This window comes from Pseudomonas sp. URMO17WK12:I6 (genome assembly GCF_003253625.1).
GTDB lineage: Bacteria > Pseudomonadota > Gammaproteobacteria > Pseudomonadales > Pseudomonadaceae > Aquipseudomonas.
On record NZ_QKYZ01000007.1, the window covers coordinates 55,036 to 112,215 of the forward strand.

Below are 57,180 nucleotides of genomic sequence, written 5' to 3' on the forward strand. Positions count from 1 at the left end.
CCTGGAAAGAAGTAGGCATTGGCGATCACCACGCGACGCCGGGCACTGCGCAGCACCTGCAAATACACCTCTTCGATATCGTTTGGGTGTTCTGCGTTGTCGCGATACACCAGCCGCACCTGACCGTCATGATCGCTGACCGCCAGTTCAGCGTGCCGCTGCCGGCGGCGCTGCCACCAGTATTTGGCCCGAGCCGGTCGACCGCTTTTTAGCAGGGCGAAATGATGAATATCGGCCACTGCCGGGCCTTGCACTTCAACCGAATAATCCTGCTTGGCCTCGGGGCCGAAGTCGGCCAGATGGTCGGCGGAAAAATTGATCCCACCGAGGAACGCAATCGTGCCGTCGACCACCACAATCTTGCGGTGCAGACGGCGGAACCAGTTGGTGCGGATGCCCAGGTGACGCGGGGCAGGGTCGAATATTTGCAGGTGCACGCCTGCGTTGCTCAGGGCGGCGAGGAACTCCGTGCTCAGTTCGCCACAGCCAAAACCGTCGAGGCTGACGGTAATGCGTACGCCGCGTTGCGCTGCTTCAATCAGGATCTGTTGAAGTTCGTTGCCGACCTTGTCTTCGAACAAAATGAAGGTTTCCAGGAGGATTTCCCTCTGGGCCTGGCGCAGCACTTCAAACACCCGTGGAAAGTACGCCTCACCGTTTTCCAGCAACTCGACCCGGTTGTTACCGTGCCAGCCGTATTCAACTTCAGTCACCGCAGGCTCGCGCACGGGGGGAGGAGGGGAGACGTGTTCGACCGTGGTTTTTTCCATCGATGGGCTGCTCATAACTCGATCTCCACCGACAGGGGCGCATGGTCGGAAAGGTGTGACCAGGGGCGTGCCGCCAGCACTTGCGGATGGCTGGCCTTGAGATGGCGCACGTAGATGCGGTCCAGGCGTAACGCCGGCAAACGCGCGGGGAAACTGCGCGCCGGTTTGCCATGCTGCTCGGCAAAGACCTCACGCAAACCGCAAGGCTTGAGCAACGCATCGGCGCGTTGGCGCCAGTCGTTGAAGTCGCCGGCGACCACCACCGGGGCATCTTGCGGTAACTCTTCCAGGCGTCGGATCAGCAGCTTGAGCTGTGCCGTCCGGTGGCTTTCGCGCAGACCCAGATGGACGCAAATGGCATGCACTTCCCGGCCATCGCCGGGCATCCGCAACACGCAATGCAGGACTCCACGGTTTTCATGGCCGCTGATGGACACGTCGAGGTTGTCGTGGCGAATGATCTGGAATTTCGACAACAGTGCATTGCCGTGATCGCCCGCCGGATAGACCGCGTTGCGCCCGTAGGCGAATTGCGGCCACAGGCTATCGGCAAGGAATTCGTACTGGGGCATCGCCGGCCAATTGTTGTAGCGCTGGGGATGCTGTTCGTGGGTGCCGTGGACCTCCTGCAAAAACACCACATCGGCGGACACACTGCGCACCGCTTCGCGCAACTCGGGCAGGATGAAGCGCCGATTGAGTGCGGTGAACCCCTTGTGGGTGTTGACCGTCAGCACGGTGAAGCGGCTCACGGCATTGATGATGGGTTGCTGTTCATCCGTTCCGCCGACCGGTTCGGGAATGCTCATGGCAGCGCTCCTTCGGCAACCGGCTCGCCGGGGGCCGTGACCAGGTCTTTGTCGAGATGCAAACGCTCAAGCAGGTGGCGGGCATCGAAGGGCGCGCGGACTTTGATGTCGTTATCGAAATAGCAGAACACTTCCCGGGATCTGCGAGTCTTGGGTTTTTGCCGGGGCGCGATCAATTGCGGATCTACCGGTTGCTGGCCGTGATGCCAGGCCTCGATCCGCTCGCTCCAGCGTTGCAGCGCTTGAGGGGTGTAACCGCTGGCGTAGAGTTCTTCGGCGCCGTGCAGGCGCAGGTAGACGAAATCGCTGGTGAGGTCTTCGCGATACGGCCATTTGCCGGCGGTGTCGGCAATCACCAACGCGGTGTTGTAGCGTTTGAGCAGCCGGACGAAGGCCGGATCGACAAAGCTTTCGTGGCGAATTTCCACGGCATGACGCACTGGTTTTTTGCCGTAGGCCTTCATGCTGGCGTGACCGTTCAGACGTGGTTCGTGCTGGCGGGCAAGGGCGGCGGCCTGTTCGGTGTCGTGGGGCAGTTGTTCAAGAAAGTGTTCGAACAGCTCCGGGTCGAATTTGAAGCTAGGTGGGAACTGCCAAAGGATCGGGCCGAGTTTTTCCTTGAGTTCCAGCACCCCGGAGGCGAAGAAATTCGCCAGGGGTTTATGGATCTCCCGCAAGCGCTTGATGTGGGTGATGAAACGCGGCGCCTTGACGCTGAACACGAAGCCCTCCGGGGTTTCGGCGTACCACTGGGCGTAACGTTCGGGGCGTTGCAGGGCGTAGAATGATCCATTGATTTCGATGCTGTTGACCGCCCGTGACGCGAATTGCAATTCGCGTTTGTGGGTCAGCCCCTTCGGGTAGAAGGCTCCCCGCCAGGGCGTGTAGCGCCAGCCTGAAATACCGATATGAATCGCCGCCATGTCGCCTCCCATCCTCGGACAGCCCTGTCTTTTGATGACTGCCGGGTGTGCGAGAAAGTTTCGACGGGGGTACGGACGGGCAAAAGATCGCAGCCTTCGGCAGCTCCCACAGGCGCGCAGGCGTTGCCGAAGGCTACGATCTTTTGATCTATCAGTGTCCGGCGACGATCCGGGCCGAACCTTCAGCCGGCTCGGCATACACTGGACCCAATCGATCGAGACGACCACTCCAGGCGGTCAGTGCCAATGCCACCAACACCACCAGGCCACCGATCCACGCGGTATGGATCAGGCCCATATGCGCCACGATCAAACCACCACCCCACGCACCACCGGCTATGCCGAGGTTGAACGCCGCAATGTTCAGGCCCGACGCCACGTCCACCGCATGCGGGGTGTGATGTTCGGCCTGACGCACCACATACACCTGCAGCCCCGGCACGTTACCGAACGCCACCGCACCCCAGACCAGCACAGTGACCAGGGCCAGCCATGGATTGGCTGCGGTGAAGGTCAGTGCGAACAGTACGGCGGCGAGCAGGGCGAAGATGATTTTCAGGGCGCCAATCGGGCCGCGCTTGTCCGCCAGCTTGCCGCCCCAGATGTTGCCGACGGCCACCGAGATGCCGTACACCAGCAGCACCAGGCTGACGGTGCTGGCGCTGAAGCCCGCAATGTCCTGAAGAATCGGTGCCAGAAAGGTGAAGGCGATGAACGAGCCGCCGTAGCCGACCGCCGTCATGGCATACACCAACAACAGGCGCGGTTGCTTGAGCACTTGCAACTGCTGCAACAGCGAAGCCGGTTTGCTGTGGGCGATGTTCTTCGGTACGTAGAGCAGGCTGCCGATGAAGGCGATCACACCCAGTGCAGACACCGCGAGGAAGGTTTCACGCCAGCCGAAATGCTGACCGATAAACGTCCCCAGCGGCACGCCAGTGACCAGCGCCACAGTCAGGCCGGTGAACATGATGGCAATTGCGCTGGCGGCTTTTTCCTTAGGCACCAGGCTGGTGGCGATGATCGAGCCAATTGAGAAAAACACCCCGTGGGCCAGGCCGGTGACGATCCGCGCAATGATCAGCGACTCGTAGCTCGGTGCTTTCCAGGCCAACAAGTTGCCGAGGGTGAACAGCACCATCAGCGACAACAGCAGCAATTTACGCGGGACTTTGCCGGTGAGGGCGGTCAGTACCGGCGCGCCGACGGCCACCCCGAGTGCATACAAACTGACCAGCAAACCGGCAGACGGCAGGCTGACGCCGAGGTCGGCGCCGATGGTGGGTAACAGGCCAACGATGACGAACTCCGTCGTCCCGATGGCGAAAGCGCTGAGGGTCAGCGCCAGCAAGGCAATGGGCATGGCTGCAACTCCGGTGGATTGATTGATGGAGCGCAGTGTCGGGGTTTGGGACGTGCGGAAAAATACAGGGATGGGCATTTGATATTTGCGTGCAGGTCAAATATCTCACGGCTGGTATTAAACCTTGTGGCGAGGGAGCTTGCTCCCGCTCGGCTGCGGAGCAGTCGCAAAGCCATACAGCGCGGTGCATCCGGGAGAAATTGGTTTACAGGTTTTGGGGGCGCTTCGCACCCCAGCGGGAGCAAGCTCCCTCGCCACAGGAGATTGAATCCTACAGGGGGGAGTGGCGGATCAGTGTGTTGCGTACTTCTGTAGTCGATTGCTGATCCAGCTCCAGCCAGAACTGCTGCTTGCCGGCGATCTCGGCGGCAGCCGGCAAGCCATCGCGATACACCAGCCGATTGCTCGCGAGCGCCGGCACTTTTACGCCCGGCAGCAAGGTGCCGGCGAGGTTCAGCGGATCCACCCCGCACACCGCGATCAAACTACCGTCATGGGGGCGCCGCCTGACTTCGCGCAACAACGGGATCGCCTCGGGCAGGGCAAACTGTTCGCCGGCCAAACCACTGACAAACCGCCCGCCACGAATCTCGCCCCGGGCCTCCAGCCGATGGAACGTGCGCAGCAATTCCCGCCAACTCGGCAACCAGTCCGCCTCGCGCTCCAGCAAGCGCCAGAACACCACGCCGTACCGGCGCAGCAAGGTCATGGCGATGTGTTCCAGGGTTTCTGTGGGTGTGGACGTCGGGCGTTGTTTATCCACAACCGGTTTATCCACAACCGGCGCGACCGCACTGCGGCGCAGCAAGGCCCAGCGCCCGGCGTCTTCCATCCCGCCGACAAACGCTCCACGCCCGCGTCGGCTGCTGCGATTCTGGCGTTTGCTGGCCGGGGTGATCAGCGCCCGCAACCCGGCGAAACTGTCGGCGTTGACCAGTCCGGCACCGACCAGTTCCTGCAAGGCGATTTCCAGTTCCGAGCGCAGCAGATGGGCCTCGTGCATCAGCTCATCGAAAAACAGCGCGCCGTGCTGGCCGAGTGCTGCATGGACCTTTTGTGTTTTGGGCGACAGCTCGTTGACCGGCGTCTGCTCGGTCAAGCTGCTCCACAACCCGACCTGATTACGCGGCAGCAGCAGAATCGGCGTGCTGCGCAATGCCGTGCCGGTGCTCTTGTTGCGCGCGGTCAGGCGGGTCCAGACCAGTTTGCCGCTGCGGCATAACTCATCCAGCCAGCTCGCCGAATAGTCTTTGAGCCGCGCCGGCAGAATGTCGCTGTCCCATGCCGAAGCGGCGGCGGGGTAGCCTTCGAACTGGCTGATGATCGCCGGCAACACTGCGCTGCCCTGGCCTCGGCTCACGGTGGAAAGATGCTGCCAGTCGAACAGGAAACGCATGAAATCCTGCAACGCCACTGGCTCGATTTCCCGGCGCAGCCGTTTGACCGTGTAGCGATGAATCCGCGCTAGCAGATGCCGTTCGCAACATTCCTCTTCGCGGGCGCCGGGGCTGAATTGCCCTCGCAGCACGTAACCTTCACGTTCCAGTTGGGCCAGGGCCTGAGTGACTTGAAGCGCCGGTAAACCGAGTGGTTCGGCAATCGCTTTCAGCGGCAATGGACCAAACGCACTGAGCCGCGCACGGACCACTTCCAGCACCGCTTCGTCCGGCTCCCAGGTTTCATCGAAACCGGGCAACGCCTCCAACGACGGAAACAAGGTGGCCTGTGGATAAATCGCCCGCAGGCAGGTCAGTCGCTCCAGTGGCAGCCACAGCGATTGCTTGGCGTTGATCTGCAAACGGCTGGCGCGGCCACTGTTGGCCAGGGTGTTCAGCCATTCGAGCCAATTGGGGTTGGCCCGGGCCTCGTCGTCGGTGATGCAGGCCAGGCTCATCAAGGCCTCATGCATTTCATCGAGGCCGGTTGGCGTTGGCCAGGCTTCGTCGCGCACCGCGGCAATCGCCTCGGCGTCCAGCGCACCGAGGTCGTCGGTGGACTGCGGATCGCTCCAGCGACGGTTGAGTACCGCCTGAGTACGGCGTTCTTCCAGCGGCGCGTCGTCGAGGAAGGTGTAGGGGCGGGCACTGAGGATTTCCGCCGCCAGTGGCGAAGGCGCCGGCAGGTCGCGGCTGATCACGCGAATATCGCCCTGTTCCATGCGCCGCAACAACGCCAGCCAGCCTTCGCTGTCCATGGCCTCGTGCAGGCAATCGTCGAGGGTTTGTTCCACCAGCGGATGGTCGGGAATCTCGCGCTCGCCGGCGAGGTTTTCCACGCAAGCGATCTGATCGGGAAACACGCTGGCAATCAGGTCTTCGCTTTTCATCCGCTGGATCTGCGGTGGCACTTTGCGGCCGCCGCTGTAGCGTGGCAGCGCGAGGGCGACCCCGGCATTCCAGCGCCAGCGCACGCCGAACAGCGGCGCCTCGAGCACCGCTTGAGTCAGGATATGTTCGGCGCTGTTGCTGTGCAGGTAGCGCCAGACGTCGTCCAGCTCGAAGCTGTGGCTGGTGGACAGCGACAATACGATGGCGTCCTCGCTGGCGGCGGCCTGCAATTCGAAGTTGAAGGTGCGGCAGAAACGCTTGCGCAGGGCCAGGCCCCAGGCGCGGTTGATGCGGCTGCCGAACGGTGAGTGGATGATCAATTGCGTACCACCGGACTCGTCGAAAAAACGCTCCATCACCAGTGTGTCCTGGGACGGCAAGGCGCCGAGGGTCAGGCGGGCTCGGGCCAGATAGTCGACCAGTTGCTCGGCGCTGGCGAGGTTCAGGTCGAGGGTGTCGGTCAGCCAGTCGAGGGCTGGTTGCAGATCGCCGGGTGTGGCGCCGAGCCGCTCATCGAGTTGCGCTTGCAGACGGGCCACGGCGAACGACAGTTCATTGCTGCGACCGGGTGCTTCCCCGAGCCAGAACGGAATGGTCGGCGGCTGGCCCTGAGCATCTTCGACCCGGACCTTGCCGGTTTCGACCCGCAGGATTCGATACGACGTATTGCCCAGCTGAAAGATATCCCCGGTGATGCTTTCCACCGCGAAGTCTTCGTTGACGCTGCCGATGTTCAGCCCCTGAGGCTCCAGCAACACGCTGTAGTCGGCGTTGTCCGGAATCGTCCCGCCGCTGGTCACGGCGGTCAGCTTGGCGCCCCGACGACCGCGCAAGGTGCGGCTTACGGCGTCCCGGTGCAGGTACGCGCTACGTATGCCCTGGCGACCGTTGTAGCCCTCGGCGAGCATGTGCAGCAACGCCTGATAATGTTTTTCGTCGAGCTTGGCGTAAGGCGAGGCTTTACGCAGCATCTCCAGCAACGCCTGCTCGTGCCATTCCTGGCAACTGACCTCGGCGATGATCTGCTGGGCCAGCACGTCCAGCGGCGCTTCGGGGATCAGCAAGGTGTCGAGTTCGCCACGGCGCACGCAATCGAGCAAAGCGGCGCATTCGATCAGGTCATCGCGGGTGGTGGCGAACAATCGGCCCTTGGGCGTGCCGCCGACCTGGTGCCCGGAGCGGCCGACCCGTTGCAGAAAACCGGCAATCGAGCGTGGCGAAGCGATCTGGCACACCAGGTCGACGTCGCCGATATCAATCCCCAGTTCCAGCGAGGCGGTGGCGATCAGCACTTGCAGCTCGCCGCGCTTGAGCCGTTGCTCGGCGTCCAGGCGAAATTCCTTGGCCAGGCTGCCATGGTGGGCGGCCACCGCGTCTTTGCCGAGGCGTTCGCTCAAGTGTCGGCTCAGGCGTTCGGCCAGGCGCCGGGTGTTGACGAAAATCAGCGTGGTCCGGTGTTCGCGGGCGAGGGCGGCGAGGCGGTCATAGACCAGCTCCCACACGTCGTTGGCCATCACCGCTGACAACGGCACGGGCGGCACTTCGATATCGAGATCCCGTGGGCGGGCATGGCCGATGTCGATGATTTCGCAGTCGCGATCACCGCCAACCAAAAAACGCGATACCGCCTCGATGGGTTTTTGCGTGGCGGACAGGCCGATCCGCACCAACGGTTGCGGGCAAAGCGCTTGCAGGCGCTCCAGGCTCAGGGCCAGGTGACTGCCGCGTTTGCTGGCGGCGATGGCGTGGATTTCGTCGACGATCACCGTTTGCGTGGTGCCGAGCATTTTCCGGCCGGAGTCGGAGCCGAGCAGCACGTATAGGGATTCCGGAGTGGTCACCAGAATGTGCGGCGCGGTTTTGCGCATGGCCGAGCGGTCTTTTTGCGGCGTATCGCCGGTGCGCACGGCAGTGCTGATCGGCACGTCGGGCAGGCCCATCAGGTGTAACTGCTCGGTGATGCCGGCCAGCGGGTTTTGCAGGTTGATCCGGATGTCGTTGGACAGGGCCTTGAGCGGCGAAACGTAGACCACCAGGGTTTCGTCCGGCAGGCCATCCGGGTTTTCCAGGCCGCGATGGACCAGATCGTCGAGCACGGCCAGAAACGCAGTGAGGGTTTTGCCGGAGCCGGTGGGCGCGGCAATCAGCGTTGAACGGCGCTGGCGGATCAACGGCCACGCCCGGGCCTGGGCGGCGGTAGCCGTCGCGAAGGTGTTGCTGAACCAGGCGCTGACGGCGGGGTGGAAACCGTTCAGCGCGCTGTCTGCGGGGATGGGCAGGTTCATGAACCAATTTATGCGGGTGGGGACGGGAAGTTGCAAGTACCGCTCAGGCTCTGTGTTGCTCCTGAGGCCAGTAGCGGCACCACAAATCCCCGGGAACTACACTTTACGGGTGACGGTTGCGCACTAAACCCGCAAAATGCAACGATTCCGGCAATTATTGAGGACATCGCCTGCGGGCGCTGTCGATAAAGCCATCGTTCCAATCAGACTGGGCCTGCTGACTCTATGCGAATGCGCCTTATGTTACTGGGCGGCGGAAATGCCCTTGGGCAGGCGCTGATTCGCCTCGGTGCGGAGGAAGACATCGGTTTCCTCGCCCCCCGCCCACCACAAGACGGCTGGGACGCCGCGAGCCTGACGCAACTGCTCGACGATACCCGTCCGGATGCGTTGATCAATCTCGCCTACTATTTCGACTGGTTCCAGGCGGAGACCGTCAGCGAACAGCGTCTGGCCGGGCAGGAGCGCGCCATCGAGCGTCTGGCCGAATTGTGCCAGCATCACAACATCGTGCTGGTGCAACCGTCGAGTTATCGCGTGTTCGATGGCTCCCGGGCGACCGCCTACAGCGAAAAAGACGAACCGGTACCGTTGGGCCTGCGCGGTCAAGCTTTGTGGCGCATTGAGCAAAGCGTGCGCGCCACTTGTCCACAGCATGTGTTGCTGCGTTTCGGCTGGCTGCTCGATGACAGCCCCGAGGGCACCCTCGGGCGATTCCTCGCCCGGGCCGAGAAAGCTGAAGAACTGCTGTTGGCGGATGATCGTCGCGGTAATCCGACGCCGGTGGACGACGCTGCCCGAGTGATCATTTCGGTGCTCAAGCAACTCGATTGTGCTGCGCCGCTGTGGGGCACCTACCACTACGCCGGGCATGAGGCGACCACACCGCTGGCACTGGGGCAGGCGATTCTCACTGAAGCGCGCGCCCTGCATCCGCTGGCCATCGAAGCGCCGACCGCCCAGGCTCACGCCGCGCGGCCCGACGCTGCCGAAGAACCGCAACACGCGGTGCTGGCCTGCAAGAAAATTCTGCACACTTTCGGGATCAAGCCCCGCGCCTGGCGCGCGGCACTCCCGGGCTTACTGGATAGGTTTTATCGCCATGGCTGACGGCCCTGTTTTAATCACCGGCGGCGCCGGTTTCATCGGTTCGCACCTGACCGATGCCTTGCTTGCCAAAGGTCATTCGGTGCGAATTCTCGATGACCTGTCCACCGGCAAGCGCAGCAACCTGCCGATGGACAATCCCCTCGTCGAACTGATCGAAGGCGATGTCGCTGATGCCGCCCTGGTGGCGCAGGCGATGCTCGGTTGCAGCGCGGTGGCGCATCTGGCCGCGGTGGCTTCGGTGCAGGCTTCGGTGGATGACCCGGTGAAAACTCACCAGAGCAACTTCATCGGCTCGCTGAACGTCTGCGAGGCCATGCGTCAGGCCGGTGTCAAACGCGTGTTGTACGCGTCCAGCGCAGCGGTCTATGGCAACAATGGCGAGGGCGAGTCGATCGACGAAGACACGCCCAAGTCACCGTTGACGCCGTATGCGGTGGACAAGTTGGCGAGCGAGCATTACTTCGATTTCTATCGCCGCCAGCACGGTCTGGAACCGGTGATTTTCCGCTTCTTCAACATTTTCGGCCCGCGTCAGGATCCGTCTTCGCCATACTCCGGTGTGATCAGCATTTTCAGCGAGCGCGCGCAGAAAGGCCTGCCGATCACCGTGTTCGGTGATGGCGAGCAGACTCGGGATTTTGTCTACGTCGAGGATCTGGTGGACGTGCTGGTGCAAGCCATCGAGAAACCGCAGGTCGAGGTCGGTGCGGTGAATGTCGGCTGGAATCAGGCGACGACCCTCAAGCAAATGCTTGAAGCCCTTGAAGCCGTAGTTGGCAAGCTGCCGCCCGTTAGCTATGGCCCGGCGCGTTCCGGTGACATCCGCCATTCACGAGCGAATAACCGGCGTTTGCTGGAGCAGTTCACCTACCCGGAGCAGACGCCGATGAGCGTTGGCCTGGCGCGGTTGTTGGGGCGCTGAGGTTTTACACAGTTGTGAAAAAGGCGCCTTGAAGGCGCCTTTTTCACGGCTGGAATTTGCGTTACCGCTGATGCAATCCCCGTGACGGGGGAGCTTTACTCCAGGTCGACCGCGTATCGGCCGCCATCAGATCTGAGTCTGCCCGTCACAACGCCTCATTCACCACCACGTGAACGTTCCTTAGAACTTGTAACCCAGACCGACCATGTAGATGAACGGATCGACGTCCACGTTCACCCGTGCGCGGGTGCCCGGAGCCACGGCGTTGTTTTCCACGGTGGCACGGGTGTCGATGTCGATGTAGCGCACCTGGGCGTTGATCATCACGTTGTCGGTCAGCATGTAGTCGGCACCGACTTCCCAGGCCAGGCCCCAGGAGTTTTTCGCGTTGAAGTTGCTGAAGCCATTGGCGCTGGCTTCGCTGCTGACGTGCTCGTCGTAGATCCAGGTGTAGTTGATTCCGCCGCCGACATACGGCTGGAATGCGGACTTGGCATCCATCGGATAGTAGACCAGGCTCAGGGTCGGCGGCAGGTGTTTCAGGGTGCCGAGTTTGCCGTTGGCGGCGCCGAGCGCGGTGCCTTTGAGCTTCACCTCATGCTCGAACGGCGAGGCCGCGAGCAGTTCGATCCCCAGGTGGTTGGTGATCATGTAGGCGAAGTTCAGGCCCAGTTGCGTGTCGCTGCTCATGGTGGCCTTGCCACCCAGGTCGGCGCCCTTCAGCGGGCCTTGATCGACCTTGACGCTGGAGCTGTCGGCTGTCGGATTGACGGTGATCGCACCGGCCCGAACGATGATATTGCCAGCCTCATGGGCATGGGTGAGCGGGGCTGCGAGCGCGAGGGCAAGCAGCGAAGCGCTGAGCAGGGACTTGTGCATGGGGGCTCCAAAGGACGTTAAAAATGCTTGATGTCCAATGGTAGGGATCCAACTGATACGGTCTTTTGACTCAGCTCAACGAAACAGTGATGGGCTGATTTTGAGGGCCTCATCGCGGGCAAACCCGCGATGGCAGTCTTGTAGGCGACAGATAACCACCGGATTCACTCCGGCAGTTCATACACATAAATCTTCTGCGCCTCCATCTGATACCCGGCATCCGCCAGTTCGCTGGTGGACGCCTTGACCTGCAACGCACCTTCGACCCAGTACGGCTGGTACAGCTCATCGAGCTTCACGCCGACTTCGCTTTTGACGTGCACGATCTGGTTCGACGGCGGAGGCGGTACGTGGATGCAGGCGCCGAAATACGGCACCAGCAGAAACTCCGTGGTGCGGCCTTCTTCACTGACCTCCAGCGGTACGATGTACCCCGGCAAGCGAATGTTCTGGCCATCGAGACTTTTCACCACCGGCGCGTTCGGCATGTCCTGTTTGGCGGCCGGGGCCGACTCCGCGGACAATGCGTCGCTCATCTTCGACAGGTCGTGCAGCGGCGTCATGTTCGGCACTTCCGGCGGGGCATCCGGCGGGATCATTTCCGACCAGGTCAGGTCTTTCGGCTCGGCCGCCCACAGCGGCAGAGCAACCAGCATCAACAGCGCAAGCAGAGCGCGGGGCATGTTCAACGTCCTCACAGGCGGATCGACAGGCCATCGGCCAAGGATTGGCGATAAGCGCGCCAGGCCGGCACGCTGCCCATCAGCAGCGCGGCGATCAGGATGCCACCGAGCAGCGTCCATTCATATTCGCTTGGCCAGGCCAGCGGCAGGTACAAACCGTAATTCGACTGCACGTAACCCTGCGCCACGGCGATGCCCACATACAGCAGCGCCACGCCGGCAATCACTCCCGACAGCGCCAGGGCAAACGCTTCCAGCACCAGTAAAGTCGCGATATGCCATGGCCGCGCGCCCACCGAACGCAGAATCGCCATCTCCCGGCGCCGCTCGTTGAGGCTGGTGAGAATCGCCGTGAGCATGCCGATCAACCCGGTCAGCACCACGAACAGCGAGACGACGAACAAGGCTTTTTCCGCCGTGCTCATCAAACTCCACAGCTCCTGCAACGCCACACCCGGCAGGATTGCCAGCATCGGTTCGCCACGGAATTCGTTGATTTCACGTTGCAACGCGAAGGTCGAAATCTTGTTGTTAAGGCCGAGCATGAACGCGGTGATCGCTTGCGGCGTCAGGTCCATGTTACGCGCCTGATCGGCACTGACCCGACCGTTACCCCGCGCCGGTACACCGTTGTGCCAGTCGATGTGGATCGCTTCCATGCCGCCGAGGCTGATGTGCAGCGTGCGGTCCACCGGGGTGCCGGTGCGTTTGAGAATGCCGACCACGGTGAACGGTTTGTCGTCATGCTTGACCAGGCTAATTGCCGCCACGCCATGGGCCAGCACCAGTTTGTCGCCGAGTTTGTAGTGCAGCGCGTCGGCCACTTCGGCACCGAGCACCACTTCGAACGGATCGCTGGCGAAGGCACGGCCGTCGGCCAGTTCCAGATGCTGTTGATGGCCGTACTGGTAATGCTCGAAGTACGCCTCAGTGGTGCCCATCACCCGATAACCACGATGGGAATCGCCGAGGGACATCGGGATCGCCCACTTCACTTTCGGGTTGTTGGCGAACTGCTCGAAGCTGTCCCAGCGGATGTTGTTGGTGGCGTTGCCGATACGGAATACCGAATACAGCAGCAGGTTCACCGAGCCGGAACGCGCGCCGACGATCAGATCGGTGCCGCTGATGGTGCTGGCGAAACTGGCCTTGGCCTCGGTGCGCACCCGCTCCACCGCCAGCAGCAGGCAGACCGACAGGGCGATGGCGAACGCGGTGAGGATCGCGGTGAAGCGACGGTTAGCGAGGCTGGCCATGGCTAGACGAAACAAATACATCTCAAACCTCGGACGGGGTGGCGGCGCGATTGAGATCGGCCAGCGACAGGTGGCGATCGAACAGCGGTGCGAGGCTCTGATCGTGGCTGACGAACAACAGGCTCGAGCCGGCTTCGCGGCATTCGGCGAACAGCAGGCGAATGAAGTTTTCGCGGGCGTCGTAATCCAGTGCCGAGGTCGGTTCGTCGGCGATCACCAGTTCCGGCTGACCGATCAGCGCACGCGCGGCAGCGACTCGCTGCTGCTGGCCGATGGACAGCGAATCGGCACGACGGCCCAGAATGTTTTCGTCTTTCAGGCCCAGATGGGCGAGCAGGGTGGCGGCGGCCTGATCGACGCTGCCGTGGCGTTGTTTCGCCCGCTCGGCGCGCAGTTTCGAGAAGTGACAGGGCAGTTCGACGTTCTCCCGCACCGACAGAAACGGCAGCAAGTTGAACTGCTGGAAGATGTAGCCGGTGTGATCGACCCGGAAGTGGTCGCGAGCCCCGGCAGACAGTTCAGTCAATTCCTGGCCGAGCAGCCGGATGCTGCCGCGATCAGGCTTTTGCACACCGCCGAGCAAGCCGAGCAGGGTGGTCTTGCCGCTGCCGCTGGGGCCTTTGAGGAACAGGGTTTCACCAGGCTCCAGGCGAAACGCCGGGATGTCCAGCAACGGTGGGTGACCGGGCCAGCTGAAGCCCAGGTCGGACAGTTCGATGAGTGCTTGGGTCATGTGAAACCGGTCAGGTTGATGGTGAACCCTGTGGGAGCGGTGTCGGATCAGAATTTCAGGGCGGCGGTTTTGGCCGTCACTTCAACCCCTTGCTGTCCGCTCGGACTGATCAGTTGTACCTGAATCTTCTGGGTAGCCGGGAACGTGTTGAAGACAGTCGCCAGGTCCAGGGTCTTCAGCGCGCCCGGGGCCGAGCAGCTGAATTGGTAACGGGCGTGGATTTCGCTGTGGTCATGTTGATGCTCGTGACCGTCCTTGGCTTCTTCATGCTCATCGTCGGCATCCGGTTTGTCACCGAACAACGGGCTTTCCAGCTCCTGGGTCGCGACCACGCAACCGGCGGCTTTCGGCAGGTTGAACAGTGTCAGTGGTTTTTCCAGTTGGGCACGGACGGCGGCGACTTTGGCCTTGTCGGCATCGGTGGTGGCGGCGTGCTCGAAACCCACCAGGTTCATTGCCGGGCTTTCCAGCTCCAGCTCCAGGGTCTGGCCGTCCAGCGCCGCATTCAAGCGACCGACGCCGTGTTCGTGGGCACCGAGGCTGCCGTGCTCATGGTCGTGATCTTGCTCGACAGCCGCGTGGGCGACAGCCAGCGGTAACAAGGCAAACGGCAAAGCGAGCAGCAGACGGCGCATGACGGGTCTCCGAAAAGTAAAATGAAAAATTTGTTATGTAATCTTATAACGAAAGTGCCGAGAGTTTGACCGTCTGCTTGGCGTTGTGCAAGACCCATGGGAGCATGCGAGTCAGGTATGTGCTGGAGCAGACTTATGTTGCGAATACGCGGAAGCATCGGCGACTGGCCGGTGGATTTGACCCTTGAACTGGATGAGGGCGACTGGGCGCAGCTCGGTGCGCAGTTGCAGGCTGCCAAACCCGAGGCGAGTGCAACACCGGTCAAACCGGTGAATCAGGATGATGCGCTATGGCAGATCGCCAAAGAATTGTTGCGCAAGGCCGGGCAATTGAGTGGGCCGGATTTGCTGGAGCAGCTGGAAGGGCTGACCGGCAGCGCAGCGGCGGGCAAGCGCTTGTTGGTGCGCTTGCGCCACTGCGCAGATGTCAAAGTGGTGAGCGGCGGGGATACACCGCTCTACAGCTGGATCGAGTAAGCCGCAAAAAAGAGCTTAATAGAGCGCGGCAAACAGCTTGCGACGGTACGTGGTCACCAACGGGTGATCGTTGCCCAGCAGTTCGAACACTTGCAGCAAGGTCTTGTGTGGCAAGCCTTCGTTGTAGCTGCGGTTGCGGATGAACAGTTTCAGCAACGCATCCAGCGCCGCATCGTATTGCTGACGGGCCAGTTGCTGGATCGCCAACTGATAGACCGCCTCATCATCCTGCGGATTTTTCGCCAGGCGTGCTTTCAGGTCTGCCGCATCCGGCAAATCCCTGGCCTGGCCGAGAAACTGGATCTGCGCCTTGGCGCCAGCCAGCGCGGCCTTGTGTTCATCGGTCTTGACCGCGTCGAGTACGGCTTGCGCTTCACTCAGTTCGCCGCGCTCGGTAAGGCAGCGGGCGTAGAGGATCAGTGCCTTGGCATTGGTGTTGTCTTCAGTCAGCAAGATTTTGAGCGTGGCTTCGGTGTCGGCGAAACGGCCTTCATCGAACAGCGCCTGAGCCTGTTCAAACGGGTCGGCGGCGGCTGGAGGCGGCATTTGCACATGAGGTTCGAGCATCGTGCGCACTGCGGATTCCGGTTGCGCACCGGCAAAACCGTCCACCGGCTGACCGTCCTTGAACAGCACCACGGTCGGCAGGCTGCGAATGCCGAAACGCGCAACAATGTCCTGCTCGATGTCGCAGTTGACCTTGGCCAGCAGCAACTCACCCTGATAGCTCTCGGCGATGGTTTGCAGCATCGGCATCAAGGCCTTGCACGGCGCACACCATTCGGCCCAGAAATCCACCAGTACCGCTTTGTGGAAAGAGTTCTCGATCACCGACTGGTCGAAATCGGCAGTCGTGGCGTCGAAGATGTACGGCGTTTCCTGACTCATGGGGGATCTCGTAAAAGCGTGGATGAGGCCACTATAAGGCTTGGTGGGGGGCGGCTGAAAGCGGGGGTGATCCAACTCTTGCCCGTGAAGCTTTTTGCTAACCGCGCCGCGCGTGGTAAAGGCTCACATGCCGAAACTCTTCGGGCTCGGCCAGGTCCGGCAAGGTCATCGCCTCCAGCATCTCGATGCGCCGATACAGCGGATGGCGAAAATCCCGCACCCGTGAATCCGCCACCAACGCTTCCCGGCCACGGCTGAGAAACTCGTCGAGTAGCGGCAGATTTTCCCGGTCGTACAACACGTCGGCCACCAGAACCAGATCAAATCGATCCGCTTCGGCGAAAAAATCCGTCGAGTAGCGCAGCTGCACATCATTGAGTTCGGCATTCGCCCGACACGCGGCAATCGCCAGCGGGTCCAGGTCACAGGCCACCACTTCCAGCGCCCCGGCCTTCACGGCCGCAATCGCAGCCACGCCGGAACCGGCGCCGAAATCCAGCACCCGTTTGCCTACGACCCAGTGCGGGTGTTCGGCGAGATAGCGGGCCACGGCCAGCCCACTGGCCCAGCAGAAACTCCAGTACGGCGGCTCGTGGAGAATCCGCCGGGTTTCTTCGGGGCTGAAAGCGCGGTCCATGTTGTCGCCGTCGATCAGCCAGAGTTTCAGCTCGGTGCCCGGCAATTCACAGGCTACAAGCTGTGCGTCACCGAGCAGTTCACCCAACGCCTGTTGCAGGTCGAGCGGTGCAATCATGGCGCTTTGACGAATTGCAACTGACCCAGGGCCTGGGTCGTCGGCTGGGTGATGAGTTGCGCCGGCAGATGCAGAATCAACTGCCCGGACTGGCTGGCGCGGCCGCGCAGTTCAACGCGAGCGCCAACCGGGAAGGATTCAGGGTTGAAACGCAGGCGAAACGGCAACACCTGATTGGTGCCGATCAGGTTGGCACTGGCGAGCAATTGTTGCGGGCGATCCTTTTCGTCGATCACCAGCAGCGCCAGTTCGACTTCAGCGTCGGCCGGCACGCCCATCAGGGTGCCACTGATTTCACGTTGGTAAGCCGGCAGCGGGCCGAGCTCGGCAGACGCCTTGGCCTTCTTCTGCGCCTGTTGCGGCGCTGGGCCTGGTGTTGGTGGCTGGGGCTTGGGTGCATCGCTGCCACAGGCCACCAGCAGGCTGAAAAGACTGAGCAAAACGAGCGGTCGTAACGACATTGGCGGCTCCAGCAAGGTGAAAACATTATAGCCCGTCTGTATACCGCAAACCCTATGGCTTGTCTTGCCACGGGGATGCGCTACCATGGCCCTCCCATTTTTTGTTGCCTGCCACCATGCACTGTCCCTTCTGCGGTGCCAACGACACCAAGGTCATCGACTCGCGTCTGGTCGCCGAGGGCGAACAGGTGCGCCGCCGGCGTGAATGCCTGGCCTGCGGCGAACGCTTCACGACGTTCGAAACCGCTGAACTGGTGTTGCCGCGCCTGATCAAAACCGACGGCAGTCGCCAGCCGTTCGACGAAGAAAAACTTCGTGCCGGCATGCAGCGAGCGCTGGAGAAGCGCCCGGTGAGTGTCGAGCGCCTGGAATCGTCGCTGGTGCACATCAAACACAAGCTGCGCGCCACTGGCGAGCGCGAGGTCAAATCCCTCGTGGTCGGCGAACTGGTGATGGCCGAGCTGAAAAAGCTTGATGAAGTCGCCTATATCCGCTTCGCTTCGGTGTACCGACGCTTCCAGGACCTCAACGAGTTCCGTGAAGAGATCGATCGCCTCGCCCGTGAACCGGTGAAAGAATGACCACCTCCCCGGAACAAGCCATCCTCGACGCCCATTACATGGCCCGTGCCCTGGAACTGGCGCGCAAAGGTCATTACACGACGCACCCCAACCCGCGGGTTGGCTGCGTGGTGGTGCGTGACGGGCAGATTGTCGGCGAAGGCTGGCATGTGCGCGCCGGCGAGCCCCATGCCGAAGTCCACGCCTTGCGTGCCGCCGGTGACAAGGCGCGAGGCGCCACGGCTTACGTGACCCTGGAACCGTGCAGCCACCACGGACGTACACCGCCCTGCGCCGATGCGCTGGTGAATGCCGGTGTGGCGCGCGTCGTTGCGGCGATGCAGGACCCGAACCCGGAAGTTGCCGGTCGCGGTCTGCAACGTCTGGCCCAGGCGGGAATCGCCACCGAAAGCGGCGTGCTGGAAGGTGAGGCGCGCAAGCTCAATGAAGGCTTCCTCAAGCGCATGGAACACGGCTTGCCGTTCGTGCGGGTCAAGTTGGCCATGAGCCTCGACGGTCGCACAGCGATGGAAAGCGGCGAGAGCCAATGGATTACCGGCCCGGCGGCGCGCTCGGCGGTACAACGGCTGCGCGCGCAGGCCAGCGTGGTGCTGACCGGCGCCGACACGGTGCTGGCGGACAATGCCCGCTTGACCGTGCGTGCCGATGAATTGGGCCTCGATCCCGAACAAACCGCCTTGGCCATGAGCCGTCCGCCACTGCGCGTGCTGATCGACGGTCGCCTGCGGGTGCCTCTGGACGCGCCGTTTTTCAAGGCTGGTCCGGCGTTGGTTGCGACGTGCATGGCGATCGAAGAGCAATACGCCAACGGTCCGGAGTGCCTGATCGTGGCGGGCGACGATGGCCAGGTCGACCTGCGCAAGTTGCTGGTTGAACTGGCTGCCCGTGACGTCAACGAGGTGCTGGTCGAAGCCGGTCCGCGTCTGGCCGGGGCGTTTGCTCAGCAAGGGTTGGTGGACGAGTTCCAGATTTTCATTGCCGGCAAGTTTCTCGGCTCCACGGCGCGACCGTTGCTGGACTGGCCGCTGGCGCAGATGAAAGATGCGCCCGAGCTCAAAATTACCGAAATCCGCGCGGTTGGCGATGACTGGCGAGTCATTGCCATACCTGTCCCAACGGTCAGCGTATAATTCCCGGCTGCAGCCCAGAAGGCCCTGTTCTCGAGGAGGACTCCATGTTTACCGGCATCATCGAATCCATCGGCAGTATTCGTGCATTGACCCCAAAAGGCGGAGATGTGCGGGTTTACGTAGAAACCGGCAAGCTCGACCTGAGCGACGTCAAACTGGGCGACAGCATTGCCGTCAACGGCGTGTGCCTGACGGCGGTTGAACTGCCGGGCAATGGCTTTGCGGCGGACGTCAGTCGCGAAACCCTCGACTGCACCGCCATGAATGACCTCAAAAGCGGCAGCCCGGTCAACCTGGAAAAAGCCCTGACCCCGACCACCCGCCTGGGTGGGCACTTGGTCAGCGGTCACGTCGACGGTGTCGGCGAAGTGGTTTCGCGCACCGACAATGCCCGCGCCGTGGAATTTCGCATCCGTGCGCCGAAAGAACTGGCCAAGTACATCGCCCATAAAGGTTCGATCACCGTCGACGGCACCAGCCTGACGGTGAACGCGGTCGATGGCGCCGAATTCCTGCTGACGATCATTCCGCACACCCTGAGCGAAACCATCATGGCTTCTTACAAGCCAGGTCGCCGGGTGAACCTGGAAGTGGACTTGCTGGCACGTTATCTGGAACGCCTATTGCTGGGCGACAAAGCTGCTGAACCGGGCTCTTCACAAAAGTCTGGCGGCACTATTACTGAAAGCTTTCTGGCCCAAAACGGCTACCTCAAATCCTGACTCAAGGGGGTGCCTTGTGGCGCTCAATAGCATCGAAGAACTGGTTGAAGACATCCGCCAAGGCAAGATGGTCATCCTCATGGATGACGAAGACCGCGAGAACGAAGGCGACCTGATCATGGCCGCCGAGTGCTGCAAGGCTGAGCACATCAACTTCATGGCAAAGCACGCCCGTGGCCTGATCTGCATGCCAATGAGCCGCGAGCGCTGCGAACTGCTCAGGCTGCCATTGATGGCGCCACGCAACGGTTCCGGCTTCGGCACCAAGTTCACCGTGTCCATCGAAGCCGCCGAAGGCGTGACCACCGGTATCTCCGCAGCCGACCGTGCGCGTACCGTACAAGCCGCTGCCGCCAAAGACGCCAAGGCCGAAGACATCGTCAGCCCCGGCCACATCTTCCCGCTGATGGCCCAGGCCGGCGGCACCCTGGCCCGCGCCGGCCATACCGAAGCGGCTTGCGACCTGGCACGCATGGCCGGTTTCGAGCCGAGCGGTGTGATCTGCGAAGTGATGAACGACGACGGCACCATGTCCCGTCGCGCCGAACTCGAAGCGTTTGCCGCCGAGCACAACATCAAGATCGGCACCATTGCCGACCTGATCCACTACCGGATGATCCACGAACGTACCGTTCAGCGGATTGCCGAGCAGCCATTGGACAGCGAACTGGGCCAGTTCAACCTGGTGACCTATCGTGATTCGGTGGAAGGCGACGTGCACATGGCCCTGACCCTGGGCAACGTGTGCGCCGAAGAACCGACCCTGGTTCGGGTGCACAACATGGACCCGCTGCGTGACCTGCTGATGGTCAAGCAACCGGGCCGCTGGAGCCTGCGCGCCGCCATGGCCGCGGTTGCCGAGGCTGGCAGCGGTGTGGTGCTGTTGCTCGGTCACCCGCTCGATGGCGACGTGTTGCTGGCGCACATCCGCGAAACCGCCGACCACAGCGCAGTGAAAAAGCCGACCACCTACAGCATCGTTGGTGCCGGTTCGCAGATCCTTCGGGACCTGGGCGTGCGTAAAATGCGCCTGATGTCTGCGCCGATGAAATTTAATGCGATATCCGGTTTCGATCTGGAAGTTGTAGAATACGTGCCCTCCGAATAATGACCGGTTGTTTCCAGTCCTTGATTCGCGGCTAACACATCACTGAGGGATGCGTAGAAAACGCGTCCCGGCTCTTTAAGAGATCTAACGAATGACCCTGAAGACCATCGAAGGTACCTTCATCGCCCCTAAAGGCCGCTACGCTCTGGTAGTGGGCCGTTTCAACAGCTTCGTGGTTGAAAGCCTGGTCAGCGGTGCAGTTGATGCCCTGGTTCGCCATGGCGTGAGCGAAAGCGACATCACCATCATCCGTGCGCCTGGCGCCTTCGAAATCCCGCTGGTTGCGCAGAAAGTCGCTCAGAAGGGCGAGTTCGCGGCAATCATCGCCCTGGGCGCGGTCATTCGTGGCGGTACTCCGCACTTCGAATACGTGGCTGGCGAGTGCACCAAGGGCCTGGCCCAGGTGTCCATGGAGTTCGGCGTACCGGTCGCTTTCGGCGTACTGACCGTTGATTCCATCGAACAAGCCATCGAACGTTCCGGCACCAAGGCCGGTAACAAAGGTGCTGAAGCTGCCCTGTCCGCTCTGGAAATGGTCAGCCTGCTGGCGCAGTTGGAGGCCAAGTGATTAGCGACGATAGCGATCGTTTCAACCCGCGCGATCCAAAGCCTGCGGATGCCGGCAAGCCATCGAAAAGCGCCAAGCGTCGCGAAGCCCGTCAGCTCGCGACCCAGGCGCTGTACCAATGGCATATGGCCAAGCAGTCGCTGAACGAGATCGAAGCGCAGTTCCGGGTCGATAACGATTTTACCGATGTCGATGGCGCGTACTTCCGCGAAATCCTGCACGGGGTTCCGCAGTTCAAGACCGAGATCGACACCGCGCTCAAGCCTTGCCTGGACTTGACCATCGAAGAGCTGGACCCGGTTGAACTGGCGGTTCTGCGCCTGTCCACATGGGAACTGCTCAAGCGTGTCGACGTGCCATACCGCGTGGTGATCAACGAAGGTATCGAACTGGCCAAGGTCTTCGGCTCCACCGACGGCCACAAGTTCGTCAACGGTGTGCTCGACAAGCTGGCCCCGCGTCTGCGTGAAGCCGAAGTGAAGGCGTTCAAGCGCTGATTGGCGCTTGAACTGCCATTGCCATGGGTGAGTTTGAGCTGATCCGCAACTTCTTCGCCGCCGCGCCTTGCGCGCAGGGCGGTGAAGGCGTTGCCCTCGGGATCGGCGACGACTGCGCCTTGCTGGCTATTCCTCCCGGGGAGCAGTTGGCGCTTTCTACCGATACGCTGGTGGCCGGTGTGCATTTCGCCGACCCCTGCGATCCGTTTCTGCTCGGCCAGCGCTCGCTGGCCGTGGCCGTCAGCGACCTGGCCGCCATGGGCGCCACCCCCGTTGCCTTTACCCTTGCCTTGACCTTGCCGACCGGGACTTCCGATTGGCTGGAAGCGTTCGCCCGTGGTTTGAACCTCATGGCGCAGAATTGCCGTGTGGCACTGGTGGGCGGCGATACTACTCGCGGGCCGTTGAGCCTGACCATGACTGTGTTCGGTCGAGTGCCGACCGGTCTGGCGCTGACCCGCAGTGGCGCACGACCGGGTGATTTACTCTGTGTGGGCGGTGAACTGGGTAACGGCGCGGGCGCATTGCCGCTGGTGCTCGGCCAGCGGACTGCGGACGCGGCCATCGCCGATCCATTGCTGGCCCACTACTGGTCGCCGCAACCGCAACTGGCGTTGGGGCAGGCCTTGCGTGGCAAGGCCACCGCCGCGTTGGACATCTCCGACGGCCTGCTCGCCGACTGCGGGCATATTGCCCTGGCGTCGAAAGTCGGGATTCGGGTAGAGCGCAGCAGGCTGCCGTTGTCGAAGGCGCTGCTGGCTTTCCTCGGTCAATCCGGCGCTGAGCAGGCTGCCCTGAGTGGCGGTGACGATTACGTGCTGGCCTTCACCTTGCCGCCTGCCGAGTTGCCATCGTTACTGGCGGACGGCTGGCCGATCCATGTGCTCGGGCAGGTGGTTGCAGGGCAGGGCGTGATTCTGCTGGACGCCGACGGACACGACATCACCCCGCCAATCCGGGGTTACCAACATTTTCGGGAGACACCGTGACAGATCATCCCAAACAGGTTCCGTCGGAGTTCGTACCACCGTCGGTCTGGCGCAATCCATGGCATTTCCTGGCGTTCGGCTTCGGCTCGGGCACCCTGCCAAAAGCGCCGGGCACCTGGGGTTCGTTAGTGGCGTTACCCTTTATTCCGTTGTGGCAGATGCTGCCCGACTGGGGCTACTGGCTGATGCTCGGCATCACCATGCTGTTCGGCTTCTGGCTGTGCGGCAAGGTCGCCGACGATTTGCGCGTGCACGACCATGAAGGCATCGTCTGGGACGAAATGGTCGGGATGTGGATCACCCTGTGGTTGGTGCCGCAAGGTTGGTATTGGTTGCTGGCGGGGTTCCTGATGTTCCGCTTCTTCGACATCCTCAAGCCGTGGCCGATTCGCTGGATCGACCGGCATGTGCACGGTGGCGTCGGGATCATGCTCGACGACGTGCTTGCGGGGGTGTTCGCGTGGTTGGCGATGCAAGGGCTGGTCTGGCTTTTCGCCTGAAGGCTACAGTCGAGGACGAAAGATGGCCCGCTGGTTGATGGTGATGGTTTTCGCGACGTTTTGCTCGTTCGCCCAGGCGGGGGATGCACCGACGACGCCGTCCGTGATTCACCTGGCCAGCGAAGCGTGGGAAGACTTTACCGCCGCCGATGGTCGTGGTTTGGGCTGGGACGTGTTGCGCGAAGTGTTCGAGCCTGCGGGCGTCAAACTGGATATTCGAATCGAACCGTATACACGCGCCACGGGCCTGGCACAGCGTGGCGAAGTGGACGCGTGTGTCGGTGCCTATGGGGATGAAGTCAGTGACGTGCTCTATCCGCGCTGGAGTTTCGATACCGATCCGATCTATGCACTGGGCCTAGCCACCAATCCGGCGCCGACCCCGGAAAATCTTGGCAATTACCGTTTGGCCTGGGTACGCGGCTACAAGTACCAGGCTTACCTGCCCAACGTGCAGCGCTATAACGAAGTCGCGCGGCGTACCGGGATTCTGCCGATGCTGATCCACAACCACGTCGACTACTACATTGACGCGCTGGACGAGGTTAACTCTATCGTCAGCCGAGCCAAGGATCCGTCGCAGTTCCGCCGCACGCACATCGCGGATTTACCGCTGTACCTGTGCTTCGCCGATACCCCTCGGGCACGGCAGTTGATGGTGCTGTTCGACCAGCGTATGGAATTGCTGGTAAAAAGCGGTCAGCTGAAACCGGTCTTCGAACGCTGGAAGCAGCCCTATCCGTTCGGCTCGAAATGAAAACGTTCAATGCGGGCGCGGGGCAGATATCAAACTTTTTGATCGTTATGGCCGATAATTCAGCCTAAGCGTCTGTAGGAACGTGCTGTTACAATGCCGCCTCTGCGAATCTTCAGTACTTATAGATCAGGAGCACACCGGTGCCTGTCGTTTTTGTCGCCGCTTCCAAGCTGCCAACGCCTTTTGCGCAATTCACCATGCACGGCTTTCTCGATGAAGAGAACGGGCGCGAGCACGTGGTGTTGAGTCTGGGTGAGATCGCCGACGGTGCGCCGGTACTCGGCCGGTTGCACTCCGAATGCCTGACCGGCGATGCCTTGTTCAGCCAGCGTTGCGACTGCGGTTCGCAACTCGAGGCGGCGTTGCAGGCGATCGCCCGTGAAGGCCGTGGCGTATTGCTCTACTTGCGTCAGGAAGGTCGCGGCATTGGCCTGCTGAACAAGATCCGCGCCTATGAATTGCAGGACGGCGGTGCTGACACCGTTGAAGCCAACGAACGTCTGGGCTTTGCCGCCGACCAGCGCGACTACGCCATGTGCCTGCCGATGCTGGAGCACCTGGGCGTGAAGTCCCTGCGTCTGATGACCAACAACCCACGCAAGGTCAAAGCCTTGACTGACATGGGCATCGTGGTTGCCGAGCGCGTGCCGTTGCACACCGGGCACAACCCGCATAACAAACTCTACCTGGCGACCAAGGCCAGCAAGCTCGACCACATGATGGGCAACGAGCACCAGGGCGAGGCTGACAGGGCGTGACCCGCGGTCAGGTACGGCGACGACTGGCCGTCAACTGGTGGCAATATCTGGCGTTGGCCTTGCTGCCGCTGTTCGTGGTCAATGGCTTATTCGGCCAAAGCGAGGCGATTCTGCCGGTGCTGGCCATGCCGTTTTTCATTGCCGGTGTGGCCTCGATGTTTGTCAGCCTGAAGTTCTTTGGCGGTTACAAACATGCGCTGATCGCGACCCAAAAAGCCCTCGATACCCCTGAAGAACCCGCTGCCTGGATCGCCCTGGCCGCGAAACGCCGTGCTGCGTTTCTGGTCGCTGGCCTGCCCGCCTGGATCGGCGCACTGGCAGTCTTCGTTGGTCTGGAAGCCGTGCCGCTGATGCTGCTGGCGTTGTCGACGGCGGTGCTGTTCTACCTCTACCGTATCCCGCGTCAACTCGGTTGATGCGCTGCGTCTGGCTGGCAGTCCTGTTGCTGGCCATCGGTGGTCCGGCAGCTGCGGCCGAGCGGGTTGTCAGCCTGGCACCGTCGCTTTCCGAAATCGTGATTGAACTGAATTCGGCTGACCTGCTGGTCGGAGTGCTGGATGCCGGTGAGCGTCCGGCCGAGCTCAAAGACATTCCTTCGGTGGGCCGCTACGGTCAGTTGGACATGGAGCGATTGCTCAGCCTCAAACCTGATTTACTGCTGCTCTGGCCGGGCAGTGTGGGGCCGGCTCAGCGTGAACAGCTCAAACGGCTGAACATTCCCACCTACGTCGCCGAACCGCATAACCTCGAACAACTCACTGTGCAGATCGAAGCGATAGCCACGCAACTAGGGCGAGCGGAGCGGGGCGTTGCATTGGCCAAAAAACTGCGTCAGCGACTCGACTCCCTGCGCCAGCGCTATCGAAGGGATGAGCCGCTGCGGGTGTTTTATCAAGTCTGGGATCGGCCGCTGTACACCGTGGGCGGAAGGCAGATCATCAGTGATGCGCTACAGGTTTGCGGGGCAAGCAATGTGTTTGCCGATCTGCCACAGCCTGCACCGCAGGTCAGTGTGGAAGCGGTGTTGCAGCGCAACCCCGAGGTGATTCTGGCCAGCGATCAGGCGCAGCTCGAGGCGTGGAAGGCCTGGCCCCAGGTGACGGCAGTGGCGCAGGGGCAATTGCTGTTGGTGACGGATAAAGGCCTGGAACGGCCGAGTGGGCAGATGATCGAAGCGACGGCCAAGCTCTGTCAGTTGATCGCACCCGATCTTTAACCTGTGGCGAGGGAGCAAGCTCCCTCGCCACAGGGTTTTGCATGTAGCCAGAGGATCAGATATTCAGCAATTGCAGGCGCTGACGCACCGCCTCTTCGATCCCGGCTTCATCCAGCCCGCATTCGGCGAGCATTTGCGCAGGCTTGGCGTGTTCGACATAGATGTCTGGCAAGCCCAGGTGCAGCACCGACTTTAGGATGTTCTCGCGGGCGAGGAACTCGCTGACCGCGCCACCGGCGCCGCCCATGATCGCGTTCTCTTCGACGGTCACCAGCAATTGGTGACTGCCGGCGATTTCGCGAACCAGTGCTTCGTCGAGCGGTTTGACGAAACGCATGTCGACGACCGTTGCATCCAGCTTCTCGGCGACTTTCAGTGCCTCGGCCAGTTGCACGCCGAACACCAGCAGGGCGACTGTGCTGCCCTGGCGACGAACCACGCCCTTGCCGATTTCAATCGGTTCGAGGTCTTTCGCGATCGGTGCATTCGGGCCGGTGCCACGCGGGTAACGCACCGCTGCCGGGCCGTTGTACAGGTGGCCGGTGCTGAGCATTTTGCGCAGTTCGTTTTCGTCGCTCGGGGTCATCACCAGCATGCCGGGGATGCAACGCAGGAACGACAGGTCGAAGCTGCCTGCGTGCGTCGGGCCGTCTTCGCCCACCAGGCCGGCGCGGTCGATGGCGAACAGTACGTCGAGGTTTTGTACCGCGACGTCATGAATCAGCTGGTCGTAACCGCGTTGCAGGAAGGTCGAATAGATCGCCACCACCGGTTTGGCGCCTTCACAGGCCATGCCGGCTGCCAGGGTCACGGCGTGTTGCTCGGCAATCGCCACGTCGAAATAGCGCGTCGGGAAGCGTTCGCTGAAGGCCACCAGGTCGGAGCCTTCCTTCATCGCCGGGGTGATCCCGACCAGGCGCGGATCGGCTGCGGCCATGTCGCACAGCCACTCACCAAACACACCGGAATATTTCGGCCCGCTGGCTTTTTTCGGCGCGGCGGCCGGAGCGTCCAGCGGTTCGAGTTTGGTGATGGCGTGATAACCGATCGGGTCGACTTCCGCCGGGGCGAAGCCTTTGCCTTTTTTGGTGACCACGTGCAGGAATTGCGGGCCTTTCAGATCGCGCATGTTGCGCAGGGTGGCGATCAGGGTCGGCAGGTCGTGGCCATCGATCGGGCCGATGTAGTTCCAGCCCAGTTCTTCGAACAGCGTGCCAGGGACCAGCATGCCTTTGGCGTATTCTTCCGTGCGACGGGCGATTTCCCAGGCGCCGGGCAGGCGCGACAGGACCTTTTTGCTGCCTTCGCGCATGCTTGCGTAAGTGCGGCTGGAAAGGATTTTCGCCAGATAGTTCGACAACCCGCCGACGTTGCGCGAGATCGACATATCGTTGTCGTTGAGGATCACCAGCATGTTGGCGTCCACTTCCGGCGCGTGGTTCAGCGCCTCGAAGGCCATGCCAGCGGTCAGTGCGCCGTCGCCGATCACCGCGATTGCCTTGCGATCACTGTGTTGCAGGCGGGCGGCAATGGCCATGCCCAGCGCTGCGCTGATCGAGGTGCTGGAGTGGCCGACGCCAAAGGTGTCGTACTCGCTCTCGGAACGACGCGGGAAGGCGGCGATGCCATCCTTCTGGCGCAGGGTGCTCATGCGCGCGCGACGGCCGGTGAGGATTTTGTGCGGATAGGCCTGATGACCCACGTCCCACACCAGCCGGTCGTCCGGGGTGTCGAAAACGTAGTGCAACGCGATGGTCAGCTCGATCACGCCCAGGCCGGCACCGAAATGCCCACCGGTCTGGCCGACCGTGTAGAGCAATTCCAGGCGCAACTCATCAGCCAGGGTTTCCAGCTCGGCTTCGCCTAACCGGCGCAGGCCGTCCGGCGTGTTGGCACGGTCGAGCAGGGGCGTGGTCGGGCGCTTACGGGGAATCTCATGAAACGTCGTGGGCATCAGGCGAATCGTTATAGGTATAAAAGATGCGGCAGTTTACCTGATGCATCGCCCCCTGCCCACGCGTTGGTCTTTTTTGGCGGATACGCCGTCAGTTGCGGCGGTCAACGATGTACCGGGCCAGATCGCGCAAGGGCTCGGCTGCCGCGTCAAACGGTCGCAGTGCGTGCAGGGCCTGGTCGCGCAGTTCCAGAGCGTAGGCCTTGGCCGCGTCGAGACCGAGCAGCGCCGGGTAGGTCGGCTTGTCCCGGGCGATGTCGGCGCCCTGGCGTTTACCTAGGGTGGCGGTGTCACTTTCGACGTCGAGAATGTCGTCCTGGACCTGAAATGCCAGGCCGATGGCCTGTGCATAACTTTGCAGCGACTTCAGTTCGTCCTTCTCGGCACGGCCACTGGCCAGGGCACCGAGTTTGACGCTGACTTCGATCAATGCGCCGGTCTTGTGCCGATGCATGTATTCAAGGGCTTTTTGATCGAGCTTCAGTCCCACCGAGCCAAGATCGATGGCTTGCCCGCCGACCATGCCCGCCGGGCCTGCCGCCAGCGCCAGGGCGCTGACCATCTGCAGCCGGGTTTCGGTATCCGACGAGCTCAGGCGTGGGTCGAGCAGGGCGCTGAAGGCCAGGCTCTGCAAACCGTCGCCGGCGAGAATCGCGCAGGCTTCGTCGAATTTCTTGTGGGTGGTCGGCTGGCCACGACGCAGGTCGTCATCGTCCATGGCCGGCAAATCGTCGTGCACCAGCGAATAGGCATGGATCAGCTCAACCGCGCAGGCTGCGCCGTTGGCTTGCTCGGCCTTGCCGCCCAGCGCTTCACACGCGGCGTAGGCCAGCAGCGGACGTACGCGCTTGCCGCCATTCATCACGCTGTAGCGCATGGCTTCATAGAGGCGGGCGAGCTCAGGGCTCGGCGGGTTGAACAGGGTTTCCAGTGCTGCATTGACGCGGGCCTGGCTGGCTGCCGAATACGCTGCAATCATTCTGGCTGATCCGCGTCGAAGGGTTCCTCGGCCAACTCGCCATCACGCTCGAGCAGCACTTGAACCTTCTGCTCGGCCTGGGCCAGCGCCGCCTGGCAATCACGGGTCAGCCCGATGCCCTGCTCGAAAGCGGTCAGCGAGTCTTCCAGCGACAATTCGCCGTTCTCCAGACGCTCCACCAGCGTTTGCAGGTCAGCGAGGGATTGTTCGAAATCCAGTGCAGCTTTTTTGCGGGCCATGGCGGCTATTTCCGGTTGACGTTAAACCGGCGCGACACTAGCAGACATGGGGGGTATGGGCAAATGAGCTGGGCCATTTGGAGCAGCAGTTCCGGGGTGACAACACACCTTGGGGCGAGGGAGCTTGCTCCCGTTCGGCTGCGCAGCAGTCGCGAGCCTCTGGACGCGGTAGGCCTGAATAAACGCGATGTATGGTTTTGGGGCCGCTACGCTACCCAGCGGGAGCAAGCTCCCTCGCCACAGATGTATGTCGTCTATATAGGTTGTGTGGATTATTCGGCTCACTTTATGAGCCGAATAAGATCGCTATTCGGCTCACGCCCAACAAACACCGTGATTCTCACCGCAAATATAGATGTATCCGATTGTTAAAAAACTGCCGAATGGCTAATCTTCGCGCCTTCAACGACCCTATATTCAGGGTCTTCTGACGAAACGCAGTTTTTTTGATCTGTAACGCGCCGAGGATCAGGCGCCAGGTTTCGTTATGCATGGCAGGAGGCGTCACATGCGTTGGGTTCTTTCACTGCTGATTACGCTGGTTTGCGCTCAAGTTGCGCGGGCCGAGCCCACGGCCGAGCTATCGGAACCGGTGGGTGGTTGGCGCTATCACGGCTTGCTGGACCGCAGTGAAAACCCTCGCGTCGCCTATCCCACACCGCCCATCGACCGGGGCGTGCAGCGCAATCGCACAATGATCGAAGGCCAGCTCAAGGCCCTCGGCACGCTCCGTCCGCCCCACAGCCTGGCGGTCAACGGCAATCCCCTGAATCTGTACACCGACGATCAAGGGCGTTTTGCCCGCCCGTATGCGTTCGGCGCCGGTTCCAACAGCGTCGAAGTGCGCAGTTCCGAGGGCAAGTCGCTCAAGCGCGTTCAATTCTATGAAGCCAATAACCTGCGCACCCCGGCGCGGATTCGCGTGGTGCTGGGCTGGGACGATCCCAAGGCCGAACTCGACCTGCACATCATTACCCCCGACGGCCAGCACGCGTTCTGGGCCAGTCCGGCGATGAGCAACGGCGGTGGGCTGGACCCGGACGGGGTCGATGGCCCTGGCCCTGAAATGTTCACCATGACTGCGCCGATGCACGGCACCTATCTGGTTTACGTGAACTATTGGGGCAACTACGGCAGTGGCGGCTATAACTTCGATGAGAACAGCAACCAGAACGAGGTGATCACCTCGCAAATCAATCTGGTGCTCAATGAAAACACCGTCGACGAAAAACGCGAGACGTTCATCGTGCCCTTGCGGGCGATCGGCGACCTGCTGCTGGTCAAGACTTTCAACTATTAAACATCCCGCACCACGGTTGAATTCAGCCTTGTGAAAATGAGCGTGAACATGAGTGATAACACGATTCCACCAGCAGCTTCCCCGGCCGCCGCACCCGCTGCCAAACCTCCTCGCCGCTGGCCAGCGCTGGTGATCGGGCTATGCCTGGTGGCCGGCGTGGCGGGCGGATTGGGCTGGTTCCTGCACAAACCCAAGGCCCCGCCTGCGCAATTGGCCAGTGACAAACTGGGCATGAGCCGGCCGGACGGTCTGCTCGAAACCCACTCCTTGAGTCAGCTGCCCAAGGATTTGCTGGCCGTGCCGTTCCTCAAGGAAACCCTGACCGAAGATTTCGTCTTCTATTACGAAGCTCACGCCGACCGTCTCGGTTTGATTGGCAGTCTGCGGCGGATTATTTACGAGCATGACCTGAAGCTGCAGGACAGCCTGATCGAGCAGCTCTTCGACCAACCGGCGGATGTGGCGCTGTGGCGTGGGGCGGATGGGCGTCTCAAGGATTTCCTGTTGGTGATGGATCGCGGCGGACTGGCCAAGGTGCTGGAGCCGCTGGCGAAAGTGGCGCTGGATGATTCGCAACTGAGCAAGCTCGGCGAAGTGAAAGTCGGTGCCGACGCCGTCACCCTCTATCAGCTCAACTACAACGCCAGCAAGTCGTTGGTGTTCGCTTCCCATGGCGACAAATTGGTGGTGCTGTCCAATCCGGCCAAACTCTACGACCCGGATAACGGGGCTTTGGAGGAAACCGGCGGCGTTTCGACCAAGGCGATCGCCGCCTTGCTCAACGGCGACAAACTGTTCCCCGAAGCCTTCGGCCTGCCGCCGCGTGCGCCCGAGGTAAAACAACGCCTCTCGGTCAACTCCAGCGTGTTGGCCATGGGTTATCAGCGCTTCATCCCGAACTTTGCCGGCCTGCGTTTCGACATGGATAACAAGGGCTGGCACAGCTTCCTCGCCATGGACGAACTGGACAAGCAGCCGGACTTCGACTTCAAACCGATCTGGCAAGCCATGCCGATGGGCGCCAGCGCTTGCGTGGCCTTGCCGTTGGCCGCCGAACAACAGAAACCGCTGCTGGTGAAACTTGGCGCCGAAGAGTCCGTGGCCCAGGCCCTGACCGAACATATGGCCGGTGCCGCCGGCCTGTGCTGGTACGCCGATTCGCGGCTGTACACGCCGCTGCTGGTGGCCAGCCTGAATGACGATGACAGTGCCAAACTCGACGGTGACTTGGGCAACCTGTTCGGCTCGATGGTCGGTGCCTACGAAGGCAATGTTGCCGAGCACGCATTCCCGGTGGTCGAGAAACAGGACGGTAAAACCCACCAGTGGCAGCGCCAGGTCAGCTCCAACTTCGGCCCCTATAAGGCCAAGGATGCCGAGCAGCCGGACGCGATCACCGGCAAAGCCTTCATGCGCGTCAGTCTGGCGCGCCACGGTTCGACGCTGCTGTTCTCCCTCGACGACAAACTCGTCGACAAAGCGCTGGGCACCCTCGACAAACGCTTCCCGCCGCTGGCTGACGTGCTGCCGAAAGACCTGCTGATGCCGATCTATTTCGGCCCCGACTCCATGGCGCAACTGATGCAGCAGGAAACCCTCGACAGCCTGCCGCAGGACATGGAACCGGTGTTCTACAACGCCGCGCAAACCTACCTGATCCCGAAACTGCGCACCCTTGGCGGCTACGGCAAATACGCCTTGACCTTGCCCAAAGGCAGCGAGCCCGACGGCCATTGGCAATGGCTGCCGCTGGAGTGGAAAGCCCTGTGACCGCACTCATCCGAGGCCTCGGCTTGCTGGCGTTGCTGCTGGGGACCCGCACATTCGCCAGCGAAGCCGCCGCGCTCGACCCGCAGCAATCCCAGGTATTCCGTGCCTGGTTCGTGCGCATCGCCCAGGAACAATTGACCCAAGGCCCGAGCCCGCGCTGGTATCAGCAGGACTGCGCCGGGCTAGTGCGGTTTGCCGCCAACGAAGCGCTGAAAGTCCATGACGACAAATGGCTGCGCAGCAATGGCCTGTCCAACCGCTACCTGCCGCCGGAGTTGCAGCTGAGTGACGCCCAACGCGGCCTCGCCCAGCAATGGCAGCAGGGCGGCGGCAAGGTCGGGCCCTACGTCAACGCGATCAAACTGATTCAGTTCAACAGTCATCTGGTCGGCCGCGACCTGGCCCAGGCCCGGCCCGGCGACCTGATGTTTTTCGATCAGGGCGATGACCAGCACCTGATGATCTGGATGGGCCGCTTCATCGCCTATCACACCGGTACCACCACCCCCACCGACAACGGCATGCGCTCCGCAAGCCTGCAGCAACTCATGACATGGAAGGACACCCGATGGATACCCGACGCAGCCAACCCCAACTTCATCGGCGTCTATCGACTGAACTTTCTCTCCCAATGATCGGTGCCCGCATGCTGCGCATTTGCTCAAAACTGCCTCTTTTGCTTGCGTTGGTTCTGCCGCTGTCGGCAGTCAACGCCGAAGACACCGTCGAGCCGAGCGGCTATACGCCGGTAGCCGGTGAAAGCTTTTTCCTGTTGGCCGACAGTAGTTTCGCCAGCGATGAACAAGCGGTGGTACGCCTCGAAGCGCCGGGTCGTGACTATCGCCGGTTCCGCATGGAGCCTTACGGCGGTGCGGACATTCGGGTGTATCGCATCGACAAGCCGCTGGATTTCCTCAAGCGCCAGAAGAACTTGCACCGTGTGGTCAGCGACGGCCAGTTCAAGGGCGAAGGCCTGTCGAACACCCTCGCGTACCTGTGGGACAACTGGTACCGCAAATCCCGTCGGGTGATGCAGCGGGCGTTTTCCTACGAGTCGCGTAAACAAGTCACCGAGGAAGTGCCGGAACTGAAGATGGGCACCGCCATCGCCGCGCCAACGCCCTACGACGCCCAGCCACAATTCGCGTTGATTCCGGGTCTGCCGGTGGTCAGTCAATTCCGTTATCCGCTGTGGCAAGCCAAACCGATCCAGCCGCCTGAAGGCGTGAAGTTGGTTGGCTCTTCCAGCGAGTTCGTCAGCGTCTCGCCGGGCAACGTGTACATCCCGTTGGGCAACCTGAAACCGGGCCTGTATCTGGTGGAAGCGCTGATCGGCAAGTACCGCGCGACCACCATGGTGTTCGTCTCCAACACCGTGGCCGTGAGCAAGATTGCCGGTGATGAATTGCTGGTGTGGGCCGCGCGCAAACACGAGGGCAGTTCGGTGCCCAAGGTTAATGTGCTGTGGACCGATGGCTTGGGCGTGATGAGCAGTGGCGCGACCGATGCCGATGGTTTGCTGCGCTTGAAACACGTCAGCCCGGAGCGCTCGTTCGTGATCGGCGAGGACGAAGAGGGCGGGGTGTTCGTCTCCGAGAACTTCTATTACGACAGCGAAATCTACGACACCAAACTCTATGCGTTTACCGATCGACCGCTGTACCGGCCGGGTGATTGGGTGTCGTTGAAAATCGTTGGTCGCGAGTTCAAGAATGCCCGGGATTCCGTGGCGCCGACCGCTGCCGATGTCAATGTGACGGTGCTCGATGCCACCGGTACTGCGCTGCAGTCGTTGGCGTTGAAGCTCGATTCCAAGGCCGGCACCCAGGGCCGTTTCCAGTTGCCGGACAATGCGGTGGCGGGCGGTTATGAGCTGCGTTTCAGCTACAAGGATCAGGCCTACAGCAGCGCCTTCCGCGTGGCTGAGTACATCAAGCCGCACTTCGAGATCTCCCTGAACCTGGCCAAGCAGGATTACCGTACCGGCGAACCGGTCAAAGGCAGCCTGGTGTTGTTGTACCCGGACGGTAAACCAGTGGTCGACGCCAAGGTGAGCCTGAGCCTGCGCGCCCAACAACTGTCGATGGTCGATAACGAACTGCAATACCTGGGGCAATTCCCGGTGGAGCTGACCAGCGCCGAACTGACCACCGACGCCAAGGGCAACGCGACGCTTGACCTGCCCGCCGCCGAGAAACCGAGCCGCTACATGCTCACCGTGTTCGCCAGTGATGGCGCGGCGTACCGGGTCAAGACCACCAAGGAAATCCTCATCGACCGTGGTGCCGCCAGTTTCCGCCTGAGCGCGCCGCAACGGTTCAGCGCGGTGGGCGACAAGGTTGCCTTCAGCTACGCCAATGAAGGTGGCAGCGAGCAGAGCAAAGCGGTCAACCCGAGCAGCTACAGCTGGGTGCGACTTGAAGATCAGACCACTGGCGAAGGAAAACTCGCCGGCAAGGACAAAGGCTTCAGCCTGGCCTTCGACCGTCCGGGTACTTACAACCTGACGCTGAAAGATGATCATGGCCGCGTGCTTGGCGCGACCGGTCATTCGGTCACGGGTGATGGCGTCAAAGCCGTGCCCGGCACCGTGGAAATCGTCCTCGACAAACCCGAGTACAAGGCTGGTGACGAAGCCCTCGCGTTGATCACCTTCCCCGAGCCGGTCAGCGATGCGTTGTTGTCGCTCGAGCGCGACAAGGTCGAGGCCACGGCGTTGCTGTCCAAGGGCGCCGACTGGCTGAAGATGGAAAAACTCAGCGACACCCAATACCGCGCGCGCATCGCGGTGAAGGACAACTTCGCGCCGAACCTGACGTTCTCCGTGCTCTACACCAAGGGCGGTCAGTACAGCTTCCAGAACGCCGGTATCAAGGTGGTCGCGCCACAGATCGATGTGGCGATCACTACCGACAAAGAGGCGTATCAGCCCGGCGATACCGTGTCCGTGGACCTCACCACCCAGTTCGCCGGCAAGCCGATTCCGGCGCACCTGACGGTCAGTGTGGTCGACGAAATGATCTACGCACTGCAGCCGGAAGTGGCGCCGACCATCGACCAGTTCTTCTACCACCCGCGCCGCAACAACGTGCGCACCAGCGCCAGTTTGTCGTTCATCAGCTACGACGTGGCACTGCCGGGCAGCCCGGGCGCGCCGGGCAAAGCCAACCGCAGCGAGCGTGGGGTGAAAGTGCTGGAGCGGCCGCGTCGTGAAGACGTCGACACCGCCGCGTGGCAGCCGGAATTGATCACCGACGCCAACGGCAAGACCCGCTTCACCTTCAAGATGCCGGACTCCTTGACCCGCTGGCGCATCACCGCCCGCGCCATCGCCGATGACGGCCAGGTCGGGCAGAAGAAGCAATTCGTGCGCTCGGAAAAACCGCTGTACCTGAAGTGGAGCGGCCCGACCAAATTCCGTAACGGCGACAAACCGGATCTTGGCGTATTCGCTTTCAGTCAGGCCGAGAAACCGGTCAAGGCTGAGCTGGTGATTCATTACGCGGGTGCCGAGCAACGTGTGCCGGTCACACTGAACAACGGCGTCAACTACGTCCCATTGCCGGCATTCACATTGGCCAATGGCGATTGGACCGCCGAGCTGGTGCAGGATGGCAAAACCGCTGATGCATTAGCCGTACGCCTGACCGCGACTGGCGAAGGCTGGCAGGTGACCCAGAGCCAAAGCCTGGACGCGGTCAGCGGCGACACGCCGTTAACCTTGCCGACGGACGCCACGGATATTCGCCTGCGTCTGGATGACAGCCCGCAAGCGGTGTTCCGTTCGGCCCTCGACGATCTGCTGAGCTATCCGTATGGCGGTGTCGAACAAACCGCCAGCCGTCTGCTGCCGCTGAGCATCGCCTATCCAACGCTGTCGTCGAACCCGCAGATCCGTGATCGCTTGCGTTTGATCATGCAGAACAGCCGCCTGCGGCTGGTGCAAATGGCCGGGCCGTCGGCGTGCTTCACTTGGTGGGGCTTTGACGGCGAGCCGGATGCATTCCTCACCGCTTACGCCTATTACGCCGACTGGCACGCCAGCAAAGTGCTGGAACTGAGCCTGCCGCCGGAGCACTGGCAGCGGGTGTTGGAGGTGTACGCGAAACAGGCGCAGAACACACCACTGTTGCAGCGGGCGTTGATTCTGTCGTTTGCCAAACAGATGCAATTGCCGGTGAACACGCTGCTCAGCGGTTTGATCGACGACCTGGTGAAAGCCGGCGAAGGCAATGCCGCGAGCGTGATGGACGATGGCGCAGAGAGCCTGGTCATGAACGATCCGGATTCGGCCTTGGGGCTGGCCAGTGCTCGGGTGTTGACCGCGTCTTTGGCTCGTCAGGCCAAGGTCAATCTGCCGCCGGCGTTCAGCCGTCAAGTGGATGCTGCGCAACAGCAAGTGGCCGCCAGCGCTCAACCGTTTGTCGAAGCCCTGAACCTGTCGCTGCAGACTTTCGATCAGGCTCATGCGCAAGCGTTGTTGCAACGCCTGTTGCCACAGCAATCGACCCTGGAACGCGCGTTGGCGCTGACCTGGTTGCAACGCAGCATCGAGCAGGCCTCTCCGACCATCGCATTGGCACCGGGTGAGGGCTGGAAGAAACGTTACAGTGATACCGGTGAGATGTATTGGACGTGGCAGGGCTCTTCGCCAGTGCCGGCGGCATTGTCGCTGAGCGGAACGCAAGAGCGCCCGCTACGGGCCATATTGAGCTTTCAGACCAAACAACCGGCAATCGATCCGATGGCGGTGACCATCACCCGTCGCCTGTCGCGTCTGGTGCCGGGTGATGAAGCGTTCGAATTCAAACTCGAAGCGGTCGGCACCAAGCCGTTGTCCAGCGACAGCCTGTACCTGGACGAAGTGATCATCACCAGCAAAGCGGCGAAACCGCTGCGCTACGGCATGCTCGAAGTGCCGCTGCCACCGGGTGCGGACGTCGAGCGCACCACGTGGGGCATCAAGCTGATGGGCAAGGCCGGCACCGAGCCGACCGCGCTGGAGAAAGCCCGTTTCGAGCCGGGGCAAATGGCGTATGCGGTGCCAGTGGATGCGCTGAGCGGCGAGTTGCGCCTGCGTCATCTGGTGCGCTTCTCGCAAAAAGGCCAGTTCAACCTGCCGCCGGTGCGTTTCACGCAGGTCTACGCGCCACAGCATCAGGCTCAGGAACAGAAACCGGCACTCGGTCAGGTCACGGTCAACTGACATGACCCGGTGTCTGGTCTGGTGGTTGCTGTGTTTGATCCCTGCGCTGGCGACAGCGCAGGACGAGCCGCTGCGCCTGGGCTTCAAGGGTGAATTGCTTGCGTTGAGCCAGACTCAGGTGATCTCGCGTGAGCCATTGCCTGATGATTTGCAGACGCCGTTGGGCAGCTTGTGGAAGCTGTTTGTCTACGGTTGGCTGGTGGACACCGGCGCGCGCGAACCCGCTTATGAATGTCGCGGGCAATCGAAGGAAGAAGTTTATTGCTGCACGGCGGGCGGCACGATCGGGCGTGATCAGGCGTTGGTGAAGTCTTGCGGCTTGTACTTTGAGCCTGCGCGCCTGGGCATTGCCGGCGCACAGTGGCGCGAGTATTGGCAGGCCAGACAAGCGCCGAAATGGTTGCTGGATTTGCCGTTGTTGCAACCGCAGACCCGGGTTCCGGTGGCGGAGTTGTTGAAGGTGTTGGCCGTGATGCCGGCGCAGGATCAGGCGCGAAGGGTGTTGCTCGATGTGGTGCTCAATGCCGCGGATGGCAATGTCGTGGGTGAACTCGGTGGTCGGTTGCGGGTGAAAACCTGGAGCTGGCTGGGGGATCAGGATCCTTCGTCGCGCCAAGGCGGATTCGCGGGCTGGACGGTAGACGGCACGCCGATCTGGGCTGGTGGGCGCGGCACCAGTCAGATGGTCTTGCGCACCTATGGGCAGGCGCTGGCGACGGTGCTGCCGTCGTCATGGCCAGCCGAGGCAGGGAAGTGCGTTGAGGTCGGTCTGTTCGCGCGTTATCCACTGAAACGCGTGCTGTCGGGGGATCGCGCTGTAGCGCCCGGCCCTTTGCAAGGCGACTACCGCGTCGAGTTCGCCAACGGCAATCAACTCGATATCCACAGCGACGGTGAGTTGTTCTTGCTCAAAGACAAACTCATCGCCCGACTCGATCGTGAAGAGTACGTTGCCCGCGTCCTGCAGCGTGAAGCCAGGCCTGAACCCGTCGAAGCGGCCAAAGCCCTGGCCGTCGCAATCCGCACCTACCTGCTGCAAAACGCCACTCGCAACGGCGACTGCCTGAGCATCGATGACAGCAGCAGTCGACAGCGCGTCGCGCCACGTCCGGCCGCCACTGAGTCGCGCAATATCGCCTCGTGGACCAGCGATCTGGTTCTCGCAGGCAGCAACGTCACCTATCACTCCGACCAACCGGGGCCGGACAAACTCTCCTGGCAGCAAGCCGTCGAACAAGCCAATGCCGGCCAACGCTACGACGCCATCCTGCTGCATGCCTACCCGCGCGCCAGTCTCAGTCGTTGGGACAACCCGGTCGCCTCCTGCGAAGCGCTGCCCGCCGCGCAAGACTGGCTGCAAAACCAGCGCCGCGGCTGGCGCCAACGACTCGAAAGCGAAGTCGGCTACAACGAAGTCAGCACCTTTGCGGTCTGCCGCCTGGCCTTTGGTCGTCCGTTTGTCGACCGCGAACGCCAGCGCATCTACGTACGCGGCGTGCTGTCGTTGCAAGACCGCCTCGACCTGACCCACGAATACCTGCACCTGGCCTTCGAAGCACACCCTAACGGCCAGGATGAAACCTACATCGAAGGGCTCGCCCGTCACCTCTTGCTGGAATAGGCCATGAAACTCCGTTATCCACAGGTCTTGCTGTTGCTTTGCGCTTTTTGCGTACTGCCAGCGACATTTGCCGCCGTCAAACTTGATACGCCCATTGGCGGCTGGCGTACCGGCGCCCCTGAAGGCGAAGGCGAAAGCTTTCGTCAGACGGTCAATTACCCGGCGTCGTCGGTTAACACCCCGGTGGGCCAGGCCAATACGGCGCGCATTACCGGCCAGATCCAATCCACCCCCAAGAGCAATGAACCCGGCAAGCTGATCGTCAACGGCGTCAGCATGCCACTGAAGATCGACCCCGCCGGTCACTTCGACCGCCCGTTCTCATTCCCCAAAGGCAGCAACAGCGTTGAAGTCCGCAGCCCCGATGGCCAACAACGCCACCGCACGCAGTTCCTCAATGCCAACGGCGGCGCTACCCCGGCCAAGTTGCGCGTGCTACTGGCCTGGGACAGCGACGGCACGGACCTGGACTTGCACCTCATCACCCCCGATGGCGCACACATCTGGTACGGCGACCGTGTCGCGCCCAATGGTGCGGCGCTGGATGTGGACGTGACCACCGGCTACGGCCCGGAAATCTTCGCCATGCCCGCGCCGATCAAGGGGCAATACCTGGTGTACGTGAACTACTACGGCGGCGGGTATCGCAGTGATGACGAAGGGCAGGAGGATGCGGTTCAGCCGCTAACCACCGCGCAAGTGACAGTGATTACGGAGGAGGGGACGCCAGATGAAAAAATGGAAACGTTCCTGGTTCCGATGCGGGCGGTGGGGGAGTTGACGTTGGTTAAGGGGTTTAGTTATCCGTGAGGGGAGATCGTCTCGGCAGTGCTGAGACCTTTATCCAATCCGTAGCAGCTGCCGAGCCTGCGAGGCTGCGTTCGAGCCGGGGTCGCGCTCGACCGAAGTCCTCGCATATCCGCTGTACACGGTCTTCCTGAAAGAAACGGTTGCCTGATTTTACGACTGCTTCGCGGCCGGACGCAGGCTTCGCCAGCTGCTACAAGGAGTGCGGTGCTTGATGAGGGGGCTGAGGTTGGTTCGGGGGAGGGCGCAGGATTATTCCGGGCATTAAAAAGCCGGCTTGTGGCCGGCTTCTCGGGGACTGGCTTGGTTTATTTTTGGTAAACCGCGCCAGCCTTCAAAACGTACACCCGGATCTTGCGTCCGGCTGTGGGACTTGGCGAGAAAGTGATCTGCCTTGTCGGTGCGATCTGAGCCTTGGAAAGGGTCGATGCGCAAATGTGGGGCGCAGCATACTGATTTTTTTGAGGAATTCCCAGCTTGGCGTGCGGGGTAGAGCGATTGCGCTGAGGCTACAGGGCTTCGTATTTACAGGAACGGTACGGACGGTCTGCGTTTGTTGAGTGTCGACCACCAGAACACCCACCCCAATACCCTGATGTTCTGCTTGTCGATCTGCTCGGCACTGAAGATCTCATCCGGATACTCAGCCCTGTTGTGGCTGCGCAGCCGCAATGCATTCCCCGGCATCCGGTGCAGGTATTTGATCCGCAACATGCCGTCATGCTCGATCGCATAGATTTCGCCATCGATAATCTGCGTAAGCCCGCGATCAATGGCGAGGGTAGAACCGTCTTCAATCTTTTCGGCCATGCTGTTGCCGATCATATGGGTGCAGATGGCATTGGCATGTTTGATTTCCAGGGAGTCGAGGTGGCTGTGGGGCAGGCGGATGGACTGACCTTTGTCCTCGACGACGTGGGTTTTGTTGGAGCCTGGGGCGGTGGCGGTCTCTTTGAAGAAGGGCAGTTCGACGTCGATGGGTTCGATCACCGTGTAGATGCCCCGGATGGCTTGGGCGTCGAAGGTGTTGCCGGACTCGTCGAGCACACGCAGGCGTGAGGACTCTTTCGGGCCTTCGCCGGTTTTCAGCCAGTCACTGTTTACAGACAGAAGTCGGGAGACTTCTTCCATGCGATAAGCGGGCACACCACGGGTGTACCAGTTATGGATGTTTTGCGCTTCCGTGTCGAAGAAAGCGGCAAATCCTGTCGTTGTAATGTTGGCTGCTTCGAGGAGCGCTCTGAACCGTGGGCCGCTAGTGTTCTTTTTCATAAACACGAGTCTACGGGCGCAGGATGGGGGTTTGAATAAACGACCCGTTCAAATTTCGAGGGAAATTTAAGACCGGATGTAAGACGCTTTTCGTAAAAAATAAACAGGCAAACACCCAGGCCGAAATGCTCAAAACTCATTGTTAAAAGCGTTCCAGGCAGGCACAAAAAACCCCGGATCAACCGGGGTTTTCCTTGAAGCGTGAGGCTAGAAACTAACCGTTGCTTCTCAGCCTTTGTAGGCGGCAACCGACTTGGTGATCGCGGCGCGGGCAGCGTCTGCGCCGTCCCAGCCTTCGATTTTCACCCATTTGCCTTTTTCGAGGTCTTTGTAGTTCGCGAAGAAGTGCTCGATCTGTTGGATCAGCAGGGCTGGCAGGTCGGTGTATTCCTTCACGTCCACGTACAGCTGGGACAGCTTGTCGTGTGGGACTGCGATGACTTTAGCATCGCCGCCGCCGTCGTCGGTCATGTTCAGGATGCCGACTGGACGCGCGCGGATCACCGAACCTGGAGCAACCGGGTAAGGAGTCACGACCAGCACGTCGAGGGGATCACCGTCGTCAGCCAGGGTGTTCGGGATGTAACCGTAGTTGGCCGGGTAGAACATTGGGGTGGCCATGAAACGGTCAACGAACAGGCAGTCGCTGTCTTTGTCGATTTCGTATTTGATCGGCGCGTGGTTGGCCGGGATCTCGATCGCGACGTAGATGTCGTTCGGCAGGTCTTTGCCAGCCGGAATCTTGCTGTAGCTCATTGGGCGGTGCCCCCGTTAGTTGACCAAAAATACTTGGCCGGATTGACCAAAAAGTGGCGGCGATTATAGGCATATTCCGCCACCGTTGCTATGTGCCAGAGGTCGTGTAGACCTTAGTCGTGAGCCTGATAGACCGGATCATTGGCCTGAAGTTGCCTAAGCCTTGCCAAGGGATCCTGTCGGTAAAACAGCCTCAACTGCTCGTAGACCTGTGGATAAGCCTCGTGCAGCAGATCCGGGGCGCTGAAGAAATATTCGCTGGTGACCGCGAAGAACTCGGCGGGGTTTTCCGCGGCGTACGGGTCGATGGCTGTTTCAGCGTCCGGGTTGCGCTCCAGTTGCCGGTCGAGGTCGTCATAGGCTTCCTGCATGACCTTGGCCCAGTCGCTGACGCGCATGTCGGCGTGCAGCGGTGGCAGGCCATTGGCGTTGCCGTTGAGCATGTCGAGCTTGTGTGCGAGTTCGTGGATCACCAGGTTGTAGCCTTCCCAGCCACCGCTGGCCATCACGCCGGGCCAGGCGAGGATGATCGGGCCTTGCTGCCAGGCTTCGCCGCTGTGTTCACCATCCCATTCGTGTTCGACGCCGCTGGCATCGCGATGGCGCTGGGGGCTGAGGAAGTCGTCGGGGTAGAGGATGACTTCGTGAAAGCCCTGATACCAGTTCAGATCACCCAAATGCATGAGCGGTAATTGGGCCTGGGCGGCGAGCAGCAGGCGCTGCTCCTGGTGGAGTTCGACGCCGGGCAGGGCGGTCAGGTGTTTGTCTTGCAGGAACAGCACGCTGGCTTCGCGCAGCCACTGGTCTTCGGCCGCGCTGATGCCATCGAGGAAGCTCAGGTGATGGCGCACCCGTTGCCACATGTCGTCGGCAATCGGATGCCTGGCCAGGGTGCGCCGGCGTCGCCAGGCGCTAAGGGACCACATCGTCAGTCAGCGGGGTTCGGCTTTGGATGCAGCATTCGCGAGACGGCTGCGGATCACGCCAATGATCATCGGTAGCAGCGACACCAGGATGATACCCACCACCAGCAGCGACAGGTTTTTCTTGATGAACGGTACGTTGCCGAAGAAGTAACCGAGGGTTACCAGGCCGCCCACCCAGAGGATGGTGCCGAAAACGCTGAAGGCAAAGAAACGCGGGTAAGGCATTTTGCCAACGCCGGCGACGAACGGGGCAAAGGTACGGATGATTGGCATGAAACGCGCCAGGGTCACGGTTTTGCCGCCATGTTTGTCGTAGAAATCGTGGGTTTGTTGCAGGTAATCGCGGCGGAAGATTTTCGAGTTCGGGTTACTGAACAGCCGTTCGCCGACGGTGCGGCCGATCACGTAGTTGGTGCTGTCGCCGAGGATCGCCGCCAGCATCAGCAGGCCGCCCAGCAGCACCGGATCCATGCCGCCACCGGCCGCCACGGCGCCTGCGATGAACAACAGGGAATCGCCCGGCAGGAACGGCATCACCACCAGTCCGGTTTCGCAGAAGATCACCATGAACAGGATGGCGTAGATCCATGCTCCGTAGTTGTTCACCAGCATCTCGAGGTAAACATCGAGATGCAGAATAACGTCGATCGGGTTGAAATCCATGGAAAGCACCTGTGGTGATGGCCCGACTCAGCAGGCCTGTGCGGATAGCTTCGCGTAAGACTACAGCGGGGTGTGATTTTTCTTACGAGCCGTGAGGTGTGGGCATTATACGGGGTGAAAAGTGAAAAACGCGTCGAGTTTGTAGCGAGGAATGTCGATGTGTTTCAGGGTTTGTCGGAAAAGGTCGCAGCCTTCGGTAGCACCTACAGCTTCGAGGTTGCCTCGGTCGATGCAGGCGCTGCCGAAGGCTGCGATCTTCTTGGTGAGCTTAAAGTTCGTCACTGATCGGCAATACGTAATTCTTGAACTCGGTGTCTTCCCTGAACCCGATGGATTCGTAGGTTTTCTGCGCGACTTCGTTGTTGCTGCTGGTGGAAACGCGCATGCGCACGGCATTGGTTTCCTTGGCCATTTTCTTCGCGGTGCGGATCAGGTTGTCTGCCACTAACTGGCGGCGGGCGTCTTCGGCGACGTAGATGTCGTTGAGGATCCACACGCGTTTGAGCGAAAGAGACGAGAAGCTCGGGTACAACTGACAGAAACCCAGCAGTTTGTTGTTGTCGTCATCGGCCAGGGCCAGGTAGATCACCGACTCTTTGCGCCGCAGGCGCTTTTCGAGGAACGCTCGGGACGAGTCCGGATACGGCAGGGAACCGTAAAACTCGCGATATTTGACGAACAACGGGGTCAGCAGGTCCAGGTGTTCGAGGGTCGCTTGAATAATCCGCATGGTAGGTCTCGTCTTCAAGTGGCTGTCTTACATGGTGACGGCGATAGGAAACCCTTGGCGGCCGTGCATCGATCCTGCCTTAAACCGGAATAGAAACGCAATGCGGAAACGGTTCAGGCATCCGACGGACTGAGTAGGAAATTACCTTTCAAACCTGCTCCTGTGTCCGACTCCAGCGTCTGAACCTGGGCTTCGTCCTTCAGACTGACCCCCGATAACTGCCGCCGACAGGCTTCGCGCATCAAATACAGCAAACGGTGTGCCGCCATGCCGTAACTCAAGCCTTCGAGCCGGACATTCGAGATGCAGTTGCGGTAGGCATCCGTCAGTCCGACCTTGGGATTATAGGTGAAATACAGCCCCAGGCTGTCTGGAGAGCTTAATCCAGGGCGTTCGCCGATCAGAATGACCACCATTTTTGCGCCCAGCAGCTCGCCAATCTCGTCAGCCACCGCAACCCGACCTTGTTCCACCAGAATCACCGGCGACAGGGACCAGCCTTCGATAGCTGTCTGTTCTTCCATGCGTGCCAGAAACGGCAAGGTGTGGCGATGAACGGCCAGTGCCGAGAGACCATCGGCCACCACAACAGCCAGATCCACCCCGCCTGGATGGGCTTGCGCGTAATCACGCAGAGTCTGCGCTGACTCATCACTCAACTTGCGCCCCAAATCGGGGCGCTGCAAATAGCTGTTCCGATCCGTGGCGGCACTGTGCAGCAGCAAACTCTCACGCCCACGCTCGGTCAGTTGCGAACTGAGCGCCGAGTGATCGAAAGGCAGGTGCACCGCATCCCGGGCCTGGGCATGGGCGTACTGGAAGTCCAGTTGCGCGCTGGTCGGCATACTGGTGCCGGTGCGACCCAGTGCAATGCGCGCCGGGGTCAGGCGACGCAGTTCCAGCAACGGATTTTGCGGATCGACGGGGGGCTTATCCATATAAACACTCATCCCAGTTGCGCCAATGCCTGGCGGAACGCCGGTGGCAGGCTGTTGCCGAAGTGAATTTTGCCGTCCGCCTGGGTGAAGATGCCCATGTTCGCCAGCCACTGTTCAAACTCCGGCGCCGGTTTCAGGCCCAGGGTTTGCCGGGCGTAGAGGGCGTCGTGGAACGAGGTGGTCTGGTAATTGAGCATGATGTCGTCGGAGCCGGGGATGCCCATGATGAAGTTAATCCCGGCTACGCCCAGTAAGGTCAGCAGAGTGTCCATGTCGTCCTGGTCGGCTTCGGCATGGTTGGTGTAACAGATATCGCAGCCCATGGGGACGCCCAGCAGCTTGCCGCAGAAGTGGTCTTCGAGGCCGGCGCGGATGATCTGTTTACCGTTATAGAGGTATTCCGGGCCGATGAAGCCTACGACGGTGTTCACCAGAAACGGTTTGAAATGCCGTGCCACAGCGTACGCGCGGGTTTCACAGGTCTGTTGATCGATGCCGTAGTGGGCGTTGGCCGACAAGGCACTGCCTTGGCCGGTCTCGAAATACATCAGGTTTTGGCCCAATGTGCCGCGATTCAGGCTCAAGCCCGCGTCGTAGCCTTCCTGTAAAACGTTGAGGTTGATGCCGAAACTGGCGTTGGCCGCTTCGGTGCCGGCAATTGACTGGAACACCAGGTCCAGCGGAACCCCGCGATTGACCGCCTCGATGGAGGTGGTGACGTGGGTCAGCACGCAGGCCTGTGTCGGAATGTCGTAGCGCTGGATGATCGCGTCGAGCATTTCCAGAATGGCGCAGATCGAAGCGATGCTGTCGGTGGCCGGGTTGATGCCGATCATCGCGTCGCCGTTGCCGTACAGCAGGCCGTCGAGAATGCTGGCGGCGATGCCGGCCGGTTCGTCGGTGGGATGATTGGGTTGCAGGCGCGTCGAGAGCCGGCCACGTAGGCCCAGGGTGCCGCGGAACTTGGTGACCACGCGGATTTTCTGCGCCACCAGCACCAGATCCTGCACGCGCATGATCTTCGACACGGCGGCGACCATTTCCGGGGTCAGGCCGGGGGCGAGGGCGCGCAGGCTTTGTTCATCGGCGGCTTCGCTGAGCAGCCAGTCGCGGAAACCGCCGACGGTGAGGTGGCTGACCGCTTTAAAAGCCTGTTTGTCGTGAGTGTCGATGATCAGTCGGGTGACCTCATCGGCCTCGTAAGGAATCAGCACTTCCTCCAGGAAGTGGGCCAGCGGGGTGTCGGCCAGGGCCATCTGCGCGGCCACCCGCTCGCCATCGTTGAGGGCGGCAACGCCGGCCAGAAAGTCCCCGGAGCGCGCCGGGCTGGCTTTGGCCATGACCTCCTTGAGGCTGTCGAAGCGGTAGGTTTGGGCGCCGACGGTATGGGCAAATACGGCCATGGGACGGTGTCCTCCTGATTCAATAAATATCTCAAATGCACCACTAAACCCCTGTGGGAGCGGGTTCTGGTGCACTTCAATAGGGCTGGCGCCGGGAATCAGCCCGGCGCCGGTGCATTTCAGACGCCTTCGAGCATCGCATCTGCCGGCGCATCGGCGCGTTGCTTGGCGGTCAGTTGGAAATACAGGTAACCGGCCACCATGAAACCGAGGAACACACAGCCGATCAGCGCGTTGAACCAGGCCATCGCCACCAGGCACACCACCGCCAGAAACAGCGCGATCCCCGGTACGATCGGGTAGCCCGGCGCGCGGAAGGTGCGCTCCAGGTTGGGTTCGGTTTTACGCAGTTTGAACAGGCTCAGCATACTGATGATGTACATCACGATGGCGCCGAATACCGACATGGTGATCATTGCAGCCGTCAGCGTCATGCCTTGCAGGTTGACCAGGCCATCGCTGTAGATCGCCGCGATACCGATCACGCCGCCCGCCAGGATCGCCCGGTGCGGGGTCTGGAAGCGCGACAGTTTGGCCAGGGAGGCCGGCAGGTAACCGGCGCGAGCCAGGGCGAAGAACTGCCGCGAATAACCCAGAATGATCCCGTGGAAGCTCGCCACCAGGCCAAACAGACCGATCCACACCAACATGTGCATCCAGCTCGAGTTGTTGCCGACCACGGCTTTCATCGCCTGAGGCAGTGGGTCGTTGATGTTCGACAGTTGGCGCCAGTCGCCGACACCGCCGGCCATGACCATCACGCCGATGGCGAGGAACACCAGGGTCAGAATGCCGCTGACGTAAGCCTTGGGAATCGTGCGTTTCGGGTCCTTGGCCTCTTCGGCGGCCATGGCTGCGCCTTCAATGGCGAGGAAAAACCAGATCGCGAACGGGATGGCCGCAAAGATGCCGGGAATCGAGGCCATGCTGAATTCGTTGGCGCCCGACCAGCCGTTGAGCACGAAGTTACTGAAGCTGAAGCCCGGTGCGACCACACCCATGAACACCAGCAATTCGGCGACGGCAAGCACAGTGACCACCAGTTCGAAGGTGGCCGCGATGCTCACGCCGAGGATATTCAGGGTCATGAACACGAAATAGGCGCCAACAGCGGCGATCTTCGGGTCCAGTTCCGGGTATTGCACATTGAGGTAGGCGCCGATGGCCATGGCAATTGCCGGTGGCGCAAAGACGAATTCGATCAGGGTGGCGATGCCGGCGATCAGTCCGCCTCGCTCGCCGAAGGCTCGGCGGCTGTAGGCAAACGGCCCGCCAGCGTGGGGAATGGCGGTGGTCAATTCGGTGAAACTGAAAATGAAGCAGGTGTACATCGTCGCCACCATCAATGCGGTGACGAGAAAACCCAGGGTACCTGCGGTGCCCCAGCCATAACTCCAGCCGAAATACTCGCCGGAAATCACCAGGCCGACGGCAATGCCCCATAGATGCAGGGTGCCGAGTGTGGGTTTGAGCTGTGTAGTAGAAGTCATAGGTCCTCTCTGCGTAGTAGAAGTCATAAGTCCTCTCTGTCTTTTTTATTGTTTGATTTGTTGGACTTTCGGGTATGGCATTCAGTGTGTAGAGCGGGCATGCAAAGCCAATGCCAGACCGGCAGAGCGATGAAAGAGGCGTTTAAGGGCACCATCGCGGGCTTGCCCGCGATGGCCTTCTGAAGGGCGATACAGAAATACCTGTATCGCCCCCCGGTTTTTAGAAGAAGCCCAACGGGTTGATGTCGTAGCTCACCAGCAGGTTTTTGGTCTGCTGATAGTGATCGAGCATCATTTTGTGGGTTTCACGGCCGACGCCGGACTTCTTGTAACCACCGAACGCGGCGTGTGCCGGGTACAGGTGGTAGCAGTTGGTCCACACGCGACCGGCCTTGATGGCGCGGCCCACGCGGTAGGCGCGGTTGATGTCGCGGGTCCAGAGGCCGGCACCCAGGCCGAACTCGGTGTCGTTGGCGATGGCCAGGGCCTCGGCTTCGTCCTTGAAGGTGGTGATGCTCACCACCGGGCCGAAGATTTCTTCCTGGAACACGCGCATTTTGTTGGTGCCCTTGAGCAGGGTCGGCTGGATGTAATACCCGGTCGCCAGGCTGCCCTCGAGTTTTTCCACCTTGCCACCGGTCAGCAGCTCGGCGCCTTCGCCCTTGGCGATGTCCAGGTACGAAAGGATTTTGTCGAATTGCTGCTCGGACGCCTGGGCGCCGACCATGGTGTCGGTGTCCAGCGGGTCGCCACGCTTGATCTGCAGGACTTTTTTCATGACAACTTCCATGAACTCGTCGTAGATCGACTCCTGTACCAGGGCGCGGGACGGGCAGGTGCAAACTTCGCCCTGGTTGAAGAATGCCAGCACCAGACCTTCGGCGGCTTTCTCGATGAAGGACGGTTCGGCCTGCATGACGTCTTCGAAGAAGATGTTCGGCGATTTGCCACCCAACTCCACGGTGGACGGAATGATATTTTCGGCTGCGCATTTCATGATGTGCGAGCCGACTGGAGTCGAACCGGTGAAGGCGATCTTGGCGATGCGTTTGCTGGTGGCCAGGGCTTCACCGGCTTCTTTGCCGAAGCCTTGCACCACGTTGAGCACGCCAGGTGGCAGCAGGTCGCCGATCAGCTCCATCAGCACAGTAATGCCCAGCGGGGTTTGCTCGGCAGGTTTGAGGACAATGCAGTTACCGGCGGCCAGGGCCGGAGCGAGTTTCCAGGCGGCCATCAGAATCGGGAAGTTCCACGGGATGATCTGCCCGACCACGCCCAGCGGTTCATGGATGTGATAGGCCACGGTATTGCCGTCGATCTCGGCGGCGCTGCCTTCCTGGGCGCGGATGCAACCGGCGAAATAGCGGAAATGGTCGGCGGCCAGCGGGATGTCGGCGTTGAGGGTTTCACGCACGGCCTTGCCGTTGTCCCAGGATTCGGTGATCGCCAGCAGTTCCAGGTTCTGTTCGATGCGATCGGCGATTTTCAGCAGCACCAGCGAGCGTGCCTGGGCGGACGTGGCGCCCCAGGCATCGGCGGCGGCATGGGCGGCGTCCAGGGCTTTTTCGATGTCTTCGGCAGTGGAGCGCGGGAATTCGGCAATCGGTTGGCCGTTGACCGGCGAAGTATTGGTGAAGTACTGACCTTTGACAGGCGCGACGAACTCGCCGCCGATGTAGTTACCGTATTTGCTCTTGAACGAAACGATAGCGCCTTCAGTACCGGGGTGAGCGTAACGCATGATGGGTTTCTCCTTGGCTTTTGTGCTTATAAGGGAGGACGCGCCAGAGCGCGGTAACAAGCGTAGAGCAAAGGTTGGGCCACCGCCTCGCAAGTCAGTTAAATCAAGGGCTTGTGTATTTTTTGTCGGACGGCTGGGCGGTGCTTGTGACGCTTGCGGTACAACCCGTGTGACACTTTGTACCGCTTGTGGCACAGCCTGTGACCGATGGGTCTTGTCAGCATTGCAATGCGTCGATGGCTGGAGGATGCTGGGCCTCAAATGGCCCACAGGTAATCCTCTGTGGCGAGGGAGCTTGCTCCCGCTTGGCTGCGAAGCAGTCCAGAAATGTCTGCCGGTCATGATTTTTGGCGAGCGCTTCGCACTCGAGCGGGAGCAAGCTCCCTCGCCACAAGGTATGTGCCAGCCCCTTAAAGAGGGTTCAGCACAGCCCTCTGGGAGAATAATAAGAAATGCACGACAACCATTTGAGTCGCCATGCCCAGCAAGTGTTGACCGTGACCCAGGGTAAGTCCCACCTGCACGGTCCCGGCAGCGATCCGTCTATTGCCCGCTCCTGGCTGCGTTGCCTTGAGGACTATCACCTCGACCCGGCCCTGACCATGGCGCCGACGGTGCTGGAGCATGGCCGTCTCCTGGAAAGCCGCGAACGTTTGCAGCAAGTGCTGCAGATCGCCGGCAACGAAATGACCAGCCTCCACCAGCAACTCTCCGGCGCCGGCCACGCAGTGTTGCTGACCGACGCTCGCGGGGTGATCCTCAACTGCGTCACCGCGCCCGCCGAACGGAAGATTTTCGAACGCGCAGGCCTTTGGCTTGGCGCCGACTGGAGCGAAGCCTGCGAAGGTACCAACGGCATCGGCACCTGCCTGGTGGAGCGCCAGTCCCTGACCATTCACCAGGACGAACACTTTCGTGGCCGCCACACCGGCCTGACCTGCTCGGCAAGCCCGGTGTTCGACCCTCATGGTGAACTGTTGGCGGTGCTTGACGTGTCTTCGGCGCGTCATGAGGTTTCGCGGCAGAGCCAGTTTCACACCATGGCCCTGGTCAATCTGTCGGCGAAGATGATCGAGAGCTGTTATTTCCTGCGTTACTTCGACAATCAATGGCTGCTGCGTTTTCACTTGCAGGCCGAATCCGTCGGACTGTTCAGCGAAGGGCTGCTGGCGTTCGACGGGGAAGGGCGGATCTGTGCGGTCAACCAGAGCGCGCTGAATTTGCTGGGGCATATTCGTGGCGGCCTGTTGGGCCAGCCGGTGGAGGCGTTTTTCGACTGCTCGCTGAATGAGTTGCTCGGCCGCGCGAGCGCCAATGCCAGCGCCAGTTGGCCGTTGCGCACCCGCGACGGGCGGCGGCTGTTTGCTGTATTGCGTGGGCAGCCGCGCAGCATTCCTGCACCGGTGGTGCAAAGCCCGGCAGTGGCCGAGCGTCCACGGCTGTCGGGTATTTGCCTGGGCGATGCCGCGTTGCAGGAAGACTTCCGCAAGGCCTTGCGGGTGTTCGAACGGGACGTGCCGTTGCTGATCAACGGCGAAACCGGCTCAGGCAAGGAGGCTTTCGCCAAGGCCGTGCATCAGGCCAGTCAACGGGCGGAAAAATCGTTCGTCGCCCTCAATTGCGCGGCGATCCCCGAAAGCCTGATCGAAAGCGAGTTGTTCGGCTATCGCGGCGGCAGCTTCACCGGTGCCCGCAAGGAGGGCATGCGTGGCAAGTTGCAGCAGGCCGATGGCGGAACTTTATTCCTGGATGAAATCGGTGATATGCCGCTGAGCATGCAGACCCGGCTATTAAGGGTGCTGGAAGACCGTCAGGTGGTGCCGATTGGCGGCGAGCCGGAATCGGTCAATGTGCGGATCATCAGCGCCACTCACCGTAACCTGCTCGAAAGGGTGCAGGACGGCAGTTTCCGCGAGGATTTGTATTACCGGCTCAATGGGCTGGAAGTCGCATTGCCAGCGTTGCGCGAGCGCACGGATAAATCACAGCTGCTCGACTTTCTGTTGGCCGAAGAGGCGGGCGGGGAGACGGTATTGATTGATGCAGCGGCGCGGCAGGCCTTGCTGGATTTTGCCTGGCCGGGGAACGTGCGGCAGTTGCGCAATGTGCTGCGGACCCTGGCGGCGTTGTGTGACGGCGGTCGGATCGGGCTGGAAGATTTGCCGGCGATGATTCGTCAGGTCCGGCCGGTGACGGTGGCGACGATTGAAGCGCCGTCCGAGTATCCGTTGGACGATGCCGAGCGGTTGGCGTTGCTCAACGCACTGGAACAGCAGCGCTGGCACATGACCCACACCGCCGAACAGTTGGGTGTGAGCCGCAATACCCTCTACCGGAAGCTGCGCAAACACGGCATCGCACGATAGCCGTTTTTGTGGCGAGGGGGCTTGCTCCCTCGCCACAAAAAAATGCGCTCGATCAGCCAAGCGGTTGTGTCACGTTCAGCTAAAGAGTGCGATTTTCCCCTCCCTACGCTAACCTGCGGCCATGTTTTACGAGGTCGACTATGCACATTCATATTCTTGGTATTTGCGGCACTTTCATGGGTTCGATGGCGGTTCTGGCCAAAGAGCTAGGCCATCATGTGACCGGCTCCGATGCCAACGTCTATCCGCCGATGAGCACTCAGCTGCAAGCCCAGGGCATTGAGTTGACGCAAGGTTACGACCCGGCGCAGCTCGATCCGGCCCCGGACCTGGTGGTGATCGGCAATGCCATGTCCCGCGGCAACCCGGCGGTCGAGTACGTGTTGAACAAAGGCCTGCCGTACGTCTCCGGCCCGCAATGGCTGGCCGATCACGTGCTGCAAGGCCGCTGGGTGCTGGCGGTTGCCGGCACGCATGGCAAAACCACTACCAGCAGCATGCTCGCCTGGGTCCTGGAACACGCCGGCATGAGCCCGGGTTTCCTGATCGGCGGAGTGCCGCAGAATTTCTCGGTGTCGGCGCGTCTGGGCGATACGCCGTTCTTCGTGATTGAAGCCGACGAATACGACAGCGCATTCTTCGACAAGCGCTCCAAGTTCGTTCACTACCGCCCGCGCACGGCGATCCTGAACAATCTGGAGTTCGATCACGCGGACATCTTCCCTGATCTGGCGGCCATCGAGCGACAGTTCCACCATTTGGTGCGGACCATTCCGAGCGAAGGCCTGGTGATCCATCCGACCACCGAGCCGGCCTTGCAGCGCGTGATCGAGATGGGCTGCTGGACTCCGGTGCAAACCACCGGCGCCGGCGGTCAATGGCAGGTCAAACTGCTCAGTGAAGATGGCTCGAAGTTCGAAGTGATGTTCGAAGGCGTCGCTCAAGGCGTGGTCGAGTGGGACATGACCGGTCAGCACAACGTCGCCAACGCCTTGGCCACCCTGGCCGCCGCGCGTCACGTCGGCGTCGTGCCGTCGATGGGCATCGCGGCACTGAGCGCGTTCAAAAGCGTGAAGCGCCGGATGGAAAAAGTTGCGGAAGTCCGTGGCATCACCATTTACGACGACTTCGCCCACCACCCGACTGCCATCGCCACCACCCTCGACGGTTTGCGCAAGCGCATCGGCGATGCGCCGCTGATCGCGATCATCGAGCCGCGCTCCAACTCCATGAAGCTCGGTGCTCACCGCGATGGCTTGCCGGAAAGCGTGGTCGATGCCGATCAGGTGATCTGGTATTCGCCGGCCAACCTCGGTTGGGACCTGGGCGCCACGGCGGCGTTGTGCACCGTGCCGTCGATTGTCAGCGATTCGCTGGAAGGCATCATCGAGCGCGTGAAGAGCCAGGCCCAACCCGGCACTCACGTGGTAATCATGAGCAACGGCGGCTTCGGTGGCCTGCACGGCAAACTGGCCGAGGCGCTGCAATGAACAATGGTCCGGAACGCATCACGCTGGCGATGACCGGCGCTTCGGGCGCCCAGTACGGCTTGCGCCTGCTCGACTGCCTGGTGCGTGAAGACCGCGAGGTGCACTTCCTGATTTCCAAGGCCGCGCAACTGGTGATGGCCACCGAGACCGATGTCTCGCTGCCGTCCAAGCCGCAGATGATGCAAGCCTTCCTCACTGAATACACCGGCGCCGCCACCGGGCAGATTCGGGTGTACGGCAAGGAAGACTGGATGTCGCCGGTGGCTTCGGGCTCCGGCTCGCCAGCGGCGATGGTGGTGGTGCCGTGTTCCACCGGGACCTTGTCGGCGATCGCGACCGGGGCCTGCAACAACTTGATCGAGCGGGCGGCCGACGTGACGTTGAAGGAGCGCCGCCAGCTGATTCTGGTACCGCGCGAGGCGCCGTATTCGAGCATTCATCTGGAAAATATGCTCAAGCTGTCGAACATGGGCGTGACGATTTTGCCGGCATCGCCAGGCTTCTATCATCAGCCGCAAACCATTGATGACTTGATCGACTTCGTCGTGGCGCGAATTCTCAATCTGCTGAACATTCCGCAAGACATGCTGCCGCGTTGGGGCGAGCACCATTTGAGCAGTGATGAATAGGCTGCTGATCATTCTGCTGGCGGTGCAACTGGCGGGCTGCGCCACGGCGCGCACCCTCGATGCCGCCAAACCCGGGGCACCGGTGGTGTATTCGGGGACGCGTCTGGATTTGTATGCAATGAACGGCGGGTGCTGCGCCATGGACAGATTTGGCGCAGAAGCGCCGAGTTATCCCGGTGTTGATCTGCCGGCCAGTGCTTTGCTCGACACATTGCTGTTGCCGTTGTCGTTGTTGACGGTTTTAGGTGTTGGGTTTCAGGCGACCGGCGGATTATAGAAGAGCGCTTCGCGCTCTATTCGCGGGCGCTGCTGGATTACTTGCCTAACTTGCGCAATTCATCCGACTCGACAATCCGTACGCCATCCTGCTCTTCCAGCGCCAGGCGCCACATGGCGCGGGCCAGTTGGCAGGCTTCGATGCCGTGGTATTTGCCCGGAATCAATTTCGACAACGGACCGGCAACCCGTTCGGCCAGTCGCGGCTCGGCGCGATCGCCCAGCAACAGCGAAGGCCGGCAGATGGTCAGCTGCGGCCAATTCTGCGCGCGCAATGCGTGTTCCATCTCGCCTTTAACCCGGTTGTAGAAAATCGGCGATCTGCGGTCGGCCCCCAAGGCACTGATCACGATCAGGTGCCGTGCGCCCATTTCCCGGGCACGTTTGGCGAAGGCCACGACCATGTCCAGGTCCACCGCGCGAAACGCTTCCTCGGAGCCGGCTTGCTTGATCGTGGTGCCGAGGCAGCAGTAGGCGACGTCGACGCGACCGTTCAATTGCGGCAGAAACTCCGTCGGGTCGCCGACCGGGTTTTCCAGGTGAGGGTGTTCGGCCAGTGGCCGGCGTGAGGGGGCTAATACGCGTGCAATCGTTGGCTCGTTGAGCAGACGGTCAAGCAAATGTTCACCGGTTAACCCGGTAGCTCCGGCAAGCAATACATGCTGAGGCGTCAAGTACATAGTTATTCCCCCTTGATACTGTTCAGCTTAGTTGCTCTTTTCATCCTTGCTGATAGAGACACTTTGCAATGCCTTTCGTGCCTGCTGCTTGCGTAACAATTGCCAGTGGGCGAGCACGGCTTTCGGTGCCCAGATCTGTGGTTCGGAGGCTTCGAAGCTGTCGGCCAGCTCACGCTCGGCCACGGTGGCGCTGGCCCGTTTGAAGGCTTGCTCCAGATCGTCGGTCTGGTTCAGCGCCTGGGCGAACAGTGCGTCGCCGAAATAGGTGAAGTTGGCTTCTTCCGAACACCCGAAGGACACTCGGTCGGCGCGCGAGGCGGTCATGATCAGGGTGTGTTCATCCTTGAGGGCAGGGATGAAGCCGCCGGAATAACAGGACGAAATCACGATAATCTTGTCGCGCTTCTTCAGGGGCGCGAGGACGGCGGCGAGTTCGTCGGCCGGCAGGTCGGCCAGCTCCATGCGTGGCTGGTCGAGTACCAGCTCGTGTTCACTGGAGCCATGGCTGGTCAGGTAAATGAACAGCAAGTCCTCCGGACCACTGCGCTCGGCCAGGGTCTGGGCGGCGCGGCGCAGGTTTTCCCGGGTGGCCATCGGCCGGTCGCCGAGGTGGTCGCGATGGTTGACCAGGCGAATCTGGCCGAAAGCGCCGAAACGGCTGGCGAGCATGTTGGCGACGTAGTCGGATTCGCGCAGGAACACGCTCTGCTTGCCGTCACCGCCCAGGGTCAAGGTGTACAGTTCGACCGCCGGAGTCGAGGCCGGCACGTTGGCCAGTGCTTCGTCGAGCAAGCGGCCCTGGGCCAGCAAGCCGAGTTCCAGGGTGTCGGGCAGCAGCTTGCCGTCGGCGTCGCGCACGCGCTGGCTGTTGATCCAGGTGCCGCTCAGCACTGTGCCATCGGTCAGTACCAACGTGCCTTTGCCCTGATAGTTGTCGCCGTCGAACTGGCCGATATAGAAACTGCCATCGGCCAGGTTCAAGCGGCCCTGACCGGTAAAACGCCAGTCGCTGAACTGACCGATGTAATGACTGCCATCGGCGCCGATCAACTCGCCCTTGCCGTTCAGCACGCCTTCCTTGAACTGACCGATCCAGACATCGCCATCGGCGTTTTCGTAGCGGCCCTTGCCATGCAATTGATTGTTCTTGAACCCACCGACGTAGATATCGCCATCGGCGCTGTTGAAAGTACCGTTGCCTTCCAGTTGGCCATCGACGAAGTGCCCGGTGAACTGATTGCCGCTGGCATCGCTGCGCTGGCCTTCGCCGTTGGGTTTGCCGTGGGCGAACTGACCCTGGTACTGGCTGCCGTCTTCGAGTTCCAGACGACCGAGCCCTGAATATTGGTCGGCCTTGAATTCGCCGCGATAGGTCATGGCGTTTTCTTTGAGGGTGCCTTCACCGTCCCGTCGACCGGCCTTGAAACCGCCGGTGTAGCTGCTGCCGGTGGTGGTCAGCGTGCCCTGGCCGTCGAACAGCCCCTGCTGGAACTGCCCGCGATAGACCTCGCCGTTGCTGCCGTGCCATTCGCCCTGGCCATGCCATTGGCCTTTGTCGAAGTGACCGGCATACCAGCTGCCGTTCGGGTAATCGATGCGACCCTCGCCTTGCAGCAGGCCGTTGACCAGATCACCACGATAGCGTCCGCCATCCGGCAGGCGGGCGTCGGGGGGCAACAGCGATTCGCCATCGCCGCAAGCGGTGAGCATCAGGGTCAGGGCAAGGAGTGCAAGTGAGCGCATAGCGGGATCCGGGCAATTAGGCGACGGAGTATGCCGCAGCTATGTGTCGCATTTATAGAGACACGGCACAGACACAGCGCGAAACAGCATGAGCTGCTTC

52 protein-coding genes (1 of these 52 only partly in view) are annotated in these 57,180 nt (G+C 61.3%); 25 read left to right on the forward strand and 27 right to left on the reverse strand.

Annotated features, from left to right (window positions below):
* The 5 genes from clsB to F475_RS14465 all read right to left on the reverse strand — a co-directional run.
* A protein-coding gene (gene clsB, locus F475_RS14445; RefSeq protein WP_111454184.1) for a cardiolipin synthase ClsB crosses the window boundary here: on the reverse strand, positions 1 to 785 show its 5' portion. It extends 502 nt beyond the left edge of the window; the window shows 785 of its 1,287 coding nt (coding positions 1–785); it begins with the start codon at positions 783 to 785; the stop codon falls past the left edge of the window.
* Entirely contained in the window at positions 782 to 1,579 is a 798-nt protein-coding gene (locus tag F475_RS14450; protein ID WP_018925674.1) for an endonuclease/exonuclease/phosphatase family protein, read from the reverse strand. The genes clsB and F475_RS14450 overlap by 4 nt, the downstream gene beginning before the upstream one ends.
* A complete protein-coding gene (locus F475_RS14455) occupies positions 1,576 to 2,502 on the reverse strand; it encodes a DUF72 domain-containing protein (protein ID WP_111454185.1) in 927 nt (308 codons plus the stop codon). The genes F475_RS14450 and F475_RS14455 overlap by 4 nt, the downstream gene beginning before the upstream one ends.
* Before the next feature lie 151 nt (positions 2,503 to 2,653).
* On the reverse strand, positions 2,654 to 3,865 hold the full coding sequence (locus F475_RS14460) for an MFS transporter (RefSeq protein ID WP_111454186.1): 1,212 nt from the start codon (positions 3,863 to 3,865) through the stop codon (positions 2,654 to 2,656).
* Between the two features lie 271 nt (positions 3,866 to 4,136).
* Complete coding sequence (locus F475_RS14465; RefSeq protein ID WP_111454187.1) at positions 4,137 to 8,477, reverse strand: DEAD/DEAH box helicase; 4,341 nt, start codon at positions 8,475 to 8,477, stop codon at positions 4,137 to 4,139.
* 225 nt (positions 8,478 to 8,702) lie between these two features.
* Between F475_RS14465 and F475_RS14470 the strand changes: the two genes are divergently transcribed.
* Positions 8,703 to 9,587 carry a sugar nucleotide-binding protein gene (locus F475_RS14470; protein WP_032833719.1) on the forward strand — a complete coding sequence of 295 codons (885 nt, stop codon included), beginning with the start codon at positions 8,703 to 8,705 and terminating at the stop codon, positions 9,585 to 9,587.
* The gene (locus F475_RS14475) at positions 9,580 to 10,509 is read left to right on the forward strand and encodes an NAD-dependent epimerase/dehydratase family protein (RefSeq protein WP_111454188.1); all 930 of its coding nucleotides are present in this window, start codon (positions 9,580 to 9,582) and stop codon (positions 10,507 to 10,509) included. Before F475_RS14470 ends, F475_RS14475 begins: the two co-directional genes overlap by 8 nt.
* Before the next feature lie 180 nt (positions 10,510 to 10,689).
* Here F475_RS14475 and F475_RS14480 read toward each other — a convergent pair whose 3' ends face one another.
* The 5 genes from F475_RS14480 to F475_RS14500 all read right to left on the reverse strand — a co-directional run bounded on the left by F475_RS14480 (position 10,690) and on the right by F475_RS14500 (position 14,695).
* Positions 10,690 to 11,388 (reverse strand): OmpW family protein, encoded by a 699-nt coding sequence (locus tag F475_RS14480; RefSeq protein WP_111454189.1) that lies wholly within the window; start codon positions 11,386 to 11,388, stop codon positions 10,690 to 10,692.
* 164 nt (positions 11,389 to 11,552) lie between these two features.
* Positions 11,553 to 12,071 (reverse strand): DUF3299 domain-containing protein, encoded by a 519-nt coding sequence (locus F475_RS14485; protein ID WP_018925681.1) that lies wholly within the window; start codon positions 12,069 to 12,071, stop codon positions 11,553 to 11,555.
* A gap of 11 nt (positions 12,072 to 12,082) precedes the next feature.
* A complete protein-coding gene (locus F475_RS14490) occupies positions 12,083 to 13,348 on the reverse strand; it encodes an ABC transporter permease (RefSeq protein WP_007933653.1) in 1,266 nt (421 codons plus the stop codon).
* Position 13,349: 1 nt separating this feature from the next.
* Positions 13,350 to 14,060, reverse strand: a complete 711-nt coding sequence (locus tag F475_RS14495; protein ID WP_019650853.1) for an ABC transporter ATP-binding protein — start codon at positions 14,058 to 14,060, stop codon at positions 13,350 to 13,352.
* A 47-nt stretch (positions 14,061 to 14,107) separates the two neighbouring features.
* Complete coding sequence (locus F475_RS14500) at positions 14,108 to 14,695, reverse strand: DUF2796 domain-containing protein (protein WP_018925683.1); 588 nt, start codon at positions 14,693 to 14,695, stop codon at positions 14,108 to 14,110.
* Positions 14,696 to 14,830: 135 nt separating this feature from the next.
* Between F475_RS14500 and F475_RS14505 the strand changes: the two genes are divergently transcribed.
* Positions 14,831 to 15,172 (forward strand): hypothetical protein, encoded by a 342-nt coding sequence (locus F475_RS14505; protein WP_111454190.1) that lies wholly within the window; start codon positions 14,831 to 14,833, stop codon positions 15,170 to 15,172.
* A gap of 15 nt (positions 15,173 to 15,187) precedes the next feature.
* On the opposite strand, the gene trxA is transcribed toward F475_RS14505, so the two are convergent.
* The 3 genes from trxA to F475_RS14520 form a co-directional block, all read right to left on the reverse strand.
* Positions 15,188 to 16,060, reverse strand: coding sequence for a thioredoxin (trxA, locus tag F475_RS14510; protein ID WP_111454191.1), 873 nt, complete (start codon positions 16,058 to 16,060; stop codon positions 15,188 to 15,190).
* A gap of 97 nt (positions 16,061 to 16,157) precedes the next feature.
* Positions 16,158 to 16,814 (reverse strand): methyltransferase, encoded by a 657-nt coding sequence (locus F475_RS14515; RefSeq protein WP_111454192.1) that lies wholly within the window; start codon positions 16,812 to 16,814, stop codon positions 16,158 to 16,160.
* Positions 16,811 to 17,275, reverse strand: coding sequence for a YbaY family lipoprotein (locus F475_RS14520; RefSeq protein WP_018925687.1), 465 nt, complete (start codon positions 17,273 to 17,275; stop codon positions 16,811 to 16,813). Before F475_RS14520 ends, F475_RS14515 begins: the two co-directional genes overlap by 4 nt.
* A 116-nt stretch (positions 17,276 to 17,391) precedes the next feature.
* Between F475_RS14520 and nrdR the strand changes: the two genes are divergently transcribed.
* The 12 genes from nrdR to F475_RS14580 all read left to right on the forward strand — a co-directional run bounded on the left by nrdR (position 17,392) and on the right by F475_RS14580 (position 26,101).
* The gene (gene nrdR, locus F475_RS14525; RefSeq protein ID WP_007906838.1) at positions 17,392 to 17,856 is read left to right on the forward strand and encodes a transcriptional regulator NrdR; all 465 of its coding nucleotides are present in this window, start codon (positions 17,392 to 17,394) and stop codon (positions 17,854 to 17,856) included.
* Complete coding sequence (gene ribD, locus F475_RS14530) at positions 17,853 to 18,986, forward strand: bifunctional diaminohydroxyphosphoribosylaminopyrimidine deaminase/5-amino-6-(5-phosphoribosylamino)uracil reductase RibD (RefSeq protein WP_018925688.1); 1,134 nt, start codon at positions 17,853 to 17,855, stop codon at positions 18,984 to 18,986. Before nrdR ends, ribD begins: the two co-directional genes overlap by 4 nt.
* 44 nt (positions 18,987 to 19,030) lie before the next feature.
* Entirely contained in the window at positions 19,031 to 19,708 is a 678-nt protein-coding gene (locus tag F475_RS14535) for a riboflavin synthase (RefSeq protein WP_064620656.1), read from the forward strand.
* Between the two features lie 16 nt (positions 19,709 to 19,724).
* The gene (gene ribBA, locus F475_RS14540; RefSeq protein ID WP_111454193.1) at positions 19,725 to 20,816 is read left to right on the forward strand and encodes a bifunctional 3,4-dihydroxy-2-butanone-4-phosphate synthase/GTP cyclohydrolase II; all 1,092 of its coding nucleotides are present in this window, start codon (positions 19,725 to 19,727) and stop codon (positions 20,814 to 20,816) included.
* Positions 20,817 to 20,907: 91 nt separating this feature from the next.
* Positions 20,908 to 21,384 (forward strand): 6,7-dimethyl-8-ribityllumazine synthase, encoded by a 477-nt coding sequence (ribE, locus tag F475_RS14545; protein ID WP_003228649.1) that lies wholly within the window; start codon positions 20,908 to 20,910, stop codon positions 21,382 to 21,384.
* Positions 21,381 to 21,881 carry a transcription antitermination factor NusB gene (nusB, locus tag F475_RS14550; RefSeq protein WP_007933632.1) on the forward strand — a complete coding sequence of 167 codons (501 nt, stop codon included), beginning with the start codon at positions 21,381 to 21,383 and terminating at the stop codon, positions 21,879 to 21,881. Before ribE ends, nusB begins: the two co-directional genes overlap by 4 nt.
* 23 nt (positions 21,882 to 21,904) lie before the next feature.
* A complete protein-coding gene (gene thiL / locus F475_RS14555; protein WP_111454194.1) occupies positions 21,905 to 22,870 on the forward strand; it encodes a thiamine-phosphate kinase in 966 nt (321 codons plus the stop codon).
* Positions 22,867 to 23,370: a phosphatidylglycerophosphatase A gene (locus tag F475_RS14560; RefSeq protein ID WP_018925692.1), complete on the forward strand. Its 504-nt coding sequence runs from the start codon at positions 22,867 to 22,869 to the stop codon at positions 23,368 to 23,370. Before thiL ends, F475_RS14560 begins: the two co-directional genes overlap by 4 nt.
* A gap of 22 nt (positions 23,371 to 23,392) precedes the next feature.
* Entirely contained in the window at positions 23,393 to 24,127 is a 735-nt protein-coding gene (locus F475_RS14565; protein ID WP_111454195.1) for an ABC transporter substrate-binding protein, read from the forward strand.
* Between the two features lie 140 nt (positions 24,128 to 24,267).
* On the forward strand, positions 24,268 to 24,885 hold the full coding sequence (ribA, locus tag F475_RS14570; RefSeq protein ID WP_018925694.1) for a GTP cyclohydrolase II: 618 nt from the start codon (positions 24,268 to 24,270) through the stop codon (positions 24,883 to 24,885).
* Positions 24,882 to 25,301, forward strand: a complete 420-nt coding sequence (locus tag F475_RS14575; RefSeq protein WP_019581376.1) for a hypothetical protein — start codon at positions 24,882 to 24,884, stop codon at positions 25,299 to 25,301. The genes ribA and F475_RS14575 overlap by 4 nt, the downstream gene beginning before the upstream one ends.
* A complete protein-coding gene (locus F475_RS14580; protein ID WP_018925696.1) occupies positions 25,301 to 26,101 on the forward strand; it encodes a cobalamin-binding protein in 801 nt (266 codons plus the stop codon). Before F475_RS14575 ends, F475_RS14580 begins: the two co-directional genes overlap by 1 nt.
* Before the next feature lie 55 nt (positions 26,102 to 26,156).
* Here the strand turns inward: F475_RS14580 and dxs are convergent, their stop codons facing one another.
* The 3 genes from dxs to F475_RS14595 all read right to left on the reverse strand — a co-directional run bounded on the left by dxs (position 26,157) and on the right by F475_RS14595 (position 29,273).
* Positions 26,157 to 28,055, reverse strand: coding sequence for a 1-deoxy-D-xylulose-5-phosphate synthase (dxs, locus tag F475_RS14585; protein ID WP_018925697.1), 1,899 nt, complete (start codon positions 28,053 to 28,055; stop codon positions 26,157 to 26,159).
* 91 nt (positions 28,056 to 28,146) lie between these two features.
* Positions 28,147 to 29,034, reverse strand: a complete 888-nt coding sequence (gene ispA, locus F475_RS14590; protein ID WP_111454196.1) for a (2E,6E)-farnesyl diphosphate synthase — start codon at positions 29,032 to 29,034, stop codon at positions 28,147 to 28,149.
* Entirely contained in the window at positions 29,031 to 29,273 is a 243-nt protein-coding gene (locus tag F475_RS14595; protein WP_007894317.1) for an exodeoxyribonuclease VII small subunit, read from the reverse strand. The genes ispA and F475_RS14595 overlap by 4 nt, the downstream gene beginning before the upstream one ends.
* Before the next feature lie 508 nt (positions 29,274 to 29,781).
* Here F475_RS14595 and F475_RS14605 point away from each other — a divergent pair.
* From F475_RS14605 to F475_RS14630, 6 genes are read left to right on the forward strand one after another with little or no spacing between them, the layout of a single operon-like run.
* Positions 29,782 to 30,573, forward strand: coding sequence for a YfaP family protein (locus F475_RS14605; protein WP_018925700.1), 792 nt, complete (start codon positions 29,782 to 29,784; stop codon positions 30,571 to 30,573).
* A 48-nt stretch (positions 30,574 to 30,621) separates the two neighbouring features.
* Positions 30,622 to 32,343, forward strand: coding sequence for a DUF2138 domain-containing protein (locus F475_RS14610; protein ID WP_177431107.1), 1,722 nt, complete (start codon positions 30,622 to 30,624; stop codon positions 32,341 to 32,343).
* The gene (locus tag F475_RS14615) at positions 32,313 to 32,978 is read left to right on the forward strand and encodes a DUF1175 family protein (RefSeq protein WP_064620638.1); all 666 of its coding nucleotides are present in this window, start codon (positions 32,313 to 32,315) and stop codon (positions 32,976 to 32,978) included. Before F475_RS14610 ends, F475_RS14615 begins: the two co-directional genes overlap by 31 nt.
* Positions 32,979 to 32,989: 11 nt before the next feature.
* Complete coding sequence (locus tag F475_RS14620; RefSeq protein WP_371924320.1) at positions 32,990 to 37,549, forward strand: alpha-2-macroglobulin; 4,560 nt, start codon at positions 32,990 to 32,992, stop codon at positions 37,547 to 37,549.
* Position 37,550: 1 nt separating this feature from the next.
* Positions 37,551 to 39,170 carry a DUF2300 domain-containing protein gene (locus F475_RS14625; RefSeq protein ID WP_111454199.1) on the forward strand — a complete coding sequence of 540 codons (1,620 nt, stop codon included), beginning with the start codon at positions 37,551 to 37,553 and terminating at the stop codon, positions 39,168 to 39,170.
* A 3-nt stretch (positions 39,171 to 39,173) separates the two neighbouring features.
* Positions 39,174 to 39,980 carry a YfaP family protein gene (locus F475_RS14630; RefSeq protein WP_064620632.1) on the forward strand — a complete coding sequence of 269 codons (807 nt, stop codon included), beginning with the start codon at positions 39,174 to 39,176 and terminating at the stop codon, positions 39,978 to 39,980.
* A gap of 522 nt (positions 39,981 to 40,502) precedes the next feature.
* Here the strand turns inward: F475_RS14630 and F475_RS14635 are convergent.
* From F475_RS14635 to F475_RS14675, 9 genes are all read right to left on the reverse strand, one after another.
* Positions 40,503 to 41,249, reverse strand: coding sequence for a S24 family peptidase (locus F475_RS14635; protein WP_111454200.1), 747 nt, complete (start codon positions 41,247 to 41,249; stop codon positions 40,503 to 40,505).
* 228 nt (positions 41,250 to 41,477) lie between these two features.
* Positions 41,478 to 42,005, reverse strand: coding sequence for an inorganic diphosphatase (gene ppa / locus F475_RS14640; protein WP_007933577.1), 528 nt, complete (start codon positions 42,003 to 42,005; stop codon positions 41,478 to 41,480).
* A gap of 113 nt (positions 42,006 to 42,118) precedes the next feature.
* Positions 42,119 to 42,931, reverse strand: coding sequence for a zinc-dependent peptidase (locus tag F475_RS14645; RefSeq protein WP_018925730.1), 813 nt, complete (start codon positions 42,929 to 42,931; stop codon positions 42,119 to 42,121).
* A 6-nt stretch (positions 42,932 to 42,937) separates the two neighbouring features.
* The gene (locus F475_RS14650; RefSeq protein WP_019650877.1) at positions 42,938 to 43,594 is read right to left on the reverse strand and encodes a DedA family protein; all 657 of its coding nucleotides are present in this window, start codon (positions 43,592 to 43,594) and stop codon (positions 42,938 to 42,940) included.
* Between the two features lie 268 nt (positions 43,595 to 43,862).
* Entirely contained in the window at positions 43,863 to 44,324 is a 462-nt protein-coding gene (locus F475_RS14655; RefSeq protein WP_018925733.1) for an N-acetyltransferase, read from the reverse strand.
* A 113-nt stretch (positions 44,325 to 44,437) separates the two neighbouring features.
* Entirely contained in the window at positions 44,438 to 45,262 is an 825-nt protein-coding gene (gene eutC, locus F475_RS14660) for an ethanolamine ammonia-lyase subunit EutC (RefSeq protein ID WP_177431108.1), read from the reverse strand.
* Between the two features lie 8 nt (positions 45,263 to 45,270).
* Positions 45,271 to 46,665 carry an ethanolamine ammonia-lyase subunit EutB gene (locus tag F475_RS14665; RefSeq protein ID WP_111454202.1) on the reverse strand — a complete coding sequence of 465 codons (1,395 nt, stop codon included), beginning with the start codon at positions 46,663 to 46,665 and terminating at the stop codon, positions 45,271 to 45,273.
* A gap of 119 nt (positions 46,666 to 46,784) precedes the next feature.
* A complete protein-coding gene (gene eat / locus F475_RS14670; protein WP_019581359.1) occupies positions 46,785 to 48,155 on the reverse strand; it encodes an ethanolamine permease in 1,371 nt (456 codons plus the stop codon).
* A 220-nt stretch (positions 48,156 to 48,375) separates the two neighbouring features.
* A complete protein-coding gene (locus F475_RS14675; RefSeq protein ID WP_018925737.1) occupies positions 48,376 to 49,896 on the reverse strand; it encodes an aldehyde dehydrogenase family protein in 1,521 nt (506 codons plus the stop codon).
* Positions 49,897 to 50,348: 452 nt separating this feature from the next.
* Here F475_RS14675 and F475_RS14680 point away from each other — a divergent pair, with 452 nt between their 5' ends.
* The 4 genes from F475_RS14680 to F475_RS14695 all read left to right on the forward strand — a co-directional run bounded on the left by F475_RS14680 (position 50,349) and on the right by F475_RS14695 (position 54,658).
* A complete protein-coding gene (locus tag F475_RS14680; protein ID WP_018925738.1) occupies positions 50,349 to 52,262 on the forward strand; it encodes a sigma-54-dependent Fis family transcriptional regulator in 1,914 nt (637 codons plus the stop codon).
* Positions 52,263 to 52,402: 140 nt separating this feature from the next.
* A complete protein-coding gene (mpl, locus tag F475_RS14685; protein WP_086945943.1) occupies positions 52,403 to 53,752 on the forward strand; it encodes a UDP-N-acetylmuramate:L-alanyl-gamma-D-glutamyl-meso-diaminopimelate ligase in 1,350 nt (449 codons plus the stop codon).
* Complete coding sequence (gene ubiX / locus F475_RS14690; RefSeq protein WP_018925740.1) at positions 53,749 to 54,381, forward strand: flavin prenyltransferase UbiX; 633 nt, start codon at positions 53,749 to 53,751, stop codon at positions 54,379 to 54,381. Before mpl ends, ubiX begins: the two co-directional genes overlap by 4 nt.
* Positions 54,374 to 54,658, forward strand: a complete 285-nt coding sequence (locus F475_RS14695) for a YceK/YidQ family lipoprotein (RefSeq protein WP_018925741.1) — start codon at positions 54,374 to 54,376, stop codon at positions 54,656 to 54,658. Before ubiX ends, F475_RS14695 begins: the two co-directional genes overlap by 8 nt.
* A 37-nt stretch (positions 54,659 to 54,695) precedes the next feature.
* On the opposite strand, the gene F475_RS14700 is transcribed toward F475_RS14695, so the two are convergent.
* Positions 54,696 to 55,337 (reverse strand): oxidoreductase, encoded by a 642-nt coding sequence (locus F475_RS14700; RefSeq protein ID WP_018925742.1) that lies wholly within the window; start codon positions 55,335 to 55,337, stop codon positions 54,696 to 54,698.
* Between the two features lie 27 nt (positions 55,338 to 55,364).
* Positions 55,365 to 57,080 carry a C13 family peptidase gene (locus F475_RS14705; RefSeq protein ID WP_018925743.1) on the reverse strand — a complete coding sequence of 572 codons (1,716 nt, stop codon included), beginning with the start codon at positions 57,078 to 57,080 and terminating at the stop codon, positions 55,365 to 55,367.
* Positions 57,081 to 57,180: the final 100 nt, after the last annotated feature.

Excerpts from the sequence above, each read along its gene's own strand:
- F475_RS14450 (WP_018925674.1), bottom strand. The coding sequence starts at position 1,579 with ATGAGCATTCCCGAACCGGTCGGCGGAACGGATGAACAGCAACCCATC.
- F475_RS14455 (WP_111454185.1), bottom strand. The coding sequence starts at position 2,502 with ATGGCGGCGATTCATATCGGTATTTCAGGCTGGCGCTACACGCCCTGG.
- F475_RS14460 (WP_111454186.1), bottom strand. The coding sequence starts at position 3,865 with ATGCCCATTGCCTTGCTGGCGCTGACCCTCAGCGCTTTCGCCATCGGG.
- F475_RS14465 (WP_111454187.1), bottom strand. The coding sequence starts at position 8,477 with ATGAACCTGCCCATCCCCGCAGACAGCGCGCTGAACGGTTTCCACCCC.
- F475_RS14470 (WP_032833719.1), top strand. The coding sequence starts at position 8,703 with ATGCGAATGCGCCTTATGTTACTGGGCGGCGGAAATGCCCTTGGGCAG.
- F475_RS14475 (WP_111454188.1), top strand. The coding sequence starts at position 9,580 with ATGGCTGACGGCCCTGTTTTAATCACCGGCGGCGCCGGTTTCATCGGT.
- F475_RS14480 (WP_111454189.1), bottom strand. The coding sequence starts at position 11,388 with ATGCACAAGTCCCTGCTCAGCGCTTCGCTGCTTGCCCTCGCGCTCGCA.
- F475_RS14485 (WP_018925681.1), bottom strand. The coding sequence starts at position 12,071 with ATGCCCCGCGCTCTGCTTGCGCTGTTGATGCTGGTTGCTCTGCCGCTG.
- F475_RS14490 (WP_007933653.1), bottom strand. The coding sequence starts at position 13,348 with ATGTATTTGTTTCGTCTAGCCATGGCCAGCCTCGCTAACCGTCGCTTC.
- F475_RS14495 (WP_019650853.1), bottom strand. The coding sequence starts at position 14,060 with ATGACCCAAGCACTCATCGAACTGTCCGACCTGGGCTTCAGCTGGCCC.
- F475_RS14500 (WP_018925683.1), bottom strand. The coding sequence starts at position 14,695 with ATGCGCCGTCTGCTGCTCGCTTTGCCGTTTGCCTTGTTACCGCTGGCT.
- F475_RS14505 (WP_111454190.1), top strand. The coding sequence starts at position 14,831 with ATGTTGCGAATACGCGGAAGCATCGGCGACTGGCCGGTGGATTTGACC.
- trxA (WP_111454191.1), bottom strand. The coding sequence starts at position 16,060 with ATGAGTCAGGAAACGCCGTACATCTTCGACGCCACGACTGCCGATTTC.
- F475_RS14515 (WP_111454192.1), bottom strand. The coding sequence starts at position 16,814 with ATGATTGCACCGCTCGACCTGCAACAGGCGTTGGGTGAACTGCTCGGT.
- F475_RS14520 (WP_018925687.1), bottom strand. The coding sequence starts at position 17,275 with ATGTCGTTACGACCGCTCGTTTTGCTCAGTCTTTTCAGCCTGCTGGTG.
- nrdR (WP_007906838.1), top strand. The coding sequence starts at position 17,392 with ATGCACTGTCCCTTCTGCGGTGCCAACGACACCAAGGTCATCGACTCG.
- ribD (WP_018925688.1), top strand. The coding sequence starts at position 17,853 with ATGACCACCTCCCCGGAACAAGCCATCCTCGACGCCCATTACATGGCC.
- F475_RS14535 (WP_064620656.1), top strand. The coding sequence starts at position 19,031 with ATGTTTACCGGCATCATCGAATCCATCGGCAGTATTCGTGCATTGACC.
- ribE (WP_003228649.1), top strand. The coding sequence starts at position 20,908 with ATGACCCTGAAGACCATCGAAGGTACCTTCATCGCCCCTAAAGGCCGC.
- thiL (WP_111454194.1), top strand. The coding sequence starts at position 21,905 with ATGGGTGAGTTTGAGCTGATCCGCAACTTCTTCGCCGCCGCGCCTTGC.
- F475_RS14565 (WP_111454195.1), top strand. The coding sequence starts at position 23,393 with ATGGCCCGCTGGTTGATGGTGATGGTTTTCGCGACGTTTTGCTCGTTC.
- F475_RS14580 (WP_018925696.1), top strand. The coding sequence starts at position 25,301 with ATGCGCTGCGTCTGGCTGGCAGTCCTGTTGCTGGCCATCGGTGGTCCG.
- dxs (WP_018925697.1), bottom strand. The coding sequence starts at position 28,055 with ATGCCCACGACGTTTCATGAGATTCCCCGTAAGCGCCCGACCACGCCC.
- ispA (WP_111454196.1), bottom strand. The coding sequence starts at position 29,034 with ATGATTGCAGCGTATTCGGCAGCCAGCCAGGCCCGCGTCAATGCAGCA.
- F475_RS14595 (WP_007894317.1), bottom strand. The coding sequence starts at position 29,273 with ATGGCCCGCAAAAAAGCTGCACTGGATTTCGAACAATCCCTCGCTGAC.
- F475_RS14605 (WP_018925700.1), top strand. The coding sequence starts at position 29,782 with ATGCGTTGGGTTCTTTCACTGCTGATTACGCTGGTTTGCGCTCAAGTT.
- F475_RS14610 (WP_177431107.1), top strand. The coding sequence starts at position 30,622 with ATGAGTGATAACACGATTCCACCAGCAGCTTCCCCGGCCGCCGCACCC.
- F475_RS14615 (WP_064620638.1), top strand. The coding sequence starts at position 32,313 with ATGGCTGCCGCTGGAGTGGAAAGCCCTGTGACCGCACTCATCCGAGGC.
- F475_RS14620 (WP_371924320.1), top strand. The coding sequence starts at position 32,990 with ATGCTGCGCATTTGCTCAAAACTGCCTCTTTTGCTTGCGTTGGTTCTG.
- F475_RS14625 (WP_111454199.1), top strand. The coding sequence starts at position 37,551 with ATGACCCGGTGTCTGGTCTGGTGGTTGCTGTGTTTGATCCCTGCGCTG.
- F475_RS14630 (WP_064620632.1), top strand. The coding sequence starts at position 39,174 with ATGAAACTCCGTTATCCACAGGTCTTGCTGTTGCTTTGCGCTTTTTGC.
- F475_RS14635 (WP_111454200.1), bottom strand. The coding sequence starts at position 41,249 with ATGAAAAAGAACACTAGCGGCCCACGGTTCAGAGCGCTCCTCGAAGCA.
- ppa (WP_007933577.1), bottom strand. The coding sequence starts at position 42,005 with ATGAGCTACAGCAAGATTCCGGCTGGCAAAGACCTGCCGAACGACATC.
- F475_RS14645 (WP_018925730.1), bottom strand. The coding sequence starts at position 42,931 with ATGTGGTCCCTTAGCGCCTGGCGACGCCGGCGCACCCTGGCCAGGCAT.
- F475_RS14650 (WP_019650877.1), bottom strand. The coding sequence starts at position 43,594 with ATGGATTTCAACCCGATCGACGTTATTCTGCATCTCGATGTTTACCTC.
- F475_RS14655 (WP_018925733.1), bottom strand. The coding sequence starts at position 44,324 with ATGCGGATTATTCAAGCGACCCTCGAACACCTGGACCTGCTGACCCCG.
- eutC (WP_177431108.1), bottom strand. The coding sequence starts at position 45,262 with ATGGATAAGCCCCCCGTCGATCCGCAAAATCCGTTGCTGGAACTGCGT.
- F475_RS14665 (WP_111454202.1), bottom strand. The coding sequence starts at position 46,665 with ATGGCCGTATTTGCCCATACCGTCGGCGCCCAAACCTACCGCTTCGAC.
- eat (WP_019581359.1), bottom strand. The coding sequence starts at position 48,155 with ATGACTTCTACTACACAGCTCAAACCCACACTCGGCACCCTGCATCTA.
- F475_RS14675 (WP_018925737.1), bottom strand. The coding sequence starts at position 49,896 with ATGCGTTACGCTCACCCCGGTACTGAAGGCGCTATCGTTTCGTTCAAG.
- F475_RS14680 (WP_018925738.1), top strand. The coding sequence starts at position 50,349 with ATGCACGACAACCATTTGAGTCGCCATGCCCAGCAAGTGTTGACCGTG.
- mpl (WP_086945943.1), top strand. The coding sequence starts at position 52,403 with ATGCACATTCATATTCTTGGTATTTGCGGCACTTTCATGGGTTCGATG.
- ubiX (WP_018925740.1), top strand. The coding sequence starts at position 53,749 with ATGAACAATGGTCCGGAACGCATCACGCTGGCGATGACCGGCGCTTCG.
- F475_RS14695 (WP_018925741.1), top strand. The coding sequence starts at position 54,374 with ATGAATAGGCTGCTGATCATTCTGCTGGCGGTGCAACTGGCGGGCTGC.
- F475_RS14700 (WP_018925742.1), bottom strand. The coding sequence starts at position 55,337 with ATGTACTTGACGCCTCAGCATGTATTGCTTGCCGGAGCTACCGGGTTA.
- F475_RS14705 (WP_018925743.1), bottom strand. The coding sequence starts at position 57,080 with ATGCGCTCACTTGCACTCCTTGCCCTGACCCTGATGCTCACCGCTTGC.